The organism is Streptomyces sp. NPDC002888, from assembly GCF_042888465.1.
GTDB lineage: Bacteria > Actinomycetota > Actinomycetes > Streptomycetales > Streptomycetaceae > Streptomyces.
Map to the genome: position 1 here is coordinate 56186 of NZ_JBIAPU010000038.1, position 56449 is coordinate 112634.

A 56449-nucleotide genomic window follows, 5' to 3' on the forward strand; every position below is an offset into this window, starting at 1 on the left:
GCCATCACGTACACCGCACCGGCGGACGCGAGCGTCACTCCCGCCGCCACCAGCTCCTCGACCATCGCGGCCCCCAGGGTCCGTCGTGGGCGTCTCACAAGGGAGTACTGCCTGTACGTCGACGGTAGCCCCGGCCACGGACAAGGGGGAGCCCCCGCACGACGGTTGTCGTGCGGGGGCTCCCTTCCGCTGTCGGCTGCTGCGTGGGCCGTGCGGAGGCCGGTCGTGACCGGTGCGGTGCGGGCCGGTCTAGAAGACGCTGACACCGTAGGCGCTCAGGGCCTCCACGACGGGCTGGAAGAAGGTCGTGCCACCGGAGGTGCAGTTGCCGCTGCCGCCCGAGGTCAGGCCGTAGGCGACACCGTTGGTGCCGTACAGGGAACCGCCGGAGTCGCCGGGCTCGGCGCAGACCGTGGTCTGGATCATGCCGTAGACGACGTCGCCGGAACCGTAGTTGACGGTCGCGTTGAGGGCGGTGACGCGGCCGCTGTGGATGCCGGTGGTCGAGCCGTCACGGGTGACCGTGGTGCCCACGCTGGGCGTGCCCGCGCTGGTGATGTCGGTGTTGCCCGCGGTGCCCGACTTCGTGACCGACGAGTTGGTGTACTTGACGAGACCGTAGTCGTTCGTCGGGAAGCTGGATCCCGCCGTGGTGCCGAGCGTGGTGGAGTGACCCGAGTTGGACCACCAGGTGCCCGCGCCGTCGGTGCAGTGACCGGCGGTCAGGAAGTAGTAGTTCCCGGAGCTGTCCCGCACGTTGAAGCCGAGTGAGCAGCGCCAGCTACTCGCATAGATGGCGTCGCCGCCCGCGATGTACTTCTGGAACTTGCCCGGGGCGTGCTTGATGGTGAGCGCGTCGGCGTTGGTGCCGGCCTGCTCCTTGATCTTGGAGATCTCGGCCTTGGAGACCGTGCTGTCGACGGTGACGACGACGCGGTTGGTCTTGGAGTCGACGGCCCAGGCGGTACCCGGGATGTCGGCCTTGAGCACCGAGGCGCTGGCGCTCTTGAGCTGGGTGGTGCTGAAGGTGGCTGCTTCGTTCGCGCTCGCGTGGGGGATCGCGATCGCGGCGGCGGCCACGAGTCCGGTGGAGACGGCGATCAGCCGGGTCCGTCTCGTGATGCCGCTGGTGGGGGTGGTGCGCTTGATCCTCACGTTTCGTTCCCTCCCAGGGGAAGTCGGGGGCCCGCGTGGGGTGGGGCCCGTGAGGCGCAGTCGAGCGGCACGGTTGCCCGGATTCCGAACACGCCGTGCCCCTGACAAGCGCTGTGGGGAGTATTCGGCCGAACGGACGGTAGGCACAAGGGCGCCTTTCGGCCGTCACCCCTTGAACGAAGTGTGCGATTTGGCCACTTCGCGCGGCCTCAGACCAGATTCCGCTCCCCGCCTCGATCGCGAGGTCGAGCCGGTTCCCGGGCGGCGGGAAGGGGCAGAGGAAGTGGTCGGCGAAGGCACACGGCGGCAGCACGACCCGGTTGAGGTCGACCGTCGTACGGCCCTCGGCGTCGGGCGCCACCGCATAGAGGAACCGGAACCGGTAACTGCCGTTCCCGCTGGTGGCGTCGGCGAGGACCGCCCACAGCGAGCCGTCGCCCTGGACCGTGACCTGAAGCGTCCGCTCCAGCCCGTCGAGGCTGAACGCCAGCTCCCCGCCGAGAGCGAGCCCACGCTCGCGCCCGTCCGCGTTCGCGACCCGCACGGTGCGGTGTTCGTCGTACGGGGTGAAGCGCCCCGGCACCGACCAGCGCGGATCGTAGGGCGTGGCGTCGATGCCGCGGAACGCCCGGCGCGCCGCGGAGGCGGGGTCGTAGTCGCGAACGCCCCAACTCCCCTCGCGGACCAGGACGACCAGGCGTCGCTCGCCGAACGCGACCCGGGCCGACTCGACGGAGCCCTGGTCGGGGCCGATACGGACCCTGCCGGCGAAGGGCCGGCCGTCCACCGTCAGACCGTCCGCCTCGGTGGCCGTGAGCGCCACGGCGTCCCCGTCCGCCACCCATGTCCCGGGGATGTCCGGAAGTCGCCCCTCCGGATGATCCTCGATCCAGTGGGTGCCGGTGAGTGCGAGCGGCCCGTAGGGCCCCGCCACCGACTCGACGCGGTGCTCGTGCCACCGCTTCCACTCGTCGAACGCGTCCGTGGTCATCTGGTCAGCCTTTCCATACGGGGTCGGAGAGCCCGAGGTGTGAACGCAGGGTGGTGCCCTCGTACTCCGTGCGGAACGCGCCGCGCTCCTGGAGCAGCGGCACGACCCGGTCCACGAACTCGTCGAGCCCGCCGGGGGTGAGGTGCGGTACGAGGATGAAGCCGTCGGCGGCGTCCTGCCGTACGAACGAGTGGAGTTCGGCGGCGACCGACTCCGGGGTGCCGATGAAGGACTGCCGGGCGCCCGCCTCGATCACGGTCTCCCGGATGGAGAGCCCCTTCTCCTTCGACAGCGCCCGCCACTTCTCGGCGATCGCGACGGTGTCGCCGCGCCGGGTGCGCCCCTGGGTGATCGACGAGTCGGTCACCGGGTCGGTCTCGGGCAGCGGCCCGTCGGGGTCGTACGAGGACAGGTCGACGCCCCAGATCTGTTCCAGCGCGAGGATCGCGTTCTGTGGCGAGACCTGTTGCCTGCGGATCTCGGCCGCCTTCTCCTGCGCCTCGGCGGCTGTGTCGCCGAGGACGACCGAGACGCCGGGCATGATCTTCAGGTCGTCGGACGTGCGGCCGTACTTCTCCAGGCGCCTCTTGACGTCGGCGTAGAAGGCACGGCCCGCCTCCAGCGAGCTCTGCCGCGTGAAGATCACGTCCGCCGTGGAGGCGGCGAACTCCCGCCCCTCGTCGGAGTCCCCGGCCTGGATCACGACCGGATACCCCTGTGGGGAGCGCGGCAGGGTGAACTCGCCGGCGATGTCGAAGTGCGCTCCCCGGTGCGCGAACGGCCGAGGCACCCCCTCGGGTGTCCAGGAGTCCCACAACTCCCGCGCGGTGCCGATGAACTCGGCCGCCCGCGTGTACCTCTCGGCGCGGTCGAGGAAGCCGCCGCGCCGGAAGTTCTCCCCGGTGAAGGCGTCGGAGGAGGTCACCACGTTCCAGGCCGCCCGGCCGCCGCTGAGGTGGTCCAGCGTGGCGAACCTGCGGGCGATCTCGTACGGCTCGTTGAAGGTGGCGTTGACCGTGGCGGCGAGGCCGAGCCGCTCGGTGACGGCGGCGAGCGCGTTCAGCATGGTGATCGACTCGGGCCGCCCGACCACGTCCAGGTCGTGGATGCGGCCCTTGTGCTCGCGCAGCCGCAGCCCCTCGGCGAGAAAGAAGAAGTCGAACAGGCCGCGCTCGGCGGTCCGCGCGAGGTGCTCGAAGGAGGAGAACTCGATCTGCGACTTCGAGCCGGGGTCGGCCCAGACGGTGGTGTTGTTGACGCCCGGGAAGTGCGCGGCGAGATGGATCTCCTTACGACGTCGTACGGTCATGACGTTCCCCCTGTCACGGCGTACTGGTTGACGGGCTTGGCCAGGCCCAGATGCTCCCGGAGCGTGCTGCCCGGGTAGAAGGTGCGGAACAGGCCGCGGTGCTGGAGCAGCGCCACCGTGCCGTTGATGAGCCGCTCCAGATCGCGGCGGGGTTCGACGGGCCTGAGGTGGAAGCCGTCGGCGGTGCCCTGCGTGTGCCAGGTGGCGATCAGTTCGGCGAGGTCGACGGGCCCGCCCCGGTACAGCGGGCCCTGCGCGGTCTGCCGGGGGCCGCCCCCGCCGTGACCGGCCTCGGCCGCGTGCTCGCCGTCGCCGAGGTCGACGAGGAGGCTCACCAGGACCCGCAGGGTGTCCGGGTCCCTGCCGAACTCGGCGGCGAGGCCGCGCAGGTGGTCCCGTACGGCGCGGGCCTGCGCGGAGCTCGCGGCGCTGACGAGCGCGACGTCGGCGTACCGGGCGGCGGTCGGCCGGGCGTGTCCCTCGGTGGCGTCGACGACTCGCACGGGGTGCCCCTGCGGGGGGCGGGGCACGATCGAAGGGCCCTTGACCGAGAAGGCCGAGGCGGTGAAGTCGACGTGGTGCAGCTTGTCCCGGTCGACGAAACGGCCGGTCGCCACGTCCCGTATCTCGGCGTCGTCCTCCCAGCTGTCCCACAGCTTCGCGGCCACGTCGGCGACTTCACCGGCCTCCCGCCACAGCTCGTCGGCGGGTGCGGCGTGGCGGCGTCCGAAGAGGCGGGCCTCGCCCTCGGTGGACGACACGTCGATCCACCAGCCGGCCCGGCCACGGCTGACCCAGTCGAGGGTGGCGACGGCCGCCTGGACGTGGAAGGGCTCGGTGTGCGTGGTGGTGACGGTGGGGACGAGGCCGACGCGGTTCGTGGCGGGCGCCACCCGGGACAGCACGGCGAGCGCGTCGGGCCCGGGGCGGGCGAAGGTGTCGTCCAGCGTCACGAAGTCGAGGCCGCCGCGCTCGGCGAGCCGCGCCGCCTCGACATGGGAGGCGGCGTCGTGCGCCGCCGGCTGATCGACGGCGGCGGCCAGGTGCAACAGGCCCCGGCCGTGCGATGCGGTCATGGGAGGGGACCCCTTTTCTGTAAGGAGGTTGGGTGGGTGGGTCACAGCACCTTGGAGAGGAACGCCCGCGTCCGCTCCTCCCGCGGCCGGTCCAGTACGTCGCCCGGGGCGCCCCGCTCGACGATCCGCCCGTCGTCCATGAACACGACCGTGTCGGCGACCTCGCGCGCGAACCCGATCTCATGGGTGACGACGATCATCGTGGTGCCCTGCCGGGCCAGGTCCTTGATGACGTCGAGGACCTCGCCGACCAGCTCGGGGTCGAGCGCCGAGGTCGGCTCGTCGAACAGCAGCAGCTTCGGCTCCAGCGCGAGCGCCCGCGCGATCGCGACCCGCTGCTGCTGCCCGCCGGAGAGCTGCCTCGGGTACACCTCGGCCTTGTCGGCGAGACCCACCCGGTCCAGCAGCAGCCGCGCCGCCTCGACGGCCTCCTTGCGGGGTCGCTTCAGCGCGGACACCGGCGCCTCGACGATGTTGTCGAGGACGGTCAGGTGCGGGAACAGGTTGAAGTTCTGGAAGACGAAACCGATGTGCGTGCGCTGCTTCAGCACCTCGCGCTCGCGCAGCTCGTGCAGCTTGTCCCCGGAGCGCCGGTAGCCGACCAGGGCACCGTCCACACTGATCGCGCCCCGGTCCACCTTCTCCAGGTGGTTGATGGTGCGCAGCAGCGTGGACTTGCCGGAGCCGGAGGGCCCGAGGATCACGGTGACCTCGCCGACGCGCACCTCGAGGTCGATGCCCTTCAGGACCTCCAGCGGCCCGAAGCTCTTGTGCACGGACCTGATGTCGACCATGACGCTCATCGCGGGAATCCCTTGGTGAAGGTGAAGGTGAAGGCGGGAGTGGAGTGGGGTGGCTTACGCGGCGGCGCGACAGGCCAGGTCCCGCAGGAACGCCAGCGCGGCGCGCGCGGTGGCGTCGTTCTGCCGGAACGCGGGGCCGCCGGTGCGCGGCCGGGTGAAGGCGCCGGGGGTACGGCCGTCGGTGTAGGGGCCGAGCGCGAAGCGCCGGGGGTGGGGCCGCCCGGCCTTGTCCAGGATCCGCCCGTCCGCGGGGTCCACGCGGAGCAGCCCCTCCGGGGTCTCGGCGGCTCCGTCGGCGTGCAGTGAGCGCAGCAGCGGGCCGCGGGCGAGTCGGACCGTGGGCTCGGGCAGCCGTGCCTCGACCAGGGCCCGGGCCGCCACCGAGAAGCCGGGCACGGTGGCGCTCGAGGCGCGGAAGACCCCGTCCCGCGCGGTGACGGTCATGTCGGCGCCGACGAACTTCAGCAGGCCCGCCCGGGACAGCGCGAGCATCTGCCGCAGCCGGGGCCCGGGCGGCCCGGAGGCGAGGTAGCTGAAGAAGCCGTGCCACCAGGGGCCCATGTCACCGAGCCGGATCAACTGCCCGTAGACGGACAGCAGCCCGAAGAACACCGACTGGTCGGCGCTGTGCGCGGGGTCGTGCCGGCGGCTCAGGTCGTCCTCGATGTAACCGCGCAGCCCGGCCTGGAACTCCTCGTGCGTCGCGTACCGCACCCCGTCCAGCGGATGGTCGAGCGCGGCGAGGTCCAGCTGGTCGGCGGCGTCGGGCACGGCGGCAGCCACGAGTACCTGGCGTTCGACAGGGGCGGCCGCCGCGTACTTCTCCTCGAAGTCGACCCAGTCCATCGAGGTCCGCTCGGGGTGCGCCGTGAACAGCCGGTGGTAGTGCGCGAACCCCAGTTCCTTCTCGATCAGCGGCCACACGTCCCGCCGGAATTCGAAGCCCTCCGGCCGGGCGAGCAGGCCGTCGACCTCGGCGGGTCCGAAGAACCGGGGCAGCGGCGGCCGTTCGCCACCGACGTCGTAGCCGATCTTCGAGCGGTACGGCACACCGCGCCGCGAGCCGACGTAGAGGACCGGCTCGCGCCCCGAGGGAACGTAGGTGTCGCCGTCGTACCGTCCGCCCCGCCCCTCGAAGAGCAGCACCATCAGGTCGACGAAGGCGAGCCCGAAGCCGCGGACCAGCACGGGTTCGTCGGCCTCGATGGCGGACAGGTCGCTGTCGGCGGTGAAGTCCGGTGGGAGGTGGACCAGGTCGTGGGTGCGGGCGTACGACGCCAACGCGCGCTGCTCGTCGTCGAGTTCGGAGTCGAGGTGGCCGATCGCGAGGACGACGAGGTCGGCGAGGAGCGGACGCGGACGCCCCTCCAGCCACACCTGCTGCCGGCCCTCGCGGGGGCCGCCGACGCGCAGGGCGCGCCGGGGATGGTGGTGGACGGCCACGCCCTCGGGCAGCGCCGCGACGGCCTGCTCGTGGACCCAGCGCAGATACGCCCCCTGCGTCTGCCGGTCGGCGAAGACACGTCCGTCGAGGCCGGCCCACTCGTGCAGCGAGGGTCCCTCGCGCACGGGTCCGGCCATGTCCACCGTCTCGTCGGTGAACATGGTGATGTCCTCGGCGTGCGAGTTCATCCACAGCAGCGGCGACTGCGCCGCGCGCCAGATCCGTCCGGCGCCCGGTGGATAGGGGTCGACGAGATGGATGTCGAGGCCCGAACCGGCGTACAGGTCGGGCGCGTTGGCGGCGATCCGTTCGATGAGGCCGGTCCCCCGCGGCCCGGCCCCGACGATGACGAGCGTGCGCCTCATCGGGTGCGCTCCGAACCGCGCGCGTAGTGCCGCTCCACGTAGTACTGGCCGACGCCGAGCACCGAGGTGACGACGGTGTACCAGATCGTGGCGACCATCAGCAGCGGGATGACCTGGTAGGTGCGGTGGTAGATCAGCTGCACGGAGAAGAGCAGGTCGCTCACGGCGATGACGCTGACGATGGAGGTGCCCTTGAGGGTGCCGATCAGCATGTTCCCGGCGGGCGGCACGATGGAGCGCATGGCCTGCGGCAGGACGATCCGCCACCAGCGGCGCCACCGGCTCAGACCGAGCGCCTGCGCGGCCTCGACCTGGCCGCGGTCGACGGAGAGGATGCCGCCGCGTACGACCTCGGCGGCGTACGCGGCCTCGTGCAGCGTCAGACCGATGATCGCGACGGTCACCGGTCCGAGCAGGTTGACCGTCTTCACGCCCAGGATCTGCGGGTACAGCGCCCCGATGTTGAACCACAGCAGCAGCTGCACCAGGATCGGGATCGAGCGGAACAGCCACACGTATCCCCAACTCACCGCGCGCAGCACGGGGTTGGCGGACAGTCGGGCCGCCGCGAGCAGCGCGCCGAGGGTGAAGCCGAGCGCCATGACGACGGCGGTCAGCCAGAGGGTGAGCCACAGCCCTCGCAGCACCGAGTCGGTGGTGAAGTAGTCGGCGACCACATCCCACTGGAACGCCTCGTTGCGCAGGACGGAGTTGACGGCGAGCCCGAGCAGGACGAGGACGGCGACGGCGGCCGTCCACTGGCCGTAGCGGCGCTGGGGGACGATACGCAGGGTGTCCGCGTGTTCCGGTATGTCCGGGGCGGCGGCCTTGGCGAGGGTGTCGGAGGACATGTGAAGGCTCCGTGACGTCGAGTCGGTTGAACTCGGTGGTGCCTTCACACGGTCGCGCCGGGGCGCGGTGCGGCCGAGCCCCTCAGCAGGGCCGCTCATTGACTCTACGGCGGCATTTCCCCTCGCTGTCAAGAGTGTCCACACTGTGAGCGTTACGTCTCAAGTCGGTTGACGCACAACCGGGGACCTGTTCCACTTGGCCCATGCATCCACAGCAGTGGCTGGTCACGCGCTCCCACATCGACTTCGGTCGCGTGTGGTCCTCTTCCTGTTGAGCCGCCTGAGCTGACCCCCCTGCACGCCCCTGTTCCTCTTCACGGGCGCCTGCTGCTCTTCCCTTCGCCTTCACACGCGCACCCCTCCCCTCACTCAGCGCTCTTCTCGCCTTCCGCTCTCCAGGAGACGGCACATCATGCCTCGTGCGTCCTCGCGTACCCTTTTTGCGCCTTTTGCCCTGATTACTTCGGCCACCCTGCTCCTCACCGCCTGCGGATCCGGCTCGGACGACGCGGCCGGCGGCGGCACCGCACAGGCCGCGGCCACATCGGGTGGGATTCCCACCACTGACGTCGTCTCCGACGTCAAGAAGGACGAGGCGGCCGCCAAGCTGCTGCCCGCCGGCACCACCGAGCTCACGGTCGCGGTCAGCGTCGGCGGCACCCCGCCCGGCACCAGCTACCTCGACGACGGCAAGACCCTCACCGGCCAGGACGTCGACTTCACCAAGGCTGTCGGCAAGGTTCTCGGCGTCAAGCTCAAGACGGAGCAGGCCAGTTTCGAGGCGATCCTGCCGGCCCTGGACAGCGGCAAGTACGACTTCGGTGCCAGCAACTTCGGCGTCACCGACGAGCGCCGCAGGACCATCGACTTCGTCACCTACATCAACGACGGCCAGGGCTTCGCCGCCCGCAAGGACAGCAAGCTGTCCAAGGTCACCGACCTGACGCAGTTGTGCGGTCTGAACGTCGCGACCGGCGCGGGCACCACCTTCGAGGCCACGCTCGAGGAGAACAAACACGTCTGCACGGACGCCGGCAAGAAGGCGTACAAGGTGCAGACGTACAACGAGCAGGGGGCCATCTGGTCCTCGATCCAGCAGGGCCGCAGCGACGTCGTCATGTCCACCATCAACGGCCTGCGCTACGCCGTCGCCCAGCAGCCCGGCCTGAAGTTCCTCAACGAGTACCACCGCCTGGACGTCGGCTTCGCCTTCAAGAAGGGCACGAAGCTGGCACCGGCCTTCCAGGCGGCGGTGAACAAGCTGATCGCGGACGGGACGTACCAGAAGATCCTGAAGAAGTGGGGCACGACGGGCTCTGCGATCGACAAGTCGCAGATCTCGCCGCCCGAGCTGAAGAACTAAGGCCCCGGGGCTTCCCTGACGTCCGGTCAGCAGCCGTCGCAGGGGCAGCAGCAGTCGCAACCGTCGCAGTCACAGTCGCGGCAGCAGCCCTCGCGCTTCTTCCGCGACCACGGTCCCTCGTACTCCTCGGCGCAGCACAGTTTGCAGGTGCAGCACAGCAGCCAGAACATCCCGCAGCCCGCCCAGAAGCCCCGCCGGCCCTTCGGCGGCTGCGGCGCCGGACCGCCGCCGAAGCCGCCGGACCCACCGCCGCCGTCGTGGGAGCCGCCCCCGCCCCCATAGGGGCCGCCGCCCGCATACGGGTTGCCACCCGCGTACGGGGCCCCGCCGGCGTACGGCTGCTGCGGCGGCCCGAAGGAGCCCTGCTGCGGCGAGCCGTGGGGACCCTGCTGCGGCGGCTGTCCGTAGGGGCCGGGCTCGTGCGAGGCGCACACCGGGATCGTGCCGAAGGCCCTGTCCACCGAGCGGCGCAGCTCGTGCACGAGCAGCAGGTGCGCGAGCTTCGCGTCAGTGAATTCGACCTCCCGCAGCGCGAGCCGTATCCCGTGCAGGGCGTCGTCGGCGAGCCGCCTGCCCTCGGCGAGCGACGTACCGGTCGCGGTGAGCGGGTTCCACGCGCCCGACGCGGCGTCGGCCGCCTGGTCCTCCACGGCGTCCAGGAGGTGTGCGAGCCGTCCGAAGAGGCGTCCGGCCTCGGCGAGCGGCTCGGTGTTGCGCGGGCGTCCGGCGAGGACGGCGGTGTGCGCGAAGGCCGCGGCGGTCGCGGTCTCGGTCGGTTCGGTGACGGTCAGGATCGGCGTCCCGGGACCGGCGAGCGCCTCGAGGCCGATCTGCCGGTCGACGGCGTCGACGAGCAGCGCGGTGTCGAACCCGACGGCGGACCCGCTGCGGGCGCCCGCGCGCCCCCAGCTCGTGGCGACCCGTCGGGCGGCGACCGCGACCGGCCGGCGCGCCAGCAGCCCGTCGCCGTCGGCGACATGGTCACGCACCTTGGCGGAGGCGAGCACCAGGGAGACGGCCGCCGCGAGCCGCGCCCCCTCCCCGTGTGCGACGGACGCGGTACGCATCCCGCGCAACGCACACGGTCCGGCCGTACGCCGCCACCCACCGTCACCGTCGGTGCGGTCGGCCTGAGCCTCCGTCAAAACGGATATCAGCAACCCGTCGTAGTTGGTCACGACCCGGGCGAGCTGCCCGTGGTCGGAGCGGAGGGCGAGACACAGGCCGCACAAATGCGCCATCCACTGGGCCTTGAGCCCTTCTCCCAGGCGGTGGCTGCAGGGCCTGACCATTCCGAACACGACGATCCCCCGTGGTTCGTACGACGTTGGACCGGCATCGTATCGACCACTTGTCGTGCCGGACGGGTCGCCCCGTTCACCCGTACGCACCGCCCGTCACTCGTACGCCATGAGAAATCATATTTCACTCACAGTCAGCAGCCGCGTACGACGGGAGCCTTGGGGCATACGGACTCTCGACGGATCGCCTGTGCACCAGTACCGTCACAAACCCCCCGCGCGGCGTCTATCCACTTGGCGCGCCGTCCGCATCATGGATGACCATAGGGATGCGGAAAGCAAGAAAGACCGCTGTGAGAGGAGGCGTCCATGGGATCGGTGCGCAAGGCGAGTGCCTGGCTTGGCCTCGTCGACGACAACGATGACGAGCGTTACTACGACGACGACTACTCCGAGGGGACCGACTCCGGCGACGCCGCCTGGGTCACCGACCCCCGGGTGAAGGTCGCCACGGACACGGCCGAGGAAAAGGGCCGTCGGATCGGCACGGTCACCCCGGACAGCTTCCGGGACGCTCGTGCGATTGGCGAGATGTTCCGCGAGGGCGTTCCCGTCATCATGAACCTCACGGCCATGGACGCGGGCGACGCGAAGCGCGTCGTCGACTTCGCGGCCGGGCTGATCTTCGGACTGCGCGGCTCGATCGAGCGCGTGTCCACCCGGGTGTTCCTCCTGACCCCCGCCGACACGGAGATCGTCAACGGAGAGGCGGCCCCGCACCGGGCCGACGGTTTCTTCAACCAGAGCTGAGGCAGGGCCGCTCACCGGCCCTGCCACCTCCGGGGTCGTGTCCCGGGGTCAGCGGAAGGCGTCGAGCCCGGTGAGCGCCTTGCCCAGCACGAGCTGGTGCATCTCGACGGTGCCCTCATAGGTGAGGACCGACTCGAGGTTGGTCGCGTGCCGCATGACGGGGTATTCGAGGGAGATCCCGTTGGCACCGAGGATCGTCCGTGCCGTACGGCAGATCTCGATGGCCTCGCGCACGTTGTTGAGCTTGCCGAAGCTGACCTGCTCGGGACGCAGGCGGCCGGCGTCCATGCGCCGCCCCAGGTGATGGGCGAGCAGAATCCCCTTGTGCAGTTCGACCGCCATGTCGGCGAGTTTGGCCTGGGTGAGCTGGAAGCCACCGATGGGCCGCCCGAACTGCTCCCGTGACGTCGCGTACTCCACGGCGGTCTCGAAACAGGCCCGGGCCGCGCCCATGGCGCCCCAGACGATGCCGTAGCGGGCGTGCGAGAGACAGCTGAGCGGGCCGCGCAGACCGACGACGTCCGGGAGGACCGCGTCCGCGGGCAGCCGCACCTCGTCGAGGACGAGCTCACTGGTGACGGAGGCGCGCAGCGACCACTTGTGCTTGATCAGCGGCGCGGAGAAGCCGGCAGTGTCGGTCGGCACGACGAACCCGCGGATCCCCTCCTCGGTCTGCGCCCACACGACGGCCACCCCGGCGACGGAGCCGTTGGTGATCCACATCTTGCGCCCGCCCAGGACCCAGTCGGACCCGTCCCGCTTGGCGTACGTCCGCATCGACGCCGGGTCGGACCCGTGGTCGGGCTCGGTCAGCCCGAAGCACCCGATGACCTCACCTGCGGCCATCCCCGGCAGCCAGGCCTGCTTCTGCTCCTCGCTCCCGAACCGGTGAATCGCGTACATCGCGAGCGACCCCTGCACGGAGACCAGCGACCGGATCCCCGAGTCGGCCGCCTCCAGCTCCAGACAGGCGAGCCCGTACTGCACGGCGGAGGCCCCGGCGCACCCGTACCCCTCGAGCGACATACCGAGCGCCCCGATGCTCCCGAGCTCTCGCGCCAGCTCCCTGATGCCGGGCAATTCCCCCGTCTCGTACCACTCGGCGACATACGGCAGCACTCTGTCAGCCGCCCAAGCGCGCACGGTCTCCCGAATCGCCAGGTCCTCGGGCTCCAGAAGGTCGTCGACACCGAGGGGGTCGGCAGGATCGAACGGGGGCAGTTTTGAGGACGCGGCCATGGAACCCTCCGAGACGAGAAAACTAGCACTGCTAGTCACAATGTCGGAGTAGTCATGATGCCCGAGTAAGCCGCCGACGGCGAGAAGCCCACGGGAGACGTCCGCCTCTCATCCGAGAGTCACGGGCGGTGCATGGGTGGGAAACCGAGCCTCACGCCGAGACGCGGGACTCCGCGACCTCCCGCGGCGCAGGCACCTCCACAGCCGCAGAGGACTCGCACTGCATGGCCCGCGGCAACCGCAACGCCATCACCGCGCCCAGCAGCAACAACCCCGCACTCACGAGCAACGTCACATGCAGCCCGTGCACAAAGCACTCCCGAGCCGTCCGGCGCAGGGCCTCCCCGGCCGAGCCGCCCAACTGCCCGGCCACCTCATACGCCTCGCCCAGCGAATGCCCGGCCGCCCGCGACGCCGACTCCGGAACCCCCGGCACGGACGACAGCCCGGGCGCGTACGCCGCGTTCATCACCGTGCCGAGCAGCGCGATGCCGATCCCGGCCCCGAGCTGGTACGACGTCTCCCCGATCGCCGCGGCCCCACCCGCCTGCTCCGGCGGCGACTCACTCAGCATCGACTCGTACGCCCCGAACAGCGTCGTCTCGAGCCCGAACCCGAGCAGCACGAACCCGGCCAACAGCAGCCCGGCGTTGTCCGACCCGCCCATCGCGGTCAGCAGCAGCACCGCGACCGCGGTGAGACAGAACCCCGCGCACACCATCCGCCGTGGCCCGAAGCGCCGCAGCATCCGCGCCCCGGCCAGCCCCGCCGCCATCGCAGCGAAGGTCAGCGGCAGCAACCGCAGCCCGGTCTCCAGCGGCGACAGCCCCAGCACCAGCTGGAGGTACTGCGCCGCGATCAGCTCCAGGCCCACCAGCGCCAGCATCGCCAGCACGATGCAGCCCACCGACGTACTGAACGCCGGCCGCGCGAACATCCGCAGGTCCACCAGCGGATACCTCCGGCGCCGCTGACGCCGTACGAAGAGAACGATCAGGGTCGCGCCCACCATAAGCGGCAGCACGGTGAACACGCTGCCCGCCGGCTCCCCGCCGCCGAGCCGCTTCACACCCAGCACCAGGCCGAAGAGCCCGATCGCCGCCATCAGCGCGCCGACGACGTCCCAGGGCCCCCGCCCGTCACCCGTCGACTCGGGCAGCAGCAGGCGACCCACCGGCAGGCTGACCAGCATCAGCGGGATGTTGACGAGGAAGACCGACCCCCACCAGAAGTGCTCCAGCAGGAAGCCGCCCAGCAACGGCCCGACCGCCGCGCCGACCGCGGCCACCGCGCTCCAGATACCGATCGCGAGCGCCCGCTCGCGCCGGTCGGGAAAGACCTGCCGCAGGATCGACAGCGTCGCGGGCATGATCATCGCGCCGCCCACACCGAGCAGCGCCCGGGCCGCGATCAGGGTCTGGGCGTCCGGCGCGAAGGCCGCCAGCGCGGAAGCGACGCCGAACAGGGCGTAGCCGAGCAGCAGGATCCTTCTGCGGCCCACCTTGTCGCCGAGCGTGCCGAACAGGATCAGCAGCGAGGCGCAGACGAGCGGGTAGGTGTCGACGATCCAGAGCAGCTCTATCGCGCCGGGCCTGAGGTCCTCGGTGACGGCGGGCACCGCCACGTGCAGCACCGTCGCGTCGACGGCGACCAGGAGCAGGCTCACGCAGAGGACGACGAGTACGACCCAGCGGTTGGCACCGGCCCCGGCCGCCCGACGGCGCAGCGCAGCGGCAGCCGTGGTCGTCCCGGACATGTACGTACCTCCCAGGTGTTTCTCGCGTTCGGCGGGCTCACGGGGTGGGGGGTTCCCCGTGACTCGGCCGGAGAGAAGCGGTGGTCTCCGGCCCGCGCAACGAACGGCGAGTGACACGTCAGCGTACGCGAGTCCGTCGCGGGGCCACGTGGCGGACCTCTCAGACTTTGGCGGATCCTGTGTGGTGTACGCCACTCCTTCGCCACCCCTCCGCCGCTCCTCCGTCGCCCCTCCATCCCTCCTCCACCTGCTGATCCGCTCCTGCTCGACCGACTGTTCCCGGGGCCGTCGCGGCCCGGCGTACCGTCCGGTTTCCGGCCAGGTCGATAATCGAGCCCGTGACCGATCTTGTGACGCGCGTGGCGCCGCCGACCGCCGGGGCCCTGCGCCGGGCGGCCCCGGCGCTCCTCGGGTACGCGGCCGTGCGGGCCGTGGGGCTGCTCGCGCTGGCCCTGTGGAGCGCCGGGCGCGACAAGAGCGCGTACACGCTGTTGACGGCCCGCTGGGATGCCCTCTGGTACACGCGGGTCGCCGAGCTGGGGTACGGCTACGAGGTACGCCTGGCCAACGGCGACGTGCACTCCAACCTCGCTTTTTTCCCGCTGCTGCCCTGGCTGGAGCGGCTGGTGCACGCGGTGACCCCGCTGTCGTACGCCGACGGGGGCTTCGTCGTCAGCCTGCTCGCCTCGCTCGCCGCGGCCTGGGGGATCTTCGCGGTCGCCGATCACGTGTACGGGCGCCGGGCCGGGGTGTGCGCGGTGCTGCTGTGGGCCGTGCTGCCGGTCGGGATCGTGCAGTCGATGGCGTACAGCGAGTCGTTGTTCACGGCCCTCGCGGCCTGGGCGCTGTACGCCGTCCTCACCGGTCGCTGGGTGACCGCGGGCCTGCTGGCGTCGCTGTGCGGGCTGACGCGGCCGGTGGGGCTTGCCGTGGTCGCGGCGACATGGGCGGCGGGGATCATCTCGTTCGTGCGGAATCGCAGCTCGGCGCCCACGTCCGGCGCGCCTGAAGAAGAACACTCCCCCGCCCTCCGGCGGATCGCCCTCGGCCTCCTCCTCGCCCCCCTCGGCACCGCCGGATACGTCCTGTGGGTCGGCCACCGCACCGGCCGGGGCCCGCTCGGCTATATCGACGTCCAGGCGGGCTGGCGCAACGGCTTCGACGGGGGGTACGCCTTCGCCCGCTTCGTCGCCGACAAGTTCACGTCGCTCCCGGGGGCCCTCGCCGGCCTGGGGCTGATCGTCGGCGTCGCTCTGGTCGTGTGGCTGTACGTCGTCTGTGTCCGGCAGCGCCAGCCGCTCCCGCTGCTCGTGTACGCGGGTGTCGTCACCGCGCTCGCCCTGTGCGCGTCGAGCTACTTCGGCTCGAAACCGCGCCTGCTGCTGCCCGCCTTCCCCCTGCTGCTGCCCCTCGCCCTCGCCCTGTCCCGGCTGCGTACACCCAGGTCAGCACTGGTACTGGGTCCGGTCGCGGTGGCGTCGGCGGTGTACGGGGCGCTGTGGCTGAACGGTTCCGGTCCTCCATGATCACTTGTGATCGTTCGTGATCGCCCGGAGAATACCGGCCCATGATTTGGTGAACGAATTTATAAGGTAGCCAAAACTACTGTCACAGAATGATCAAAGGAATTGAAGGGAACAGCGTTTCGGCATTGCGGATTCCTCGGAATTGAACCCCCCGCTGAGAGCAATCCCACATCACATCGTCATCACAAACCCGCGGATTCGCCCGGGAACTGAGCTCACTCGCTGTAACGTCGATTGGGTGCGTACCGAACGAATCCTCACCCGTCTGGACCGGGTGTTCGCGAGACTGGACCGTGAGCCGGAACGACCGGCCCACATCGACATGCCCAGGATGAGCCGGCACCGGGTCGCGCTGTTCGCCGGGACTCTGTCCTTCTACGTGGCGATCGTGTGGCTCGTGGTCATCACCTCGTGGCTGGTCCGTCTCGACTGGCAGGTCATGTTCTTCCGGCCGTACCAGCAGTGGTCCGGGATCCACTGGTTCGTCGACTACTACGTGGTGCTCGGCCAGCGCGGCCCGACCGCCGTGATGGTCGCCGCCTGGCTGGGCTGGCGCTCCTGGCGGCAGCACACGCTGCGCCCGCTGCTGACCCTGGCCGCGTCGCTGCTGCTGCTCAACATCACGGTCGGCGCCGCCAAGATCGGCATGGGCCGTCTCGGCCCGCACTACGCGACCAGCATCGGTGCCAACGAGATGGGCCTGGGCGGCGATATATTTCCCAGCGGCCACACCGCCAACGCCGTGGTGACCTGGGGCATTCTGGCCTATCTGGCCTCCACCCCAAGAGCGCGCCGCTGGCTGTCCGCAGTGTCCGCGGTGACCTCGCTCGGCGTGGGGATGGCCACCGTCTACCTCGGTACGCACTGGCTCAGCGATGTCCTGCTGGGCTGGACCGCCGGGCTGCTGATCATGCTGGCACTGCCGTGGTGCGAGCCGCTGATCGCCCGCGCCGAGATCGCGATCCTCGACCTGCGCGACCGTCGGCGTGCCCGCCGGGCCGGTACCGCGCCACTGCCCGTGCCCGCCACTCCGGTCACCGCTCCGATACTGCTCAAGCCGCGCGCCGCGGCCGACCAGGAGGCTCCGGCGGCCCGCGACACGACCACCGCGGCCCGCTCGCCCCGGGCACCGATCTACCTCGCCCCGGGCCCGCACGGCATGCGTTCGGAGCGCGCGCCGGTCACCCCGGTCGGCAGCCGGCGGCCACCGCACCCGGACCGCCTCCCGCGCGGTACGGCCGCCTCGGCGGCCCGCCCCCTCACGGGCGGCTGACCGCCCCCACGACAGCGGGGCCGGTACGCACAGCCCACCCCGCACCACGAGGCCCCGGCTCCTGGAAACAGCAGCCGGGGCCTTCGCGTCAGATGTCTCAGCCCTTCCAGGCCCGCGCCACGCGGCCGTCCTTCACCTCGAAGTTCAGCCGTCCCACGCGGTACTCCATGGTGATGATCGCCCCCGGCGGCAGGGCACGCACCGTCGACCACCCCCGCTCCCGCGCGAGTTGCTCGGCCCGCGCGGCCTCGAGGCCGACGTACCCGTCCGGATTGTCCTGGGGCTCAGCTGGTGGAGTGGGAATCGGTGCCATGCGGCCACGCTAGGCCGTGGCCGCCGACCGGGGAAGTCGGGCATGCGTTCTGGATCACTCCGGTCACACTTCTGTCACAGGACCACGACGCGCGTTTTGGCCCGACTCCGTCACACGTACGAGCGGTTCCATACGCCTTTCGCGCGCTTTCGAACGTAATTCCCGCGCGTTGTGACGGCTCACCGAATAACCGGGCGGAGAGTTCCCGGAGAACCGTCCCCGGACCCCGTTCCATTCCCTTTCCACGCCTGATCGTCAGAGCTGACGCAGCATAGGAAATACACGCATCCGACACAGAATCTCCGTACGTCCCGTGTCGGATCGTGCGACGCGCGCGCATCATGGCGGGAGCTCGCGGAGACCGTACAGACGGCCGGACGACCCCCTGGTGTGGGCACACCACATGTTCACGACGGGCGCGGGTCAGGCTCCGCAGCCCGGGCCAAGGCGGCATCGAGCCGGTCACGAGCCGTCCTGATCACCTCGACCAGTTCGACGGGCTCCAGCACCTCGAACTCGAAGCCCATCATCATCACGTGGATCACCATCACCTCGAGGCTCGCGGCCCCGGTGCGCAGGACGCAGGCGTTCTCGCCGTCCGCCTCCAGCGTCCCGGCGGACGGGGAGACGCGCTCGGCGGCCTCCTCGACGGGAACCAGCAGCCGGATGACCGCGTGCGAGGCGTACGCGCGCGTGGAGACGCCCTGGGAGACGTACGCGGCGAGGTCCTCGGCGGGCGGCTCGCGCGGGACGAAGCGCGGCCCGTGCGGCGGCCTGGGCCTGATGCGGTCGACGCGGAACGTACGCCAGTCGTCACGGTCGAGGTCCCAGGCGACCAGGTACCAGCGGCGCTCGGTGCACACCAGGCGGTGCGGTTCGACGGCGCGGCGGGTGAGGGCACCGTCGTGTCCGCGGTATTCGAAGCGCAGCCGCTCGGCGTCCCGGCAGAGGTTGGCGAGCTCGGTCAGGACGGCCGGGTCGACGGCGGAGGGCTGGGGGCCGCGCAGCATGGGCACGGTGAAGGCGTTCAGGGCGCCCACGCGACGGCGCAGCCGGCTCGGCAGCACCTGCTCCAGCTTGGCCAGCGCGCGTACGGAGGTCTCGCCGATGCCGTCGATGCCATGGCCGGCGGCCGTGCGCAGCCCGACGGCCACCGCGACCGCCTCGTCGTCGTCGAGGAGCAGCGGCGGCAGCTCCGCCCCCGCGCCCAGTTGGTAGCCGCCGCCCGTGCCGGGGCTGGCGTTGACGGGGTAGCCCAGCTCGCGCAGCCGGTCCACGTCCCGGCGTACCGTGCGCGCGGTGACGCCGAGCCGGTCGGCGAGTTCCGCGCCGGACCACTCGCGGTGGGCCTGGAGCAGGGAGAGCAGGCGCAGCAGTCGGGCGGAGGTCTCCAGCATGGTCGAAGTCTGTCTCACGGCTCGTACGGAAGTTGCGGCACCTCGAAACAGGTGCGGTTCATGTCCCCCTGCGAGACCCATCCCTCGCCGTCCCGCCAACGCGCCACCGACAGACACGTCCTACGGCTCTCCGGCGGCTCGGCGAGCCGCTCGAACCGCACGGGGATCAGCAGTCCGTCGGCCGTGAAACCCTCGCTCCGGTTCATGAAGGCGTCGACACACGCGCGGGTGATGCCCGCGTGCGCACAGGACTTCGCCGCGTCGGTGAACCACTTCGCCGCCGCCCACCCCTCCAGCTGCCACTGGGAGTGCGTCTTCAGGCCCTCGGTGGCGTCCCGGAACTCCCGTACGGCGGGGTGGGACGTGTCCTCGTAGTCACGGCTGGCTGCCGTGGCCCACAGGGCGTTGCGGCAGCGCGGGGAGTCCTTGTAGTCCTCGGGGACGGTGGACGTCCAGTTCTGCACGTTCGTCACCTTGGCGATGACGTCGACGCCGACGTCGTCCATCGCCTCGCACAACCGCGCGTTGCCGTGCGTGTCGAGGGCGTCGAGCACGAGGTCGGCGCCCCGCTCCTTCAGGTCGGCGGCGACCGCGCGGAAGTTGGGCAGGGCGAAGTCGACCTGCTCGGTGACCACCTCGTAGCCCTCGGCTTTCAGGCCCCGCTCGACGAGCCGGGCGTAGGAGGCGGAGGCGGACTGGTTGTAGGAGACGACGGCGGCCGTGCGGGCCCCGTGCTCGCGCTTGAAGTAGCGGTAGACCTCGGTGCCGCCGTACAGCTTGCCGCCCCAGCCGGGGGTGCCGTCGCGGGGCGCGAGGCTGCCGTAGATGCCGTAGAGGTGCGGGTAGGTGTCGTAGGCGGCGCCGATGGGCTGGCCGCCGATGTCGGGCACGCGCGCGTGGGAGACGCGGCGGGCGCCCGCGTAGTCGAGGGCCGTGGTGGCGACCAGGGCGACGACCTTGTCCTCGTCGATCAGCCGGTGCACACAGGTGTTGTTGCCGACGCCGCTGCCGCCGTCGTCGCACAGCCGCACCTCGACGCGGTGGCCGTCGATGCCCCCGCGCGCGTTGAGACGGTCGAACCAGGCCTCGGCGCCGTCGCGGGGTCCGGTGAAGGCGGCGCCGCCGACCGGGCTGGTGGCGCTGGTGACGATGCCGACCCGGACGGCCTGCGCGGTCGGCGTGTGCTGTGCGGGCCCGCGCGTGGGGGCCTCGAAGTCGCTCTCCGGCAGGCGGCTGCCGCAGGCGGTGCCCAGGACGAGCAGCAGCGCCGCGACCGCCGTCTCAGCAGCCCGGTACCGGCGACTGCGAGGCATCGCCGCTCATCTGGATCAGCGCGCACAGCACCCTGACGGACACCTTCCAGGTGCCGTCCTCCTCGACGGACGTCCCGGAGGCGTTCGGCAGGGCGGTGGCGCCCTTCAGCAGCAGCGTGTACGTCACGTTCGCCTCGGTCGCCCTGGTGAACTCGACGTTCTCGACGTTCGCCCGGACCTGCCCGCCACGCTCGTCGCCGCTGAACGCCTGGAGGACCGGCCCCATCCGGTCGCCGTGTTCCAGGAGGGCCTGCTTCTCCTCCAGCGAAGTCTTGGGGTCGAAGAACTTCTCCCAGTTCTGCGTGATCTCCTGCTCGGCCGCCGCCGGATCGGCCGGCGCGGTGGCCGTCGGCGCGTTCGACGTCCTGGTGGGTGTGCTTTCGCTGCCGCCGCCGTTGTCGTCGCTGCAGGCCGCCAGGGCCGGGCCGAGGACGAGAACCAGGGCGGCCGCCAGTGCCGTGCCCCGTCCCGCTGCCGTGCCCCGTCCCGCTGCCGGACCGCTCCCCCGCCGCGCGTTCCCCCGCCTGAGGTCGCTCCCGAGAACCATCTGGCTCACCACCGGGTGTCGGTCCGGGCGATGAGCGCCCGGTGCTTTCAGGGTCAGCTTCCAGAAGGCATAGTGCAAGCCATTGGCCGGCATGGACAGGCACATGCGCAGCACACGACGTGTGGGAGCCAACGATGCCAACGATGCGGACAGCCCGACTGCGGACCGTGCACCCCGTCCTCTGGGCCGGCTGGGCCGCGCTCGCGGCCGGCGCGGTGCTGTGCGTCATCGGCTGGTACGGCGTCTCCGGCGAGCGCTACGCCGCACGGCAGCTGCCCTATCTCGCCTCCTGCACGGTCCCCGGCGCCGCGCTGATCATCGCCGGGGCCGTCCTGCTCACCCAGGGAAGGGGCGCTCTCGCCGCCGCCCGCGTGGAGGAGCTGCACGGCCTGCTGGTGGCCGCCGAACCCGCCGACGCGGACGGGTCCGGGCAGGCGGCGGCCGCGCCCGTCGCGGTCAGCGGGGAGCTGCGGATGGTGCCGGGCGGCACGCTGTGGCACCGCGCGGACTGCCCGCTGGTGGCGGGGAAGCCTGAGGCGGTGCCGGTGGACGGCAGGCTGCTGGCGACCGGTGACCTCGACCCGTGCCCGATCTGCGAGCCGGACTCCGCGGACGACTGATGTCCTCGCTGACGTACGACCTCACGCTCGCCGGCCTCTCGGTGGGCGCCGCCGCCGCGCTCACCGGGATCGGCCTGGTCGTGACGTACCGCGCGACCGGTGTGCTGAACTTCGCGCACGGGGCGATCGCGATGGTGTGCGCGTACGTGCTGCGGAGTTGCGTGGTCGAGTGGGGCTGGCCGCTGTGGCTCGGGGCGGCCGTGACGCTGCTGGTCCTGGCGCCGGGCATCGGGGTGCTGCTGGAACGGTTCGTCTTCCGTCCGACGGCGGTCATGGGCGGTGATCCGGCGCAGACGCTGGTGGCCTCCCTCGGGGTGTTCGTACTGCTGGTGGGCGGGGCGGCGCTGGTGTGGGGGCAGGGGGCCCGCAACGACGCGCCGGAGCTGATGTCGGCGGACCCGTGGGGGCAGCTGGCGGTGGTGTTCGTGCTGGCGGCCGGTGTGGGGGCGGTGATCCGGTGGACACGGTTCGGGCGGGAGCTGCGGGCCGTCGTCGACGACCGGGAGCTGGCCGTGCTAGGCGGGATCGACGCGGACCGGGTGGCCGCGGCGGGCTGGGCGTTCGGCTCGTTCACGGCGGGGCTCACGGGCGTGCTGCTGGCTCCGTACGTGCGCCTGGACCCGTACGGGCTGCCGCTGCTCGTCATGGAAGTGGTCGCGGTCGCGGTGGCCGCGCGGATGCGGAGCCTGCCGGTCGCGGTGGTCGCGGCGCTGGGCATCGGGGTGGCACAGAGCCAGCTGACGCGGCTGCACCCCTCCGGCTGGGGCGAACCGCTGCTCCAGGCGGTCGGCGCGAACCTCTTCGTGGTGGCCCTGCTGGTCGCGGCCCTCGTCCTGCCGGGCATCGGCACGCGCGACGCGCTGCCGAGCACGGCCACCGCGCGCGTGCCGACCCCGCCGGGCGCCTGGATCGTGGTCGTCGTGCTCTTCCTCCTCCCGCTGGGCTTCGCGGGCGCGGACCTGCACACGTCGGTGCAGGTGCCGGCGCTGGGCGTGATCCTGCTGTCCCTGGTGGTCGTCACCGGCCGCGGCGGTCAGATCTCGCTGGGGCAGGCGGCGTACGCCGGCCTGGGCGCCCTTTTCACGGCGCTGCTGGCGGCGGGCCGCTTCCCCGGTCTGCCCCGCCTGCCGGAGCTGGCCGCGCTGGCGGTGGCGGTGGCCCTGGTGGCTCCGCTGGGCCTGTTGACCGGCTGGCCCGCGATCGGTCGCCGGGGCCTGGCGCTCGCGCTGGCGACCTTCGCGGTCGGCGTCGCGGTGAGCCGGTTCGTCTTCGCCCAGCCGTACGCCACGCACGGCCTCTCCCTGGGCCGCCCGGCCGGCTTCGACGGGGACCGCGCCTACTACGTCCTGGAGCTCAGCTTCCTCGTGGCCGCGCTGCTGGCGACGCACGCGCTGCGCCGGGGCCGTACCGGCCGGGCCCTGGCGGCCATGCGGGACCACGAGTCGGGGGCGTCGGCGGCGGGCGTCCGCGTCCCCTCCCTCAAGCTGCTCGCCTTCGTCGCGGGCGCCGCCCTGGCCGCCCTCGGCGGCGGCATGCTCGGCATGGGCCTGCGCGCCTTCGACCCCGCCGCGTACGACCCCGTCCGCGGCCTGCTCTGGTTCGCCGCGGTGGTGGTCCTGGGCGCCGACAACACCCTGGGCGCCCTCGCCGCGGCCGCCCTGCTGGTGGGCCTCGACGCGGGCGCGCGCGGCGGTGTCGCGGCAGCGCTGATCGGCGTCCTGGCCGTGCTGGTGGGCCGCTTCCCCGGGGGGCCGTACGAGGCTCTGCGCACGACAACGCAAAGGCTGCGCGCGCGACGGCCGTCGGCACTCACCCCGCTGGGGGCCCGGCTCCGTGGAAGGCTGCGCCCGCCGGAGCGAAACCATGGGCACGGCGCCGGCCCGACGGAGGCGACAGCAGGGGCGGGGCCTGCGACGGGCCGACCGCCGGTGGGCGCCCCGACGGGGGCACGGCCCTCAGCAGGCCGGCCGCCGAGCCCGCCGCCGAGCCCGCCGCCGAGCATCGGCGCCCCGGAAGGCCCACGGGTGACTCCCGGGACGGGCCGAGGCGCGGCGGGCCGGGCCGGGGAAGGTGCTCGTCGGCCTCCTTCCTCCGGCGGCACCGCCCCCTCCTCCTGGCCCGCCCCCGCCGCGCCCACCGGCCCGCGTCCGCACCCCCGCCCCCGGCCCCGCCCCCGGCCCCGGCCCCGGCCCCCGGGGTCCCCCCTCCTGGTCGCCCGCCGCCTCCGCGCACGGTACGGCGGCTTCACCGCTCTCGACGGGGTGGATCTCGACGTGCGCCCGGGGCAGGTCACCGCGGTGGTCGGGCCGAACGGGGCCGGGAAGAGCACGCTGTTCCACTGCCTGGCCGGGACACTGCACCCCGCGCGCGGGCAGGTGCTCCTGGGCGGACGGGACATCACCAGGCTGCCCGCACACGCGCGGACCCGGCTCGGGATCGCGCGGACCTTCCAGCAGCTGGCCGTGTTCCCGTCGCTGACCGTGGCCGAGAACGTCCGCGTCGGCGCCGAGCAGGGGCGGATCGTGGACCCGGACGCCGTGGACCGGGCGCTGGGGCTGTTCGGGCTCGACGGACCGGCCCGCGCCCTGCCCGCCGCCGGGCTGCCGACCGGCACCCTGCGCCGCGTCGAGCTGGCCCGGGCCGTCGCGGGCGACCCGACCGTGCTGCTGCTCGACGAGCCCGCCGCCGGCCTCGACACCGCCGAGGTGACCGCGCTGGCCCGCGTGCTTCGTGCCCTGGCCGCCGAGGGAACCGCCCTGCTCGTCGTCGAGCACGACCTGGACCTGGTCACCGACCTCGCCGACGTCGTCCACGTGATGACAGCGGGCCGCATCGTGCTCTCCGGGCCCCCCGCCCACGTCCTCGACACCGTCCGCGCGCAGGAGACGGCATGACCCTCTCCCTGCGCCACGCGCGCGTGCGCTACGGCCCCCTGGAGGCCCTGCACGGCGTCACCCTCGCCGCACCCGGCCGGGGCCTCACCGTGCTGCTGGGCCGCAACGGCTCCGGCCGTACGACCGTGCTGCGCGCGCTGGCCGGGACCGCCCCGCTGTCCGGCGGGGCGGTGGTGTGGGACGGCGCGGACGTGACCCGGATGCCCGCGTTCGAGCGGGCGCGGCGCGGACTGTGCCTGGTCCCCGAGCGGCGGGCCGTGTTCGGCTCCCTCACCGTCCGCGAGAACCTCGACCTGGCCGCCCCCGCCCACGAGCCCGCCCTCGCCGCCTACCCGCAGTTGGAGCCGCTGCTCCCGCGCCGCGCCGGCACCCTCTCCGGCGGAGAGCAGCGCATGCTCGCCCTCTCCCGCGCCCTGCTGGCCCCCGCGCGCGTGGTGCTCGTCGACGAGCCCGCCCAGGGCATGTCGCCCGCCGTCGCGGCCCGCACGTACGAGCTACTGGGCTCCCTCGACGTGTGCGTGGTCGTCGCCGAGCAACGGCTCCCGCCCGCCCTGCGTGGCCGGCCGGCGTCGGTGTACGAACTGCGCCGAGGAACCGTCGTGTTCGCCGGGGAGGCGGCCGAGTGGAGGCGGCGGGAAGGGCTGGGGTGAGGCGCTGGGTCCCTCGGCCCACGCCGTACACGCGAGGGGCCCCGCCCTGTCGACCGGGCGGGGCCCTTCATCCCTGCCGGCCGCCGGCAGGAACAGTTGCTCAGAGCGCCAGGCGCTGGCCGGGCACGATCAGGTTGGGGTCACCGCCGATGACGCCCTTGTTGGCGGCGTAGATCTTCTGCCAGGTGGTCCCCTGCCGGGCGGCGATCTCGCCCAGGGTGTCGCCCTCGCGGACGGTGTAGTCGCCGCGGGAGGCACCGCGGTTGGTGTGCACCGACGACCGCTCCGCCGTCTTCGACGACGTCGAGGGCGCCGCGTTGGTGGACCCCGAGCCCGAACCCTGCGCGGATCCCGAACCCTGCGCCGAACCCGAACCGGAGCTCGAACCCGAGCCCGACGACGCCGCTGGTGCCCCGCCGGACGCTCCCGCGCGCGCCGAACACGTCGGCCACGCACCCCACCCCTGGGCGCTCTGGACCTTGGTGGCGACGGAGATCTGCTGTGCCTTGCTCGCCCGGTCGGCGGTGGACGCGTAGGCGGTGCCGCCGTACGCGCGCCAGGTGCTCGCGGAGAACTGGAGTCCTCCGTAGTAGCCGTTGCCGGTGTTGATGTGCCAGTTGCCGCCGCTCTCGCACTGGGCGATGCGGTCCCATACCCCACCGTCCGCCGCCGCGGCGTTGCCGGTGGCGGCCAGCAGTCCGAGCGGGGCCAGCAGGGCCGCCCCGGCGAGGACCGCCGTCGTACGAGCCTTGCTGGTACGGCTGTTATCGGCACATTCGGACATGAAGATCCCTCTCTGCAAACCCGGGTCTCCCCCAAGGCGGGGCGCTTCTCCCACGCGTCGACGCGGGTGTCGCGCTCCGTCCCGTCCGCCGACGGTCATGCTGCGCGGTGTCTGGCTCTGCGCGGCCGGCGGACGTTCCCGAGCGGTGCTCGCTGCACACGGCGGAGCAATCTAGGGATCCTGACGAGCCGTTATCAACCAATTCCCTGTTGTCGCAGGCCAGTTGGGTGTTACCGCGAGTATCGGCGGAATTGAAACACCCACTTCATGCGTCTATTTATGTATTTGCCGGGCAGCGACTCGAACGGGCAGTGAGCCAGCTCACAGCACCAACTTCCGTGACCTTCCTGTTACTTCACAATGGGTATGCAATTCCGCACCCTCCGCAACCGTCCGCGCCTGATGGTTCGATTCCGTTCGCCGTACAGCGTGACTCCCACCACAGATCGCCCGTTGTCTTCTTCATGAGCCGGGGACCCACCCGGCTTCGCCAACGCATCACATTTCCGAGGGAGCCACCCGTGCCGCGCATGCTCGACGTCAGCGACGAGGTACGCGCCGAGATCGGCCACGAAGAAGCCGACCGGCTGCTCGCCGGAGAGAACGCCCCGGGCAGTTACGACTGCACGTCCTGCCGCACCCCGGGCGACTCCCAGCACGAGCGGACCAGCACCGTCCTGTTCATCGGCGAGGAGACCGCCGTCCTCGCCTTCGCCCACGCCGGCTGCCTGCCCTCGCAGGTCGTCCAGGTCACCGAGGAGCAGCTGCAGGGCGCCGTACGCTCCATCAGCGGCGACACCGTCGACCTGGAGCCCGACAAGATCGTGCCCGAGCAGGCCGTGCTCGGCGTGACCAGCGGACTCGTCCTGATCGCCGGCGAGTTGCACCCGGCCCTGGTCGTCGAGCCCACCGCGCCGGTCGTGCGCCCCGGCACCACCGGCGCCGGCGACGACTTCCTGCCGCTTCTCATCGAGCAGGGCTTCATGCCGCTGTCCCAGCTGAGCTCCGTGCCGCCGGTGCAGCACGGCTGGTCGGTGCTGCTCGCGATGGGACAGCTGCACGCGGTGCTGCAGCCGGGCGCGCACGGCAGCCAGCCGGTCGCCTGGTGGCAGGCGCACCAGCCGCTCCAGGTGACGGAGGGGTGGCGCGCGGCCGCCAACAAGCACCAGCAGGTGCTGATGTTCGCCGCGCCGGTGGGGTCGATCGGGCGTCAGCCGCGGGAGGACCTGCTGCGGGACGCGTTGGACAAGGCGGCGGCGAACGGACAGCTGGTGGGGGCGGCGCTGCCTCTCGCGGGGACGTGAGCGCCTTTCGAGTGGGGATCACCCCGCGCCCCTAGCGGGGCGCTGCACAGCCGCATCTCTTCTGGTTCGGGGTCGTTTGGACATACGTGCACGCATACGACGTTCCTCGCCGCCCGTCCTTCCAGTCGATCCCTTCCGCTCGACCGGGTCAGGATCCTCAGGGGGGCCCATCGGCCACGCCGATCTACGACGCGCTCTACGCGGAGTACGTCAAGTCGTACCGCTCGCTGCCCGGTGACCGCAGCGGCGAGGAGGAGCTGGGGTTCACCGCCTTCGGGAACATCCCGCACGGCATGAGCGCGTACTCGGAACACCGCTCGGGGACGTTCAGCAGCTCGTACAGCGCCTACAGCGCGGGGGCGCACAGCGCACGGCAGGGAAGCGGCTCGGGACAGCAGTCCCAGTGGCAGCGCGTCGGTCAGCTCGGTCAGCCCGCGCAGCAGCACGCCACGATGCACCACATCCCGGCGGCGCTGCCGCCGGGCCCACGCAGAGGCCTCTGAAGCAGGACGACATGGAAGAGGGGCGGCCCCACAGGGCCGCCCCTTTTGCCGTTACTTCTTCTTTCCGCGCTTCTCGCGCACCCGCACCGAGATATGGATCGGCGTCCCGTCGAAGCTGAACTCCTCGCGCAGGCGGCGCTCGATGAAGCGCCGGTAGCCCGCCTCGATGAAGCCGGAGGCGAAGAGCACGAACCGCGGCGGCTTGGTGCCGGCCTGGGTGCCGAAGAGGATGCGCGGCTGCTTGCCGCCCCGGATCGGGTGCGGGTGGGCGGCGACCAGCTCGCCGAGGAAGGCGTTCAGACGGCCCGTCGGAACCCGGGTCTCCCAGCCCGCCAGGGCCGTCTCGATCGCCGGGACCAGCTTCTCCATGTGCCGGCCGGTGCGCGCCGAGACGTTCACCCGGGGCGCCCACGCCACCTGGTTCAGCTCGGTCTCGATCTCCCGCTCCAGGTAGTAGCGGCGCTCCTCGTCGAGGGTGTCCCACTTGTTGAACGCCAGGACGACCGCGCGGCCCGCCTCGACGGCCATGGTGACGATGCGCTGGTCCTGGACCGAGATGGACTCGGAGGCGTCGATCAGGATGACCGCCAGCTCGGCCTTCTCGACGGCGGCCGCGGTGCGCAGCGAGGCGTAGTAGTCGGCGCCCTGCTGGAGGTGGACGCGCTTGCGGATGCCGGCCGTGTCGACGAACTTCCAGGTGACGCCGCCGAGTTCGATGAGCTCGTCGACCGGGTCACGGGTGGTGCCGGCGATTTCGTTGACGACGACGCGCTCCTCGCCCGCCACCTTGTTCAGCAGTGAGGACTTGCCGACGTTCGGGCGGCCGATGAGGGCGATGCGGCGCGGGCCGCCGATCGCGGCGCCGAAGCTCTGCTCGGGCGCCTCCGGCAGCGCCTCCAGGACGGCGTCCAGCATGTCGCCGGTGCCGCGGCCGTGCAGTGCGGAGACCGGGTGCGGCTCGCCGAGGCCCAGGGACCACAGGTACGACGCGTCGGCCTCGCCGCTCGGGCCGTCGACCTTGTTGGCGCACAGCACCACCGGCTTGCCGGCCTTGCGCAGCAGCCGTACGACCGCCTCGTCGGTGTCGGTGGCGCCGACCTTGGCGTCGACGACGAACACGACGGCGTCGGCGGCCTCGATCGCGTACTCGGCCTGCGCGGCCACGGAGGCGTCGATACCGAGGACGTCCTGCTCCCAGCCGCCGGTGTCGACGACCTTGAAGCGGCGGCCCGCCCACTCGGCCTCGTAGGTGACGCGGTCGCGGGTGACGCCGGGCTTGTCCTCGACGACCGCCTCGCGGCGGCCGATGATGCGGTTCACGAGGGTCGACTTGCCGACGTTGGGGCGGCCGACGACGGCGAGGACGGGCAGCGGTCCGTGACCGGCCTCCTCGATGGCGCCCTCGACGTCCGAGAGGTCGAAGCCCTCTTCCGCGGCGAGCTCCATGAACTCCGCGTACTCGGCGTCGCCGAGCGCCCCGTGGTCGTGCTCGTGCTCGGCCGAGCCCTCGGGCTGGATGTGGTCGTTCATGAAGTCCGTACCTCGTAGTTCATCGTGGTGATCGGTGGAACGCCCGGATTCCCCGGGTTGATCCACTACTCAGTGTCGCCTAGCGGCCGGTGAGCCGCCTGGCGTTTTCCAGGTGCGCGGTGAGCTGCTTCTGGATGCGCACGGTCGCCTCGTCCAGCGCCTTGCGCGTACGCCGTCCGCTGCCGTCGCCCGCCTCGAAGGGATCGCCGAAGACGACGTCGACGCGGCTGCGCAGCGGAGGCAGCCCTTTTATCAACCGTCCGGGACGGTCGGTACTTCCCAGCACCGCGACCGGCACGACCGGGGCACCGCCGCGCACCGCGAAGTAGGCGAGTCCGGCCCGCAGTGAGGCGAAGTCGCCCTCGCCCCGGGTGCCCTCGGGGAAGATGCCGAGCGCTCCCCCGTTCTCCAGCACGCCCAGCGCGCGGGTGATCGCCGTGCGGTCGGTGGTGTCGCGGTCCACCTTCAGCTGGCCGATGCCGGTGAGGAAGGGGTCGAGCGGGCCGACGAACGCCTCCTTCTTGATCAGGAAGTGCGTCGGCCGGGGTGCCACGCCCATGACCATCGGGCCGTCGATGTTGTGGGAGTGGTTGACCGCGAAGATCAGCGGCCCGGTGGCGGGCACCTTCCAGGCGCCGAGGACGCGCGGCCGCCACAGGCCGTACATCAGGCCGACGCCGATGCGCCGTCCGACCTCGGCGCCCCTGGCCGATGGCAGCTCGGTCACTTCGCGGCCCGCTTCTCCTCGACGAGGGTGACGACGCACTCGATGACCTGCGTGAGCGTCAGCTCGGTGGTGTCCACCTCGACCGCGTCGTCCGCCTTGGCGAGCGGCGAGGCCTTGCGGCTGGAGTCGGCCGCGTCCCGCTTGATCAGGGCCTCGCGGGTGGCGTTGACGTCGGAACCCTTCAGCTCGCCGCTGCGGCGGGCGGCACGGGCCTCCGGGGAGGCGGTGAGGAAGATCTTCAGGTCGGCGTCCGGCAGCACGGTCGTGCCGATGTCACGGCCCTCGACGACGATCCCCTTCTCGGCGGAGGTCGCCAGCGAGCGTTGCAGCTCGGTGATCCGCGCCCGCACCTCCGGTACGGCGCTGACCGCGCTGACCTTGGAGGAGACCTCCTGGGTGCGGATCGGTCCGGAGACGTCCACGCCGTCGACCGCGATGGTGGGGGCGGCCGGGTCGGTGCCGGAGACGATCTCGGGCTTGCCGGTCACGGCGGCGATCGCGGACGGGTCGTCGAGGTCGATGCCGTTGCTCACCATCCACCACGTGATCGCCCGGTACTGGGCACCGGTGTCCAGGTAGCTGAGGCCGAGCTGCGCCGCCACGGCCTTCGACGTGCTCGACTTGCCGGTGCCGGCGGGGCCGTCGATGGCGACAATCACGGGCTGGGCGGCGCCGTTTTCCACGAGGGGACACCTTCCTGGTGCGGTGCGGTGGGGTTGCGGGGCGCGGACGTGCCCCGCACAAGGTTACTGGGTGCACATCACTCGTCCGGCCGCACGCCCTACTGCCGGATCGCCCACCCGCGCTCGCGCAGCGCGGCGGTCAGTACCGCCGCCGCCTTCGGCTCGACCATCAGCTGGACGAGACCCGCCTGCTGCCCCGTCGCGTGTTCGATGCGTACGTCCTCGATGTTGACCCCGGCCCGCCCCGCGTCGGCGAAGATGCGGGCCAGCTGCCCGGGCTGGTCGTCGATGAGCACGGCCACGACCTCGTAGGCCCGCGGAGCGGACCCGTGCTTGCCGGGGACGCGGACCTGGCCGGCGTTGCCGCGGCGCAGGACGTCCTCGATGCCGACGGTGCCCTCGCGGCGCTTGTCCTCGTCGGAGGACTGCAGCGAGCGCAGGGCCCGGACGGTCTCGTCGAGGTCGGCCGAGACGTCCGCGAGGAGGTCGGCGACCGGCCCCGGGTTCGCGGAGAGGATGTCGATCCACATCCGGGGGTCGGAGGCGGCGACCCGCGTCACGTCCCGGATGCCCTGCCCGCACAGCCGTACGGCGGCCTCCTCGGCGTTCTCCAGGCGTGCCGCGACCATGCTGGAGACCAGGTGGGGCATGTGGGAGACCAACGCCACCGCGCGGTCGTGGGCGTCCGCTTCCATCACCACCGGAACGGCCCGGCAGTGCGACACCAGCTCCAGGGCGAGGTTCAGCACCTCGGTGTCGGTGTCCCGGGTCGGCGTGAGCACCCAGGGCCGCCCCTCGAAGAGGTCGCCGGTCGCGGCCAGCGGGCCGGACTTCTCGCGGCCCGACATGGGGTGCGAGCCGATGTACGCCGACAGGTCGAGCCCCAGCGCCTCCAGCTCGCGGCGCGGGCCGCCCTTGACGCTGGCCACGTCGAGGTAGCCACGGGCCGCGCCCCGGCGCATGGCGTCGGCGAGCACCCGGGCCACGTGGGCGGGCGGCGCGGCGACGAGCGCGAGGTCGACGGGACCCTCGGGGGCCTCGTCCGTGCCGGCGCCGAGCGCGGCGGCCGTGCGGGCCTGTTCCGGGTCGTGGTCGGTGAGGTGGACGACGACGCCCCGCTGGGCGAGGGCGAGGGCGGCGGACGTACCGATGAGCCCCGTTCCGATGACGAGTGCGGTTCTCACTGGGCGATGTCCTTGCGCAGGGCGGCCGCGGCGCCGAGGTAGACGTGGCTGATGTCGGTGCGGGCCCGGTCGGACTCGATGTGCGCGAGGATCCGGACGACACGGGGCATGGCGCCCGCGATGTCGAGTTCCTGGGCGCAGATCAGCGGCACGTCGACGATGCCGAGCTTGCGGGCGGCGGCCGCCGGGAAGTCGCTGTGCAGGTCGGGCGTGGCCGTGAACCAGATACTGATCAGGTCGTCGGCTGTGAGCGAGTTCCGCTCCAGGATGGCGGTGAGCAGGGCTCCGACCTGCTCGTCCATGTGTCCGGCCTCGTCCCTCTCCAGCTGGACGGCCCCCCGGACCGCTCGTACCGCCACGGCACCGCTCCTTGCTCCCGTACGTATCGGCTCTTCGCTCGTCCAGCGTAGTCAGCCGGGCCCCACCGGCGCGCATCGCCCGCCCGTTGAGACGGCGGCACGAGCCTCACCCGCGACGGGGAGCCCTCGCCCGCGCCGGCCATCGCCCCGGCGACCGGCGCGGTGACGGGTACCGCACCGCTGGTCGGGGCGGGTGGCGTTCCTCGTGGCCGTACCGGTCGCGGTGCACTGTTTGTGCGCGTTGGGATATCAGACGTATGAAACACGCGTTTTGTGGCATTCTCTCCTGGGTTGCTTCTTCTTCGGAGCCTTCGGCGCCAAGATGCTGCTGCTCCGCCCGGAGCGACTCCCGGGATGGTTGCTGCCGATCGTCGGCGGGCTGGTGTTCGTCGCGCTCACGGTCGTCCGGCTGACCTCCGCCCTCTGGTTCTTCCGCACCTTCGGAGTGACGACATGACCCATCCCGCGACACGACGCACGGTTCTCCTCGCAACGGGCGCGGCGGGCGCGGCGGCGCTCGGCATCGGCTGCGGCAACAACGGGGACGGCTCCTCCTCCGCGGAAGCCTCCGGGCAGGAGCTGGCCAGGACGGCCGACATCCCGGTCGGCGGGGGCAAGATCTTCAAGGACGAGAAGGTCGTGGTCACCCAGCCGACGAAGGGCGACTTCAAGGCCTTCTCGGCGGTCTGCACCCATCAGGGCTGCACGGTGGGCACCGTGGCCGACGGCACCATCGACTGCCCGTGCCACGGGAGCAGGTTCCGTATCCAGGACGGCTCGGTGGCCAACGGCCCGGCGACCAGGCCGCTGCCCGAGAAGCAGATCACCGTCGACGGCGAGTCGATCCAGCTGACGTAAGCGGTCCTACAACCCTCACTGGTCCCAGAGCGCCCCGAGCGTCACCAGTTCGCCGTGGTACTCGATCCGGTCGGCCCACTCCGACGGCCATGCGTCGGCGCCCAGGTAGGCGCCCGCGAAGGCGCCGGTCAGGCAGGCGATCGAGTCGGAGTCCCCGGAGGTGCAGGCGGCCCGGCGCAGGGCGGTGAGCGGTTCGTCGACGAACAGCAGGAAGCAGAGCAGCCCGGTGGCCAGGGCCTCCTCCGCGATCCAGCCCTCCCCGGTGGCCAGGCAGGGGTCGTCCTCCGGCGAGACGGTGCGCACGGCGTCCTGGAGCCGCTCCAGGATCGCCAGGCACTCGTCCCAGCCGCGCGCCATGAAGTGCTCGGGCGTGGGGTCCTGGCTGCGGGTCCACAGGTCGCCGAGCCAGGCGTGGTGGTAGTGGGAGCGGTTGTCGAGGGCGTACGACCGCAGCAGCCCGACGAGTGCGGCCGGATCGGCGCCCTGGGCGAGCAGCCGTACGGCGTGCGCGGTGAGGTCGGAGGCGGCGAGCGCGGTGGGGTGCCCGTGCGTGAGCGCGGCCTGCAACTGGGCGGCGCCCGCGCGCTGCTCGTCGCTCAGTCCGGGCGCGAGGCCGACCGGCGCGACGCGCATGTTGGCGCCGCAGCCCTTGGAGTGGATCTGGCTGGCGTCCTGCCAGGCTCGTTGCTCGTCCTTGAGCAGATTGCAGGCGACCATGCAGGTTCGGCCCGGCGCCCTGTTGTTCTGCGGCGACTGGTACCAGTCCACGAACTCCTCCCGGAGGGGCCGCTCGAACCGCTTCGGTCCGAGCACCCCCCGGTCCATGGCCGTCCGCAGCCCCTGCCCCACCGCCAGCGTCATCTGCGTGTCGTCGCTGACGATCGCGGGCGTGATCAGCTCCATCCGCCGCCAGGGGCCGCACTTGGCGAGGATCGACGGCACGTCGTTGAACTCGGTCGGGAAGCCGAGCGCGTCCCCGAGGGCGAGCCCGAACAGTGTCCCGGTGGCGGCGCGCTTGCGGACGGTGGTGGAGGCGGTCATGCGGGACGTCCTTCCGGGGACGGTCGAAGCAGGGGCGGATGCAGGGTGGTGGCGGTGCCCGCGCGGTACAGCGCGGCCGGTTTGCCGCGGCCGCCGGTCAGCCGGGCGGCGCCGGGGACGGGTTCGACGAAGCCGGGCGTGGAGAGCACCTTGCGGCGGAAGTTGGGCCGGTCGAGACCGGTGCCCCACACGGTCTCGTAGACCTCCTGCAGCTCTCCGAGGGTGAACTGGGGCGGGCAGAAGGCGGTGGCGAGGCAGGTGTACTCGAGCTTGGCGCCGACGCGTTCGTGGGCGTCGGCCAGGATCCGCTCGTGGTCGAAGGCGAGCGGCCGCGCGGTGTCGTACGGCAGCCAGCGCGCCTGTGCCGCGTCGCCGCCGCCGTGCGGTTCGGGCGCGTGGGGCAGCAGCGCGGCGAAGGCGACCGACACCACGCGCATCCGCGGGTCGCGGCCGGGCTCGCTGTAGGTGCGCAACTGCTCCAGGTGCAGCCCGGAGACGTCCGACAGCCCGGTCTCCTCGGCGAGTTCGCGGCGGGCCGCCGTCTCCGCGGACTCGTCCGGCCGCACGAAGCCGCCGGGCAGCGCCCAGCTGCCGGCGTACGGCTCCTGGCCGCGCTCGACGAGCAGCACGTGCAGCGCGCCCGCGCGGAGGGTGAGGACGGCGAGGTCGACGGTGACGGCGAAGGGCTCGTGGGCGTGCTTGTCGTAGCCCCGCATGACCGCACCCCCTTTTTATAGTCACCACGACTATAAAAAGGGGGTGCGGTCACGCACAAGCCCTGGTCGGCTCAAGAGCCCTCAAAAACCCCTACAGGTCGACTTCCTGCATCAGCATCCCGACCTCGGTGTTCGACAGCCGGCGCAGCCAGCCCGACTTCTGGTCGCCGAGGGTGATCGGCCCGAAGGCGACCCGCACCAGCTTGTCGACCGGGAAGCCGGCCTCGGCCAGCATGCGGCGGACGATGTGCTTGCGCCCCTCGTGCAGCGTGACCTCGACGAGGTAGTTCTTGCCGGTCTGCTCGACGACGCGGAAGTGGTCCGCGCGGGCGTACCCGTCCTCCAGCTGGATGCCGTCCTTCAGACGCTTGCCCAGGTCGCGCGGGATCGGGCCCACGATGTGCGCGAGGTAGACCTTCTTCACGCCGTACTTGGGGTGGGTCAGCCGGTGCGCCAGCTCGCCGTGGTTGGTGAGCAGGATGACGCCCTCGGTCTCGGTGTCGAGCCGGCCCACGTGGAACAGCCGCGTCTCGCGGTTGGTCACGTAGTCGCCCAGGCACTGACGGCCCTCGTTGTCCTCCATCGTGGAGACGACACCGGCGGGCTTGTTCAGCGAGAAGAACTGGTACGACTGCGTGGCGACCGTCAGGCCGTCGACCTTGACCTCGTCCTTCTCCGGGTCGACGCGCTTGCCCTGCTCCAGGACGATCTCGCCGTTGATCTCGACGCGCGCCTGTTCGATCAGCTCCTCGCAGGCGCGCCGGGAGCCGTAGCCCGCGCGCGCGAGGACCTTCTGCAGCCGCTCGCCCTCCTGCTCGGCGCCGGGGAAGGTCTTGGGGAGCTTGACGTCCTTCTTGCCCGCGTACCGCTCGCGGTTGCGTTCCTCGGCCCGCGCCTCGTACTCCCGCGAGCGCGCCGGAGCCGTACGCCCGCCCTGCGGCTGGGCCTTCTTGGGCCCGCCCTTGGCACCGCCGCGCGCGGCACCGCCGCGTCCGGACTTCGGCCCGTCCGGGGACGCGCCGGGACCCACGTCGTAGCGGCGCTCCTCGGGCCGGGGCTTGCGGGGACGCCCCTGCCCCTGGCCCTGGCCCTGACCCTGCTTCTGGTCCTTGTTGTTGCCGGCCCCGCGGTAGTTACCGCGCCCGCCGCTCTTGCCGCTACCGCTGCCGCTGCTTCGCATCAAATTTCCGTCGTCGTCGAATTGGGCATGTTCATCCCGGGACCGTCGTCCGGGTCCGGGGCGTCCGGATCGAACGACGGTACGGCTTCCTGGGTCTCGGCCTCGATCGCCTCCGCCTCCGGGAGGAAGGGCGCGAGCTCCGGGAGCTCGTCCAGACCGCGCAGGCCCATCCGTTCCAGGAAGTAGTTCGTCGTCACGTACAGGATCGCACCTGTTTCGGGTTCCGTGCCCGCCTCCTCGACCAGACCGCGTTGGAGGAGGGTGCGCATGACCCCGTCGCAGTTGACTCCTCGTACGGCCGAGACGCGGCTGCGGCTCACCGGCTGACGGTAGGCGACGACCGCGAGGGTCTCCAACGCGGCCTGGGTGAGGCGGGCCTGCTGGCCGTCCAGGACGAAGCCCTCGACGGCGGGCGCGTACTCGGCCCGGCTGTAGAAGCGCCAGCCGCCCGCCACGTACCGCAGCTCGAAGCCGCGGCCCTGCACGGTGTACTCGTCGGCCAGCTCGCGCAACCCGTCCGCGATCTGCCGGCGGGGCCGCTCCAGTATCTTCGCCAGGTGTTCCTCGGTGGCGGGCTCGTCCACGACCATGAGCACGGCCTCCAGGGCGGGCTTGAGGTCGAGGTCGGCGACGGCACGCAGCCCGGCCGGGGCGTCGGCGGTGGCGCCGATGGCGGCGTCGATGGTGTCCTCACTCACGCCTTCTTCTCCTCCTTGGGCTGCTCCGGCGGCCGGTCGAACTCGTCCGTCACCATGGGTTCGGCTTCCCCGTTCCCGCCGGTCCACCGCACGGTCAGCTCACCGAGCGCGTCCTCCTGATCGAGGGCGACGGCCTTCTCCCGGTACAGCTCCAGCAGGGCGAGGAAGCGTGCCACCACGGTCAACGTGTCATCGATGTCCTCGACGAGCACCCGGAAGCTGGCCTCCCCGAGCTCCCTGAGCCGCGCGACCACGATCCCGGCCTGCTCCTGGACGCTTACCAGCGGCGCGTGGATGTGGTCCACGTACACCTGCGGCTTCGGCCTGGGCTGCATCGCCTTGACCGCCAGCCTGGCGAATCCTTCCGCCCCGATGCTGATGACCACCTCGGGCAGCAGCTCGGCGTGGTGCGGCTCCAGCCCCACGGTCCGCGGATACCGCCGCGCCTCCTCCTCGAGCCGCCCGCTGAAGATGTCCGCGATCTGCTTGTACGCGCGGTACTGCAACAGCCGCGCGAAGAGCAGGTCCCGCGCTTCGAGCAGCGCGAGGTCGGCCTCGTCCTCGACTTCCGCGGCGGGCAGCAGCCGAGCGGCCTTCAGGTCGAGCAGGGTCGCGGCGACGACGAGGAACTCGGTCGTCTGATCCAGGTCCCAGTCCGGCCCCATCGCCCGGATGTGCGCCATGAACTCATCGGTGACCTTCGACAGCGCGACTTCGGTGACGTCGAGCTTGTGCTTCGAGATGAGCTGCAGCAGCAGGTCAAAGGGGCCCTCGAAGTTGGAGAGGCGAACCTTGAAGACCCCGTCACCGGGTTCTCGGGACTCGGTGGGCTCTCGCGAGTCGGCGGGTTCTTGGAGCTCGACAGCTCCGGGCTCACGTTCCGGCTCACCGGCCGGAGCCGCGGACTCAACCTCAGCCGAGACAGGCGCCGCTCCGGGCCCCCGCCCCAGCGCACGCCGACGACCGCCGGGTACACCGGACCGGGGAACGTCGTTCGAGGTCATAGCCTCCGCAGGCTACCGCTACCGCCCACGCAGCCGTCGTACGAGGATGCTCGCGTCCCCGCGCGACTCCAGATCCGCCAGCACCACGGCGACAGCCTCCCGCACGATGCGCCCCCGGTCGACAGCGAGCCCGTGCTCACCCCGGAGCACCAGCCGCGCGTGCTCCAGATCCATGAGCTCCTCGGCGGACACGTACACCGTGATCTTCTCGTCGTGCCGCTCCCGCCCACTGGGCCGCCGAGCCGCCGCTCTCCCGCGCTTGCGCGGCGCCGCGGCAGAACCTTCCTGCGCCGCTCCCTGCCGCCGCGGCGAACGCTCCGCGGCAGCGGAACGGCTGCGGGACTCCCCCGCATCGCCCGCTTCCGCCTCCGCCGCCACATGCTCCGCGCCCTCGCCGTCCCCGCCCCGCGCGGGCACGGCCTGCGGGGCGTCCGCGGACGGCGGCGACGCGGCGGCCACCCCGTCGCTCTCCCCGGCGGGAGCCGGCACCCGGGCCTCGCCGTTGGCCCCCCGCCGGGGAGTGGACGGCTGGAGCGCCATTCCCCCTGTCGTACGGAACAGTTCGTCGGCCCCCGGCAGACTCACTCGGCGTGACACCGGGCGAGCACCTCCCTGGCGAGCTGGCGGTAGGCGGCGGCACCGACGGAGTTGGACGCGTAGGTGGTGATCGGCTCACCGGCGACCGTGGTCTCCGGGAAGCGCACCGTGCGCCCGATGACGGTGTGGTAGACGTGGTCGTCGAACGCTTCGACGACCCGCGCGAGCACCTCACGGCTGTGCACGGTCCGGGAGTCGTACATCGTGGCGAGGATCCCGTCGAGCTCCAGCTCGGGGTTGAGCCGCTCCTGGACCTTCTCGATGGTCTCCGTCAGCAGCGCCACACCACGCAGGGCGAAGAATTCGCACTCGAGCGGCACGATCACCTTGTGCGCGGCCGTCAGGGCGTTCACCGTGAGCAGGCCGAGCGAGGGCTGACAGTCGATCACGATGTAGTCGTAGTCGGGCAGCAGCGGCTTCAGCGCCCGCTGCAGCGTCGACTCGCGCGCGACCTCGCTCACCAGTTGGACCTCGGCGGCGGACAGGTCGATGTTGCTCGGCAGCAGGTCCATGTTCGGGACCGCCGTCTTCAGGAGCACGTCGTCGGCCGCCATCCCCCGCTCCATGAGCAGGTTGTAGACGGTGAGGTCGAGCTCCATCGGATTGACGCCGAGTCCGACCGACAGCGCGCCCTGCGGGTCGAAGTCCACGAGCAGCACGCGACGGCCGTACTCCGCGAGCGCGGCACCCAGATTGATGGTCGACGTCGTCTTGCCTACGCCGCCCTTCTGGTTGCACATCGCGATGATCTTCGCGGGGCCGTGGTCGGTCAGCGGGCCCGGGATCGGGAAGTACGGCAGCGGGCGGCCGGTCGGGCCGACGCGCTCGCGGCGCTGGCGGGCAGCGTCGGGCGCGAGCGTGGCCGCGTACTCCGGGTCCGGCTCGTACTCGGCGTCGGGGTCGTAGAAGTGCCCTTCGGGCAGTTCGTCGTAGTCGGCGAAGTGGTTGTGGGGCGCGCCACTTCCGTCGCCGGCCATGGCGTTCACGTGATGGCCATCCATGCTGTGGTGTGTCCGAGTCGCCTGCGGACTCTGGTGGGCTGCGAAGGTGCGCACCGCGACGGAGCCGACAACCTCGAACCCCGCGGGACCCTCGGCCTGTGCGGGCATTCCTGGTTGACCACCCCCGGGAGAAAATGTCGACTCATTCACAAGTCGTCTTACCTCCTTGGTGACCAGGAAACTTCTAGACAGGTCAGCGTGGCACCATGCCGACGGTTGGCGACTCTATGGCGTGTCGGCGGTCCGCAGCAACACAATCCGCCGGACCCGGCAGGATGTGTCGGCAATGAAACATCCCGCTGTCAAGGGCGTACGGCCGTCGCACGGTAGGTTTCGCCGGTGTGCGAATCGGTCGAAGGGTTACGTTCGAGGCGAGTTGACCGAGAGTCGCAAAGTGACCATACACACATCCGGCCGGACCTTGTCGGGCAAGGTCCGGCCTGGTGCGTGGCGTTGACGACCTCTGTTGACGTATCGCCTTTTTCACTGGTGACTTGGCGACTCAGCCGAGCAGTGAGGCCAGCTCGACGTGCTCCAGACCGTGCGCCTGAGCAACTTCCTTGTAAACGACCTTGCCGTCATGGGCGTTGAGGCCCTTGGCCAGCGCGGGGTCGCGGCGCAGCGCCTCGACCCAGCCCTTGTCGGCGAGTTCGACGATGTAGGGCAGCGTGGCGTTGGTGAGGGCGTAGGTGGAGGTGTTGGGGACCGCGCCGGGCATGTTGGCGACGCAGTAGAAGACCGAGTTGTGGACCCGGAAGGTCGGCTCGGCGTGGGTGGTCGGGCGGGAGTCCTCGAAGCAGCCGCCCTGGTCGATCGCGATGTCGACAAGGACACTTCCCGGCTTCATCCGCGACACGAGCTCGTTGGTGACCAGCTTCGGGGCCTTGGCGCCCGGGATGAGCACGGCGCCGACGACGAGGTCGGCCTCCAGGCACGCCTTCTCCAGTTCGAAGGCGTTGGAGACGACCGTCTGGATCTTCGTGCCGAAGATCCGGTCGGCCTCCTTGAGCTTGTTGATGTCCTTGTCGAGCAGCGTCACGTGGAAGCCCATGCCGATGGCGATCTGCGCGGCGTTCCAGCCGGAGACGCCGCCGCCGATGACGACGGCCCGGCCGGCCAGCACACCGGGGACACCGCCGGGCAGCACGCCGCGGCCTCCGTTGGCACGCATCAGGTGGTAGGCGCCGACCTGCGGGGCGAGGCGGCCCGCGACCTCGGACATGGGGGCGAGCAGCGGAAGCGCGCGGCTGGGCAGCTCGACGGTCTCGTACGCGATCGCCGTGGTGCCGGACTCGACGAGCGCGTCGGTGCACTCCTTGGAGGCGGCCAGGTGCAGGTAGGTGAAGAGCGTCTGGTCCTTGCGCAGGCGGTGGTACTCCTCGGCGACGGGCTCCTTGACCTTCAGCAGCAGGTCGGCGGCGGCCCACACCTCGTCGGCGGTGTCCAGGATCTCGGCACCGGCGACGACGTACTCGGCGTCGGGGATGGAGGAGCCGACGCCGGCGCCCCGCTCGACGACGACCTGGTGGCCGTGGCGCACCAGCTCGTGCACACCGGCGGGGGTGATGGCCACCCGGAACTCGTTGTTCTTGACCTCGCGGGGGATACCGACCTTCACGTCGATCACGGTCCTTGGCTCAGAGGGTGTGGGGGCATAGCGATACATACCCGGGCATGCAGGGGCACGCCGGGAGAACCGCAGGAGAACGTGCGGTAGAGCCAGTCTAATGAAGGTGTACCCGCTGTCTAGCCTTCCATTGCATCAATCTTCAGCGGATGTACTACGGATTTCGCAGGCATTAGCGTCCTGTTCCGGGGCCGGATCATGGTCCTGGGCCTCCTCCACCAGCATCCGCTCGGCGGCGCCGCGGTGCATCCGAGCCGCCGTGGGATCGCCGAGATGCTCCAGGGTGTCGGCGATCCGCAGGTGCAGCGCGGCCTGAAGCCGTACGTCCTCCGCGCGCCGCGCCCACTCCACGGCCTCCTGGCAGGTGCGCAGCGACTCCTCGGGCCGGCCCGCGTACTCCTGGACCCGCGCCAGCTCGCTCAACGCCCGCGCGTGGGCCGCCACATCGCCGGTCCGGCGGTACCCGGCGAGAGCGGCCCGCCAGGCCCGCTGCGCCTCGCCGTAGCGGGCCGCGTAGGTGTGGGCGGCGGCGATCCGGCCGTACAGCCGGGCTGCTTCCGCGGGCTCGTCGCGGGCCAGCCGCTGGGCGAGGGCCCGGCCGAACCAGTCGGCGGCCCGGTCGTAGTCGCCGAGCTCCAGGTGCGCGCCCCCTACGGATTCCATCGCCCGCCCGGTCGCGTATGGGTCGTTGGCCTCCCGTCCGGCGTCCAGCGCGGCCCGGTAGCGGACCAGCGCGTCCGCCGTGCGGCCGGTGCGGGCGTCGAGGTCGGCGAGGTTCAACAGGGCCGCGGCCCGCTCGCGGTGCAGTCCGCGGCGCTCGGCCACGTCCAGCACCAGCCCGTGGATGTCGTAGAGGTCGGGGGCGGCCGCCTGGGTGCCGACGTGCGCGACCATCGCCCTGACCAGCTGGGACATCAGGCGGCGGGCCAGCGTGTCCACGTCCCCGTCGGCGACCGCGAGGCGGGCCGAGGCGAGCAGGGCGGGCCTGCGGATGCGCAGCCAGTCGGCCGCCGCCCGGGGGGTGGGGAAGCGCACGTCGGGCGACATGTCCTGGAGCTTCTCGCGCGCCTCGGGGGCGTCGGTCTCGGTGATCGCCCGGCAGGACTGGAGCAGCCGTACCGTCCGCTCCAGCATGCGGGCGCGGGCCAGCTGGAGCTCGGCCGGACGCTCCTGGGTGTGGGCGAGGGCCTTGAGCTGGGGATACAGGCAGCCGGGTACCTCGTACTGCGGCAGCGGCGAGGCGACGGACCGCAGCAGGCCCAGGGCGACGAAGTCGTCGAGGGTGGTGCGGGCGCTGCCGACCGAGCAGCCGGCCAGCGCGGAGGCGGTGTGCGGGTCGACGAGGCCGGCCGGGGCGAGGGTGAGCAGGCGCAGTATCCGGGCGGCCGGGGTGGGCAGCAGCCCGTGGGTGAGCCGGAAGACTCGGCTGAGGGGCGTGCCCTCGTTGCCGTCGGCGCGCAGCTGTTTGGCGAAGTCGGAGACGGCGGCCTTGGGGCGGGCGGCGAGCCAGCCGCCGGCCAGTGTGAGGGCGGCGGGCTGGCCCTGGCACTCCTCGACGAGCCCCTCGGCGGCCCGGGGGTCGACGGTGATGCGGACCGAGCCGGTGTAGCGGGTCAGCAGCTCCAGGGCGGACTTGGTGTCCAGTCCGCCCAGGGTGCACGGACGGACGTCGGAGATCCCGGTCAGCGGGCCCCCGGAGACGGCGACGACCAGGCACTCCGGGGTGTCCGGCAGCAGCGCGTCGACCTGCTCGGCGTCGGCCGCGTCGTCCAGCAGGAGCAGCATGCGCCGGTCGGCGAGGGCGTCGCGCAGGGCCGCCGTGAGGTCGTCCTCAGCGGCCCCGGCGGGGGTCGGCAGCTCCAGGGCGGTCAGCAGCTGGCGGGCGGCCCGGTCGACGGGCACGGGCGTGCCGTCGCTCTCGCTCAGACGGGCGCGCAACACCCCGTCCGGGTAGCCGTCGGCGACCTGTCGTACGAGCTCCTCGGCGAGGGCCGTGCGGCCGGAGCCGGGGCGGCCCGCGATGAGGAGCACGCGCGCGCGTGGGGCCTTCCGTCCGGCCAGGGTGTCCAGTCCCGCGCGCTCGATGTCGGCGCGCAGCTCCTTCAACTCCCGTGTGCGGCCCAGGAAATGGGACTGCGCGGCCGCGTGTCCCGACAGCTGCACTCCGTCCGTGTCCACCGCCTGATCCGTCACGGGCCACACTCCCGTCCCACCGCACGCGCAAGCCCGCCGGGACTCCGGTTCGGGCGTTTCAAAGAGCCTAGTTCACTCTCTGCGACGTTCCGTGAGGAGCGCGGCGGAGACATCCCCCGATCGGATCAGGCGATGGTCACACCGGAAGCGGAGGGGGCTGCCCCACACCTCGCAGACATCTCGAAAGGATGATGTCTCACGCCTCGAAGGGCCGCGCCGGCCACGGTGCCTCCGCGGGGCGCAGTGCGTCGAGGCCGTCGCCGTTGCGGGCGGCGACCAGGGAGAGGACGCCGACGACGAGGCACGTGTTGTGCAGTTCGCCCGCGAGCACGTGCCGGACGAGTTCCTCGACGGGCACGCGCGCGTGCTCCATGTCGGCCTCCTCGTCCTCGACCTCGAAGCGCTGCCCCTCGGCCGCGGACAGACCACGGGCGAGGAAGACCCGCACGGCCTCGTCGCTGCCGCCGGGGCTCGTGTACACATCGGTCAGGACCCGCCAGTCCTCGGCCTTGACGTGGGCCTCCTCGTACAGCTCGCGCTGGGCGGCGTGCAGCGGGTTCTCGCCCGGTACGTCGAGCAGACCGGCCGGGATCTCCCACAGCTTGTGGCGCACGGGGTGCCGGTACTGCTTGATGAGCAGGACACGGCCTTCGTCGTCGAGGGCGAGGACGGCCACGGAGCCCGGGTGGACCTGGTAGTCGCGGCGGGCCGGCTCACCGTTCGGCATGACCACCTCGTCGGTGCGGACGGAGGTCTTGCCGCCCACGAAGGGAGTCTCCGTCGCCCGGATCTCCCACTCCTCGGGGGTGTCCTTGATCGTCATGCCGTGTCCTCCCACAAGCCAAAACAAAACCGGGGTGCCCACCTTTGAAGGTATGCACCCCGGCCACCGTACAACCGGTTGTGTTACTTGGAATTCTGCCGCTCGACCGAGGCCTTCACGAGGCCGGCGAACAGCGGGTGCGGCCGCGTGGGACGCGAGCGCAGCTCCGGGTGCGCCTGCGTGGCGACCAGGTAGGGGTGGGTCTCGCGCGGGTACTCGACGTACTCGACGAGCTTGCCGTCCGGCGAGGTGCCCGAGAAGAGGATGCCCGCCTTCTTCTCCAGCTCGGCGCGGTAGGCGTTGTTCACCTCGTAGCGGTGCCGGTGGCGCTCCTCGACGTACTCCTTGTCGTCGTACACCTCGCGCACGATCGAGCCCTCGGCGAGCTTGGCCGGGTACATCCCCAGCCGCATCGTTCCGCCCATGTCACCCTCACCGGCGACGATGTCGAGCTGCTCGGCCATGGTGGAGATGACGGGGTGGCCGGTGGCCGCGTCGAACTCGGTGGAGTTGGCGTCGGGGATGTCGGCCAGGTTGCGCGCGGCCTCGATCACGATGCACTGCAGGCCCAGGCAGAGGCCGAGCAGCGGGATCCTGTTCTCGCGGGCGTAGCGGATGGCGCCGACCTTGCCGAGCACACCGCGGTCGCCGAAGCCGCCCGGGATGCAGATGCCGTCGACGTCACCGAGCTGCTGCGCGGCGCCGGCCGGGGTCTTGCAGTCGTCCGAGGTGACCCACTTGATCTTGACGCGGGCCCGGTTGGCGAAGCCGCCGGCGCGCAGCGCCTCGGTGACCGAGAGGTAGGCGTCGGGCAGGTCGATGTACTTGCCGACCAGCGCGAGGGTGATCTCGTGGTCGGGCTTGTGGACGCGGTCGAGCAGGTCGTCCCAGGTCGTCCAGTCCACGTCACGGAACGGCAGGTCCAGCTTGCGCACGACGTAGGCGTCCAGGCCCTCGCCGTGCACGGTCTTCGGGATGTCGTAGATCGAGCGCGCGTCCGGGCAGGCCACCACCGCTGCCTCGTCGACGTCGCACATCAGGGAGATCTTGCGCTTGATCGCGGTGGGGACCTCGCGGTCGCAGCGCAGGACGATCGCGTCCGGCTGGATACCGATGTTGCGCAGGGCCGCGACCGAGTGCTGGGTGGGCTTGGTCTTCAGCTCGCCCGAGGGGCCGATGTAGGGCAGGAGAGAGATGTGAACCACGAAGACGTTGTCCCGGCCGACCTCGTGCCGCACCTGGCGGACCGTCTCCAGGAACGGCAGCGACTCGATGTCGCCGACGGTGCCGCCGACCTCCGTGATGACCACGTCCACCTCGTCGGTGGCCATACGGCGGATGCGGTGCTTGATCTCGTTGGTGATGTGCGGGATGACCTGCACGGTGTCACCCAGGTACTCGCCGCGCCGCTCCTTGGCGATGACGGTCGAGTAGACCTGGCCTGTAGTGACATTGGCGGAGCCGTCCAAGTCGCGGTCGAGGAAGCGCTCGTAGTGTCCGATGTCCAGGTCGGTCTCGGCACCGTCGTTGGTGACGAAGACCTCGCCGTGCTGGAAGGGGTTCATCGTGCCCGGGTCGACGTTCAGATACGGGTCGAGCTTCTGCATCACGACGCGCAGCCCACGAGCCTTGAGCAGCATGCCGAGGCTGGAGGCGGTGAGACCCTTGCCGAGAGAGGAGGCGACACCCCCGGTGACGAAGATGTGCTTGGTCGTCGTAGATTTGGGCGGCATGGCCAAGACGGGGCTCCCGTGGTCGCGGTCTGGGGGTGCGGTGCGGCTGCAGGCCGGAGATTTCCGGAGTCGCCGTCGCTGCGGTTCGGGGGTTTCGAGCCCACCGGTCCACGGGCTACCAGGGTATCAGCGACGGCGGGAGATGGCTTCCGGCCACGCTCCGCTCACGGGCCGACACAGACGCGCGTCGAGCACGGGTTTCTCACCTGTCGCTCACCCGATCGGCCCACCCGCGTTGCGCGGAGCGGCACACAGATCATCTACGTGCGTCGTATCCTGCTCGGACACTCGCTGCCGAGCCCGGCCGGGGAACGCGGCACCACCCCCGCCCGTACCCACCGGAACAACGAGAGCTCGTCAGTTCGTTGAGCAATAATTGTCGTTTTGCCACACGGCATGGGCGACTGCTTTGCTTCACCGCTCAACGACGCATACCCAAGACCCCTTGACCGCATTAGCGAATGCCCCCGTATTTCCCGGGGGCGACGTGGCCGTTCGACTGGAGTTGCACGTGGCCGGGCGCATCGAAGACTACGCACTCATCGGAGACATGCAGACAGCGGCGCTGGTCTGCCGTGACGGCACGGTGGACTGGCTCTGCCTGCCGCGCTTCGACTCGCATGCCATCTTCGCCGGTCTGCTGGGCACCGAGGAACACGGATTCTGGCGGCTGGGCCCGGCGCACGGCGCCGACGCCGAGCCGCCGACCGCGGCCCGGCGCAGCTATCGCGGCGACTCGCTGATCCTGGAATCCGAGTGGGACACCCCCCGCGGCACCGTTCGTGTGACGGACTTCATGCCCCCGCGTGACGGTGCCCCGCAGCTGATCCGGATCGTCGAGGGCGTCTCCGGCCGCGTGCCCATGCGCTCCGCCCTGCGGATGCGTTTCTCGTACGGCCGTATCGTGCCGTGGGTGCACAAGCACGAGGGGCGCACGGTCGCCGTCGCCGGCCCGGACTCGGTGTGGTTCGACACCACGGCCGAGACCTACGGCAAGTCGCTGACGACGTACGCGGACTTCACGGTCGCCCCCGGTGACCGGATCGCGTTCACGATCTCGTGGGAGCCCTCGCACAAGGAGCCGCCCGCGCTGCCGGAGCCCGAGCAGTCGCTGCAGGCCACGGAGGACTTCTGGCGCGAGTGGGTCGAGCACTGCACGTACCACGGGCCCTACCGTGAGGCCGTGGTCCGCTCCCTGATCACGCTGAAGGCCCTGACCTACGCCCCGACCGGCGGCATCGTCGCCGCGCCCACGACCTCGCTCCCCGAGGACATCGGCGGCGTCCGCAACTGGGACTACCGCTACACGTGGCTGCGCGACGCGGCGATCACCCTGTCCTCGCTGCTGCGCACCGGCTACCGCGAGGAGGCCCGCGCCTGGCGCGAGTGGCTGCTGCGCGCGGTCGCCGGTGACCCGGAGAACCTGCAGATCATGTACGGCATCGCCGGCGAGCGCGAGCTCGGCGAGGCGGAGCTGGACTGGCTGCCCGGCTACGAGAACTCCGCTCCGGTCCGCGTCGGCAACGGCGCCGCCCACCAGCTCCAGCTGGACGTCTACGGCGAGGTCACCGAGGCCCTGCACCTGGGCCACATGACGGGCCTGGCCCGCAACGACTACGCGTCCCTGCTCCAGCTGAAGCTGATCCGCTACCTCGAGGACCACTGGGACGAGCCGGACGAGGGCATCTGGGAGGTGCGCGGCCCGCGCCGCCACTTCGTGCACTCCAAGGTCATGGCCTGGGTCGCGGTGGACCGCACGATCAAGCTGATCGAGTCCGGTGACGCGGACGGCCCGCTGGAGAAGTGGCGCGAGCTGCGCGACGACATCCACCGGGACGTCTGCGAGAAGGGCTACGACAAGGAGCGCAACACCTTCACGCAGTCCTACGGCTCGAAGGAGCTGGACGCGTCCTTGCTGCTCATCCCGCAGATGGGCTTCCTGCCGCCGGACGACAAGCGCGTCATCGGCACGATCGAGGCGATCCAGCGCGAGCTGTCCACGCCGGACGGCTTCATCCTGCGCTACCCGACCTCGGGTGGCGACGAGGGCGTCGACGGCCTCCCCGGCGACGAGGGCGCGTTCCTCGCCTGCTCGTTCTGGATGGCGGACGACCTCGCGATGATCGGCCGCGTGGACGAGGCCCGCAAGCTCTTCGAGAAGCTGCTGTCGCTGCGCAACGACCTCGGTCTGCTGGCCGAGGAGTGGGACCCGCGCCTCAAGCGCCAGGTCGGCAACTTCCCCCAGGCCTTCAGTCACGTTCCGCTGATCGACACCGCGCTGCGGCTGACGGCGTCCGGCGCGTACGGCGGCTGAAGCAGGACCACACGTACGCAACGCACCTGAACAGGACCCACGACCCGCACCCGCCTAGCCTGGAAGCAGACCCAGCCCCTGATGTCGGAAGGGGGCGGCCATGGCTCCCCTCTCGAAGGCGGGCGCGGCTCTCGCCGCGCTGCGCGAGGATCTGACCGGCGACGTGTTCGCGCCGGGGGACCCGGGGTACGACGACGCCCGGGCGGTGTTCAACGCGATGATCGACCGGCGCCCGGCGGTGATCGCGCAGTGCGCGGACGAGACCGATGTCGTCCGGTCGGTGCGTTTCGCCCGGGACCTGGACCTGAAGATCGCGGTGCGCGGCGGCGGGCACAGCGTGTCGGGCATGGCGCTCAACGACGGCGGTCTGGTGATCGACCTGCGCCGGATGCACGAGGTGACCGTCCACCCCGCGGCGGAGGCGGTACGGGTCGGCGGCGGGGCCACGATGAGCCATCTGGACCGGGCGACCCAGCCGTACGGTCTGGCCACGACCGGCGGCCGGGCCTCCACGACCGGTGTGGGCGGCTTCGTGCTGGGGGGCGGCACCGGCTGGCTGGACCGCTGCTTCGGCCTCGCCGTCGACAACCTGCTCGGCGTGGAGCTGGTCACCGCCGACGGCTCCCGGACCCACGCGAGCGCCGACGAGAACCCGGACCTGTTCTGGGCCCTGCACGGCGGCGGCGGCAACTTCGGCGTGGCCACCGCGCTCACCCTGAAGCTGCACGAGCTGCCGCAGTTCTCCATCGCGCTCGTGCTGTTCCTGCCGGAGCACGGCCGCGAGGCCGTCCGCACCTACCGCGACCTGATCACGGCCGCTCCGGTCGAGACGGGCGGCGCCGTCATCTACCTCACCGCCCCGCCCGAGGAGTTCGTACCGCCGCACCTGGTCGGCACGCTGCTGTGCGCAGCACTGGTGACGTACGCGGGCGGCGAGGAGGACCTGCGCAAGCTGGCCGAGCCGCTGCTGGCGCTGCCGCACGAGGCTGAGGTCGTCGGGGTGACGCCGTACGCCGACGTGCAGTGCATGATCGACGATCCGCCGGGGATGCGGAACTACTGGTCGGCGGAGTACCTGACGGGCGCGCCCGACGAGTTCGTGGACGTCTACTGCGCCCGCGCCGACTCCATGCCCGTGCCGACCGGCACCCAGCACGTGCTGTTCCCGCAGGGCGGCGCGATCGCCGACGGCCCGCACGAGTACCCCGTGCCGTACCGGGACGCGCCGTGGGCCGTGCACCCCTTCGGGATCTGGGAGGACCCGGCGGACGACGAGCGGAGCGTGCGGTGGGTGCGGGACGTCCGGGAGGACGCCCGGCCGTGGAGCACCGGCGACGTCTACCTCAACTTCATCGGCGACGAGGGCCCGGAGCGGGTGATCGCCGGCCTGGGCTGGGAGAACGCCCGGCGTCTTGCCGAGTTGAAGCGGCACTACGACCCGGACAACGTGTTCCGTTTCAACCACAACATCAGGCCGGCCTGAGCGCCGTGAGCGTGCGCTGCCCCGCCGGGTCGCCCGCCGTCGCCGGGACCAGGGCGATCTCGTCGAGGCCGGCCTCGGCGTAGGCGTCGATGCGGGCGCGCACGGTGTCGAGGTCACCGACCAGACCGACCGCGGTGGCGGCCTCCGCGGGGAGGGCCCGTACCAGGGTCTCGCGGTCGGCGCCCTTGGCGGCCAGTTCGACGGCGGGGGCGAAGCCTGCCTCGACGAACATGTCGCTGTAGCCCGGCACTGTCAGATATCCGGCGATGCTGCCCAGGATCTGGCGGAGCGACTTCGGGTCGGGGTCGACGGCCGCGGGCAGCCAGGAGGCCAACGTCGGCGGGGTACGGCCCGCCCGCTCGGCCGCGGCGAGCAGCTTGGCGCGCAGGACGCGCACCTGCTCCGGGGAGACGATGTCCAGCAGCATGCGGTCGGCGTGCGCGGCGGCCGTGGCGATGGCGCGGTCGCCGAACGCGGCCACGGTGAGCTGCCCACCGGGCGGCGGCAGACGCCGCAGGAAGGCGCTGCCGGGCACGATCGGCTCGCCCGGCTCTCCGTGCAGCAGACCGCGCAGGGCCGCGGCGCTCTCCTCCATGGCGGCCGCGGGCCGCAGGCGGGGCCTGCCGTGCACGCCCTCGACGACCCGCTTGCTGGACGTGCCGAGCGCGACACCGACGGGCCGTCGGATGAGAGCGGCGCTCGACGCGGCGCCTCGCGCGATCGTGAGCGGGTCCCGCACGTTCACCGGTACCGGCCCGGCCGTCAACACGGCCTGTTCGGTGGCCAGTCCGATGGCGGTCGCCAGGACGAACGAGTCCCACGTCGCCCCCTCTCCCGCCCAGATCTCGCGATATCCGAGCCGGTCGGCGAGTTGCGCCACGCGCAACGGCTCCTCGACCGGGCTGTCGTCCTCACGTGCCGCAGCGACCACACTGATATCCATAAGGGCGCCGCTACCCGGCCGTCGGTGCCGTATGCCCGCGGAGATGTCGCCGGGGCATCCGCGCAGGTAGCGTCCGCTGCATGGACAGCCGCACGGACCACCGATTCGACAGCCACGGCGCCGGCGTCACCGTTCGGCGGGCACTGGAGCTGCCCGGCCTGCGCAGCGGGCTTCCCGAGGTCCTGGCGGGCGCCGACCGGCTGGAGCGCACCGTGCGCTGGGTGCACGCCGGCGAGGTGCCCAACATCGCCTCACTGCTCAAGGGCGGCGAGTTGCTGCTGAGCACCGGCTACGGCCTCGGCACCCGCCCGGCCGAGCAGCGGGCGTTCGTGCGCACCCTGGCCGAGCGCGGGATCGCCGCGCTGGTGATCGAGCTCGGCCCGCGCTTCAGCCGCCTGCCCGCCGCCCTCGTCGAGACGGCGCGCTCGGCCGGGCTGCCCCTGGTCCAACTGCACCGCGAGGTGCCCTTCGTGACGGTCACGGAGGAGATCCACACCGAGATCGTCAACGGCCACTACGCGCTGCTCCAGCGGGCGGAGGAGGTGCATCGCCGCTGCACTCAGGCGCTGCTGGGCGGCGGCGGGGTTCCGCAGGTGCTGGGCATTCTGGCGGACTTCAGCGACAACCCGGTCTTCCTGGAGACGACGGACGGCCGGCTCCTGTACGCCGCCGGGTCCGGCCCCGAGGGCGCGGATCCGCTCCAGGTGTGGGAGGGGCTGCGGGGACCGCACAAGGACGCGCCGCCGCCTGCGGGTTCGGTGCTGGTGGACGTGCCCGGAGGCGGCCCGGGGGCGGGTTCCGTGCGCGCCCGGCTCGCGCTGCTGCCCGTGCGCGCCCCGCTCGCTCCCGTGCATCGGATCGCCGCGGAACGGGCCGCCGGCATCCTGGCCGTCGTGCTGATGCAGGCCCGGCAGGAGGAGGAGCTGGCGGCGCGGGGGCGCGGCGACTTCCTCACCGACCTCGCCGAGGGCCGCATCACGGCGGAGGACGCCCCGGCACAGGCGCGCGTGCTGGGCTTCAGGCCGGGCACCAGCCCGCTGCTGCCGGTGGTGATGCGGCTGGGCGACACGCTCTCCCCCGGCGGGGGCTGGGCGGTGCTGGCGCGGGCGGTCGCGGAGGAGCTGGCGGCGGTGGGCGTCCCGGTCCTGCTGGGCGTACGACCGGTCGAGGGCCGCGTCCCTCTGCTCCTGGGCCTGCGCTCGGAATCGGAGCGCTCGGCCGTCGCGGACCGGGTGGCGGCGGCGCTGCGGGCCGGGGTGGAGCGGGCCGGGATGCAGCGGCCGGGGGCGCAGCCGCCGGTCGTGGTCGTCGGGGTGGCCGGCGGCTGGGCGGCGGCGTCGGCGGGCCTGCGGCACGCGGCCGAGACGGCGACCGCGGCGCAGGGCCTGTCGGACCGCCCCTGGTACGACGCCCGCCGCCTCGACATCGACCTCCTCCTGTGGCGGCTGCGCGACCATCCCGACCTGGCGGCCTTCGTGGACCGCGCGATCGGCCCGGTCCAGGACCACGACCACCGCTCCAAGCCGCCGCTGCTGCCCACACTGGAGACCTACCTGGCCCACGCCGGCCGCAAGGCGGAGACGGCCCGCGAACTCCACCTCAACCGCCAGACCCTCTACAACCGCCTCGCCCGCATCGGCGAGTTGCTCGGCACCGACCTGGACGACCCACACACGGTCCTGGCCCTGAGCCTGGCCCTGCGGGCACGGCGGCACGTGCCCTGACAGGTCCGGGGCACTAGTGGTCCACGGTGACCACGATCTTGCCGAACTGCGTGTTGGACTCCAGGTGCTGATGCGCCCGCACGATCTCCTCCAGGGGGAACGTCCGGTCCACGACCGGGCGGAAGGCCCCGGTGCGCAGTCCCGACGTCACGTACGCCACCGCGCGCCGCAGCCGCTCCGGGTCCCGGGAGGTCTCCGGCATCGTGTACGTCCGCATGGTCAGCGCGGGCATGCCCAGCTCGAAGCCGGGATACGGGGTGGGCTGCCCGCTCTGCGCGCCCCAAAGGATCATGGTCCCGTCGGCCGCCACGGCGCGCGCCAGTTCCACCACCCCGGGCCCGGCGACGGCGTCGAAGACGTACTCGGCGCCTCGGCCGCCGGTCAGCTCCAGCACCCGGGCCGCCACGTCCTCCTCGTCGGAGACGATCACCTCGGCGGCGCCCTCTTCCAGCAGGCGCTGCCGCTTGTCCTTCGTCCGGGTGACGGCGAGCGGTGTGGCGCCGACGCGCAGGGCGGTGTGGATCGCGGCCAGGCCGACGCTGCTGGAGGCCGCGTCGATCACCGCCACGTCCCCCGCCCGCAGACCGCCCACCTCGACCATGCCGCCGTACGCCGTGAGGTAGGGCATCCACACGGCGGCGCCGGAGACGGCGTCCACCCCGTCCGGGCGGGCCAGGAGTGCGGCCGCCGGGACGATCGCCCGCTCGGCGTACACGGTGTGGTCGTTCTGCGAGAAGATCGGCAGCACGCTCACCGCCTGTCCCACCGTGAACCCGCCCACCCCGGGGCCGGCCGCCTCGATCACGCCGGCGGCCTCGTAGCCGAGCCCGGCGGGCAGTTGTCTGACGGGCTCGATGTACCGGTCGCTGCGGAACAGCGCCTCGGCCCGGTTGATCCCGATGGCGTCCACTCGGATCCGCACCTCACCGGGCCCGGGCTCGCCGACTGTCACCTCCTCCAGTCGCAACACCTCGGGCCCGCCCACCTCGTGGAACCGCACCGACCTGGTCATGCCGTCCTCCCCGTTTCGCTCGCGCTGACGCGGTCGGCCCCACTGTGACGCACAAGTACGATAGGCGTCAAACTTTGATATCGGTCGAACTTATGCGCCGGCTCCCGTACTGTGGGCCCATGGAACGCACGCCGCCGCACCCCGAGGTGCCGCAGTTCGATCTCCAGAAGGTGCTGGAGGCCCTGGTCGACCCGGTGCGCCGCAGCATCGTCACGCAGCTCGAGGCCTCCGGGGAGGACATCGCCTGCGGTGGCTTCGAGATGGCGGTCAGCAAGTCCACCGCGACCCATCACTTCAAGGTGCTGCGCGAGGCGGGCCTGATCCGGCAGTACTACGTCGGCACCTCACGGATGAACACCCTGCGCCGCGCCGAGATGGACGAGGTGTTCCCGGGCCTGCTCGACGCGCTGACGTCGGCTCGGGCTCAGGCCAGGGGCCGCGGCAGGGTCAACTCGTCGTAGACGCTGAGGACCTGGGCGACGGTCTCGTCCTCCGTCGGCCAGGTGGCCGCCTGCCGCACGCCCCGCTCCCGGAGGGCCTCGCACCGCTCGGGGTCGCCGAGCAGCCCTACGACGGCGTCCGCGAGGGCGTCCGCGTCACCGTACGGGACGAGTTCGGCGGCGTCGCCGACGAGTTCGGGGATGCCGCCGACGTCCGCGGCGACGAGCGGCACGCGCGCGTGGAGAGCCTCCTGGGCCAGCACGGACCGCGACTCCCACCTGCTCGGCAGCAGCGCCAGATCCGCGGCGGCGAGCAGCTCGCCCACGTCGTCCCGCCGCCCGATGAGCCGCACCGGCAGCTCCTCGTCCTCGATACGGCGCTGGAGCACCGCCCGCTGCGGCCCCTCGCCCGCGATCACGACCAGCGGCAGGGGATCGAGCTCACGCCACGCGCGCGAGGCGTCCAGCAGGACGTCGTACCCCCGGTGCCGGTCGAGGGAGCCGACCGCCATCAGCAGCGGGCGGCCGATGGCGCCGAGTTCGGCCCGCGCCTTGGGCCGCAGCCTCTCGGGTTCCTCAATCCCGTCGTCCCCGCGGGGCACGGGCAGCGCCACGGCGGCCAGCCGGGCGTCCCGCGCGCCCGTCCGGCGCGCCCGGTCCACGAGGTCGGAGGAGGTCCCGAGCACCACGGAGGCCGCCTTCACGACCCGCCGCTCCAGCAGGCGCAGCAGATGGGCGCGCGCCCCCTCGGCGTGCGCGCGGTTGTGCCACGTGACGACGAGCGGGGTGCGCCGGCCGCTGAGGGCGAGCACCGCGCGGAAGGAGGCGTGCAGCCCGTGCGCGTGCACCAGGTCGGCGTCCGTGCAGGCCGCCCGCAGGGCCGCCACAGAACCCGGGTCGCTGCTGCGCGGCACATGCACGTGCTCGGCGCCGGCACCCGTGAAGTCGTAGGCGCGATCCGCCTCGGAGGGGGCGCACACCGTGACCCGCACGCCCCGCGCGACGAGCCCCGCGGTCAGGGAGCGCACATGGGCGCTGCTGCCGGCGTTGCCGCCGCCCAGCACCTGCACGGTGCGCAGCGACGACTGACCGTGCGGTGCGGGGCTGCTCACGGGGCTCACGCGGCCGGGGCTCCTGGTTCGGCATCGGACGGTCACGAAGAAACGTACAGAGAGGGACCGCGCGCGGTGGCGTTCCGCGCAATTCCTCCCCCTTCTACGCCAAGGATGCCAGGACGCACGGGTGTTCCGGGAACGCCGAGGAGCCGGTGACCGGGCCGGAGCCCATGCGTGTCACCCACACGAGTGAATCAGTGCGCGTCTGCGCGAACGCCGTCCTGTGCGCCCTCCCGTGCCGTCGGGCCCTACGCGCCTTCCCGCGCCGTCGCCAGCAGCTCCTCCGCATGGGCCCGAGCCGTCTCCGAGTCCTCCTGCCCGGCCAGCATCCGGGACAACTCCCTGATCCGGTCCTCCCCTTCGAGCACCTTCACACCGGAGCGCGTCACCGACCCGTCGTTCGTCTTCTCCACCAGCAACTGCCGGTCGGCGAAGGCGGCCACCTGCGGTAGATGGGTCACCACGACGACCTGCGCGGTCTTCGCGAGCCGCGCGAGCCGCCGCCCGATCTCCACGGCCGCCTTGCCACCGACGCCCGCGTCGACCTCGTCGAAGAGATACGTCGGCACGGGATCCGTCCCCGCGAACACGACCTCGACGGCCAGCATCACGCGCGAGAGCTCACCACCGGACGCGCCCTTGGCGATGGGCCGGGGCGGCGCCCCGGGATGCGGCGCGAGCAGCAGCTCGACCTCGTCGACACCGGACGGCCCGTAGGCGACCGCACGCCCGCCGACCTCCACGCCCTCCGGGTCCTCCGTCTGCCGGAGGTCGAACGACACGCGCGCGTGCGGCATGGCCAGCGAGGCCAGCTCGGCGGTCACGGCGGCGGCGAACCGCTCGGCGGCCTCCGCACGGGCGTCGGTCAGCGCCTGCGCAAGACCGCCCAGTTCGATCCGCAGCGCGTCCCGCTCGCCGGTCAGCTCGTCGATGCGCTCGTCGTCGGAGTCCAGCTCGGTGAGCCGGGTCGCACTCCGCTCGGCCCACACGAGCACCGTGCCGACGTCCTCGCCGTACTTGCGCGTCAGCGCGGTCAGCGCGGCCCGCCGCTCCTCGACGGCCGCCAGCCGCAGCGGATCGGCGTCCAGGTCGTCGGCGTACCCCGCCAGCTCCCCCGCCACGTCGCCCAGCAGGATCCCGATCTCCCCGATCCGGTCGGCGAGCGCCGCCAGCGCCGGATCATGTGCCCGTACGGCCTCCAGGGCCCGCTGAGCGCCCGCGACGAGGGTCGTGGCGTCAATCCCCTCGGGGTCCTCCGGATTGCCCGCCAGAGCGGCGTGAGCGGCCGTGGCGGCCGAGGACAGCGCCTCCGCGTGCCCGAGGCGCTCCGCCTCCTCCGCCAGCTCCACGTCCTCTCCGGCACGCGGCTCCACACCTGCGATCTCGTCGAGCCCGTACCGCAGCATGTCGGCTTCCTGGGCCCGCTCACGCGCGCGTGTCGTGATCTCCTCCAGCTCCACGGAGACCGCCCGCAGCCGCCGGTACGCCTCGCCGTACTTCGCCAGCGGGACGGCGACCGCGTCGCCCGCGTACCGGTCGAGCGCCTGCCGCTGCCGGGACAGCTTCAGCAGCCCCTGCTGGTCGGTCTGCCCGTGCACGGCCACCAGCTCGTCGGCGAGCTCGGCCAGCATCCCCACGGGCACACTGCGTCCGCCCAGGTGCGCCCGCGAGCGCCCCTCGGCCGAAACCGTTCGGCTGATCAGCAACGCCCCGTCGTCGAGGTCGGCCCCGGCCTCCTCGGCCCGTACCACCACCGAGGCGCCCGAGGGCAGGGCGATCCGCCCCTCCACGACCGCCTTCTCGGCCCCGATCCGCACGAGCGCCGCATCCGCCCGCCCGCCCAGCAGCAACCCGAGGCTGGTGACCACCATGGTCTTACCCGCACCCGTCTCGCCCGTGACGGCGGTGAACCCCGGCGACAACTCGACGACAGCGTC

49 protein-coding genes and 2 pseudogenes (2 of these 51 cut by a window edge) are annotated in these 56449 nt (G+C 71.9%); 15 read left to right on the plus strand and 36 right to left on the minus strand.

Annotated elements, in window-relative coordinates; translation table 11 throughout:
• The 8 genes and pseudogenes from ACFYWX_RS41955 to ACFYWX_RS41990 form a co-directional block, all read right to left on the minus strand.
• Positions 1–65: the beginning of a slipin family protein gene (locus tag ACFYWX_RS41955; RefSeq protein ID WP_389430496.1), read on the minus strand. Its footprint begins 799 nt before the window's first position; 65 of the gene's 864 nt are visible here — the first part of the coding sequence; the start codon lies at positions 63–65; its stop codon lies off the left edge, out of view.
• Positions 66–249: 184 nt separating this feature from the next.
• A complete protein-coding gene (locus tag ACFYWX_RS41960; protein ID WP_389430497.1) occupies positions 250–1155 on the minus strand; it encodes a S1 family peptidase in 906 nt (301 codons plus the stop codon).
• Between the two features lie 226 nt (positions 1156–1381).
• Positions 1382–2146, minus strand: a pseudogene (locus ACFYWX_RS41965) (DUF1684 domain-containing protein); the annotation flags it as partial.
• Positions 2147–2150: 4 nt separating this feature from the next.
• Positions 2151–3455, minus strand: a complete 1305-nt coding sequence (locus tag ACFYWX_RS41970) for an NtaA/DmoA family FMN-dependent monooxygenase (RefSeq protein WP_389430498.1) — start codon at positions 3453–3455, stop codon at positions 2151–2153.
• On the minus strand, positions 3452–4531 hold the full coding sequence (locus tag ACFYWX_RS41975; RefSeq protein WP_389430500.1) for an LLM class flavin-dependent oxidoreductase: 1080 nt from the start codon (positions 4529–4531) through the stop codon (positions 3452–3454). The genes ACFYWX_RS41970 and ACFYWX_RS41975 overlap by 4 nt, the downstream gene beginning before the upstream one ends.
• Positions 4532–4572: 41 nt before the next feature.
• Positions 4573–5334 carry an amino acid ABC transporter ATP-binding protein gene (locus ACFYWX_RS41980; protein WP_389430501.1) on the minus strand — a complete coding sequence of 254 codons (762 nt, stop codon included), beginning with the start codon at positions 5332–5334 and terminating at the stop codon, positions 4573–4575.
• A 54-nt stretch (positions 5335–5388) separates the two neighbouring features.
• Positions 5389–7143 carry an FAD/NAD(P)-binding protein gene (locus ACFYWX_RS41985; protein WP_389430503.1) on the minus strand — a complete coding sequence of 585 codons (1755 nt, stop codon included), beginning with the start codon at positions 7141–7143 and terminating at the stop codon, positions 5389–5391.
• Positions 7140–7994, minus strand: coding sequence for an amino acid ABC transporter permease (locus tag ACFYWX_RS41990; RefSeq protein ID WP_389430504.1), 855 nt, complete (start codon positions 7992–7994; stop codon positions 7140–7142). Before ACFYWX_RS41990 ends, ACFYWX_RS41985 begins: the two co-directional genes overlap by 4 nt.
• Positions 7995–8406: 412 nt before the next feature.
• Here ACFYWX_RS41990 and ACFYWX_RS41995 point away from each other — a divergent pair, with 412 nt between their 5' ends.
• A complete protein-coding gene (locus tag ACFYWX_RS41995) occupies positions 8407–9357 on the plus strand; it encodes an ABC transporter substrate-binding protein (protein WP_389430505.1) in 951 nt (316 codons plus the stop codon).
• A gap of 26 nt (positions 9358–9383) precedes the next feature.
• Here ACFYWX_RS41995 and ACFYWX_RS42000 read toward each other — a convergent pair whose 3' ends face one another.
• Positions 9384–10598, minus strand: a complete 1215-nt coding sequence (locus ACFYWX_RS42000; RefSeq protein ID WP_389430506.1) for a DUF5685 family protein — start codon at positions 10596–10598, stop codon at positions 9384–9386.
• Positions 10599–10967: 369 nt separating this feature from the next.
• On the opposite strand from ACFYWX_RS42000, the gene ACFYWX_RS42005 reads away from it, so the two are divergent.
• Positions 10968–11408 (plus strand): cell division protein SepF, encoded by a 441-nt coding sequence (locus ACFYWX_RS42005; protein WP_389430508.1) that lies wholly within the window; start codon positions 10968–10970, stop codon positions 11406–11408.
• A gap of 48 nt (positions 11409–11456) precedes the next feature.
• On the opposite strand, the gene ACFYWX_RS42010 is transcribed toward ACFYWX_RS42005, so the two are convergent.
• Both ACFYWX_RS42010 and ACFYWX_RS42015 read right to left on the minus strand, forming a co-directional pair.
• Positions 11457–12647 (minus strand): acyl-CoA dehydrogenase family protein, encoded by a 1191-nt coding sequence (locus tag ACFYWX_RS42010; RefSeq protein WP_389430509.1) that lies wholly within the window; start codon positions 12645–12647, stop codon positions 11457–11459.
• Between the two features lie 151 nt (positions 12648–12798).
• Entirely contained in the window at positions 12799–14403 is a 1605-nt protein-coding gene (locus ACFYWX_RS42015; protein WP_389430510.1) for an MFS transporter, read from the minus strand.
• Positions 14404–14741: 338 nt separating this feature from the next.
• On the opposite strand from ACFYWX_RS42015, the gene ACFYWX_RS42020 reads away from it, so the two are divergent.
• Positions 14742–15929, plus strand: a complete 1188-nt coding sequence (locus ACFYWX_RS42020) for a mannosyltransferase family protein (RefSeq protein ID WP_389430511.1) — start codon at positions 14742–14744, stop codon at positions 15927–15929.
• Positions 15930–16167: 238 nt separating this feature from the next.
• Positions 16168–17202: a phosphatase PAP2 family protein gene (locus ACFYWX_RS42025; protein ID WP_389430512.1), complete on the plus strand. Its 1035-nt coding sequence runs from the start codon at positions 16168–16170 to the stop codon at positions 17200–17202.
• Between the two features lie 97 nt (positions 17203–17299).
• On the opposite strand, the gene ACFYWX_RS42030 is transcribed toward ACFYWX_RS42025, so the two are convergent.
• The 4 genes from ACFYWX_RS42030 to ACFYWX_RS42045 all read right to left on the minus strand — a co-directional run bounded on the left by ACFYWX_RS42030 (position 17300) and on the right by ACFYWX_RS42045 (position 20772).
• The gene (locus ACFYWX_RS42030; protein ID WP_389430513.1) at positions 17300–17515 is read right to left on the minus strand and encodes an I78 family peptidase inhibitor; all 216 of its coding nucleotides are present in this window, start codon (positions 17513–17515) and stop codon (positions 17300–17302) included.
• A gap of 407 nt (positions 17516–17922) precedes the next feature.
• The gene (locus ACFYWX_RS42035) at positions 17923–18912 is read right to left on the minus strand and encodes a helix-turn-helix transcriptional regulator (RefSeq protein ID WP_389430565.1); all 990 of its coding nucleotides are present in this window, start codon (positions 18910–18912) and stop codon (positions 17923–17925) included.
• 14 nt (positions 18913–18926) lie between these two features.
• Positions 18927–20225 carry an ABC transporter substrate-binding protein gene (locus ACFYWX_RS42040; protein ID WP_389430514.1) on the minus strand — a complete coding sequence of 433 codons (1299 nt, stop codon included), beginning with the start codon at positions 20223–20225 and terminating at the stop codon, positions 18927–18929.
• Entirely contained in the window at positions 20194–20772 is a 579-nt protein-coding gene (locus tag ACFYWX_RS42045; RefSeq protein WP_389430515.1) for a hypothetical protein, read from the minus strand. Before ACFYWX_RS42045 ends, ACFYWX_RS42040 begins: the two co-directional genes overlap by 32 nt.
• 143 nt (positions 20773–20915) lie before the next feature.
• On the opposite strand from ACFYWX_RS42045, the gene ACFYWX_RS42050 reads away from it, so the two are divergent.
• The 3 genes from ACFYWX_RS42050 to ACFYWX_RS42060 are packed head-to-tail and all read left to right on the plus strand — an operon-like array spanning position 20916 to position 24936.
• On the plus strand, positions 20916–21392 hold the full coding sequence (locus ACFYWX_RS42050; protein ID WP_389430516.1) for a hypothetical protein: 477 nt from the start codon (positions 20916–20918) through the stop codon (positions 21390–21392).
• Positions 21392–24286, plus strand: a complete 2895-nt coding sequence (locus ACFYWX_RS42055) for an ATP-binding cassette domain-containing protein (RefSeq protein WP_389430517.1) — start codon at positions 21392–21394, stop codon at positions 24284–24286. The genes ACFYWX_RS42050 and ACFYWX_RS42055 overlap by 1 nt, the downstream gene beginning before the upstream one ends.
• The gene (locus tag ACFYWX_RS42060) at positions 24283–24936 is read left to right on the plus strand and encodes an ATP-binding cassette domain-containing protein (RefSeq protein WP_389430518.1); all 654 of its coding nucleotides are present in this window, start codon (positions 24283–24285) and stop codon (positions 24934–24936) included. The genes ACFYWX_RS42055 and ACFYWX_RS42060 overlap by 4 nt, the downstream gene beginning before the upstream one ends.
• 100 nt (positions 24937–25036) lie before the next feature.
• Here the strand turns inward: ACFYWX_RS42060 and ACFYWX_RS42065 are convergent, their stop codons facing one another.
• Positions 25037–25720 carry a transglycosylase family protein gene (locus ACFYWX_RS42065; protein ID WP_389430519.1) on the minus strand — a complete coding sequence of 228 codons (684 nt, stop codon included), beginning with the start codon at positions 25718–25720 and terminating at the stop codon, positions 25037–25039.
• A 521-nt stretch (positions 25721–26241) separates the two neighbouring features.
• Here ACFYWX_RS42065 and ACFYWX_RS42070 point away from each other — a divergent pair.
• Positions 26242–27024, plus strand: a complete 783-nt coding sequence (locus tag ACFYWX_RS42070; RefSeq protein WP_389430520.1) for a hypothetical protein — start codon at positions 26242–26244, stop codon at positions 27022–27024.
• Positions 27025–27110: 86 nt separating this feature from the next.
• Positions 27111–27527 (plus strand): hypothetical protein, encoded by a 417-nt coding sequence (locus tag ACFYWX_RS42075; protein ID WP_389430521.1) that lies wholly within the window; start codon positions 27111–27113, stop codon positions 27525–27527.
• A 51-nt stretch (positions 27528–27578) separates the two neighbouring features.
• On the opposite strand, the gene der is transcribed toward ACFYWX_RS42075, so the two are convergent.
• From der to aroH, 5 genes are all read right to left on the minus strand, one after another.
• Positions 27579–29057: a ribosome biogenesis GTPase Der gene (gene der / locus ACFYWX_RS42080; protein WP_389430522.1), complete on the minus strand. Its 1479-nt coding sequence runs from the start codon at positions 29055–29057 to the stop codon at positions 27579–27581.
• A 79-nt stretch (positions 29058–29136) separates the two neighbouring features.
• Positions 29137–29784: a lysophospholipid acyltransferase family protein gene (locus tag ACFYWX_RS42085; RefSeq protein ID WP_389430523.1), complete on the minus strand. Its 648-nt coding sequence runs from the start codon at positions 29782–29784 to the stop codon at positions 29137–29139.
• Positions 29781–30467, minus strand: coding sequence for a (d)CMP kinase (gene cmk, locus ACFYWX_RS42090; RefSeq protein ID WP_389430524.1), 687 nt, complete (start codon positions 30465–30467; stop codon positions 29781–29783). Before cmk ends, ACFYWX_RS42085 begins: the two co-directional genes overlap by 4 nt.
• Positions 30468–30565: 98 nt before the next feature.
• The gene (locus tag ACFYWX_RS42095) at positions 30566–31651 is read right to left on the minus strand and encodes a prephenate dehydrogenase (RefSeq protein WP_389430526.1); all 1086 of its coding nucleotides are present in this window, start codon (positions 31649–31651) and stop codon (positions 30566–30568) included.
• A complete protein-coding gene (aroH, locus tag ACFYWX_RS42100; RefSeq protein ID WP_389430527.1) occupies positions 31648–32010 on the minus strand; it encodes a chorismate mutase in 363 nt (120 codons plus the stop codon). Before aroH ends, ACFYWX_RS42095 begins: the two co-directional genes overlap by 4 nt.
• Before the next feature lie 175 nt (positions 32011–32185).
• Between aroH and ACFYWX_RS42105 the strand changes: the two are divergent.
• Positions 32186–32467 (plus strand): annotated as a pseudogene (locus tag ACFYWX_RS42105) (DUF6529 family protein); the annotation flags it as partial.
• Positions 32464–32868 carry a Rieske (2Fe-2S) protein gene (locus tag ACFYWX_RS42110; protein ID WP_389430528.1) on the plus strand — a complete coding sequence of 135 codons (405 nt, stop codon included), beginning with the start codon at positions 32464–32466 and terminating at the stop codon, positions 32866–32868. The pseudogene ACFYWX_RS42105 and the gene ACFYWX_RS42110, both read left to right, overlap by 4 nt.
• 15 nt (positions 32869–32883) lie before the next feature.
• Here the strand turns inward: ACFYWX_RS42110 and ACFYWX_RS42115 are convergent, their stop codons facing one another.
• The 11 genes from ACFYWX_RS42115 to ACFYWX_RS42165 form a co-directional block, all read right to left on the minus strand.
• The gene (locus ACFYWX_RS42115; protein ID WP_389430529.1) at positions 32884–33909 is read right to left on the minus strand and encodes an ADP-ribosylglycohydrolase family protein; all 1026 of its coding nucleotides are present in this window, start codon (positions 33907–33909) and stop codon (positions 32884–32886) included.
• A complete protein-coding gene (locus ACFYWX_RS42120) occupies positions 33906–34625 on the minus strand; it encodes an NUDIX domain-containing protein (protein WP_389430530.1) in 720 nt (239 codons plus the stop codon). The genes ACFYWX_RS42115 and ACFYWX_RS42120 overlap by 4 nt, the downstream gene beginning before the upstream one ends.
• A 91-nt stretch (positions 34626–34716) precedes the next feature.
• Complete coding sequence (locus tag ACFYWX_RS42125; protein ID WP_389430532.1) at positions 34717–35805, minus strand: pseudouridine synthase; 1089 nt, start codon at positions 35803–35805, stop codon at positions 34717–34719.
• On the minus strand, positions 35805–36503 hold the full coding sequence (gene scpB, locus ACFYWX_RS42130; protein ID WP_389430533.1) for an SMC-Scp complex subunit ScpB: 699 nt from the start codon (positions 36501–36503) through the stop codon (positions 35805–35807). The genes ACFYWX_RS42125 and scpB overlap by 1 nt, the downstream gene beginning before the upstream one ends.
• On the minus strand, positions 36500–37507 hold the full coding sequence (locus ACFYWX_RS42135) for a segregation and condensation protein A (RefSeq protein ID WP_389430534.1): 1008 nt from the start codon (positions 37505–37507) through the stop codon (positions 36500–36502). Before ACFYWX_RS42135 ends, scpB begins: the two co-directional genes overlap by 4 nt.
• An 18-nt stretch (positions 37508–37525) precedes the next feature.
• Entirely contained in the window at positions 37526–38104 is a 579-nt protein-coding gene (locus ACFYWX_RS42140; RefSeq protein ID WP_389430535.1) for a hypothetical protein, read from the minus strand.
• Complete coding sequence (locus ACFYWX_RS42145; protein ID WP_389430536.1) at positions 38089–39213, minus strand: ParA family protein; 1125 nt, start codon at positions 39211–39213, stop codon at positions 38089–38091. Before ACFYWX_RS42145 ends, ACFYWX_RS42140 begins: the two co-directional genes overlap by 16 nt.
• Before the next feature lie 394 nt (positions 39214–39607).
• Positions 39608–40732, minus strand: a complete 1125-nt coding sequence (gene ald / locus ACFYWX_RS42150) for an alanine dehydrogenase (protein WP_389430538.1) — start codon at positions 40730–40732, stop codon at positions 39608–39610.
• A gap of 135 nt (positions 40733–40867) precedes the next feature.
• Entirely contained in the window at positions 40868–42925 is a 2058-nt protein-coding gene (locus tag ACFYWX_RS42155; RefSeq protein ID WP_389430539.1) for a tetratricopeptide repeat protein, read from the minus strand.
• Positions 42926–43121: 196 nt separating this feature from the next.
• Positions 43122–43748, minus strand: coding sequence for an NUDIX domain-containing protein (locus ACFYWX_RS42160; protein WP_389430540.1), 627 nt, complete (start codon positions 43746–43748; stop codon positions 43122–43124).
• Between the two features lie 83 nt (positions 43749–43831).
• Positions 43832–45481, minus strand: a complete 1650-nt coding sequence (locus ACFYWX_RS42165) for a CTP synthase (RefSeq protein WP_389430567.1) — start codon at positions 45479–45481, stop codon at positions 43832–43834.
• A gap of 511 nt (positions 45482–45992) precedes the next feature.
• Between ACFYWX_RS42165 and ACFYWX_RS42170 the strand changes: the two genes are divergently transcribed.
• Both ACFYWX_RS42170 and ACFYWX_RS42175 read left to right on the plus strand, forming a co-directional pair.
• Positions 45993–47795, plus strand: a complete 1803-nt coding sequence (locus tag ACFYWX_RS42170; RefSeq protein WP_389430569.1) for a glycoside hydrolase family 15 protein — start codon at positions 45993–45995, stop codon at positions 47793–47795.
• Positions 47796–47895: 100 nt separating this feature from the next.
• Positions 47896–49278 carry an FAD-binding oxidoreductase gene (locus tag ACFYWX_RS42175; RefSeq protein WP_389430542.1) on the plus strand — a complete coding sequence of 461 codons (1383 nt, stop codon included), beginning with the start codon at positions 47896–47898 and terminating at the stop codon, positions 49276–49278.
• Here the strand turns inward: ACFYWX_RS42175 and ACFYWX_RS42180 are convergent.
• Positions 49265–50221, minus strand: a complete 957-nt coding sequence (locus ACFYWX_RS42180) for an LLM class F420-dependent oxidoreductase (protein ID WP_389430543.1) — start codon at positions 50219–50221, stop codon at positions 49265–49267. The two genes, ACFYWX_RS42175 and ACFYWX_RS42180, sit on opposite strands and share 14 nt — an antisense overlap.
• Positions 50222–50301: 80 nt before the next feature.
• On the opposite strand from ACFYWX_RS42180, the gene ACFYWX_RS42185 reads away from it, so the two are divergent.
• Positions 50302–51945 (plus strand): PucR family transcriptional regulator, encoded by a 1644-nt coding sequence (locus ACFYWX_RS42185; protein WP_389430544.1) that lies wholly within the window; start codon positions 50302–50304, stop codon positions 51943–51945.
• Positions 51946–51958: 13 nt separating this feature from the next.
• Here the strand turns inward: ACFYWX_RS42185 and ACFYWX_RS42190 are convergent, their stop codons facing one another.
• Positions 51959–52957 carry a zinc-dependent alcohol dehydrogenase family protein gene (locus tag ACFYWX_RS42190; RefSeq protein ID WP_389430546.1) on the minus strand — a complete coding sequence of 333 codons (999 nt, stop codon included), beginning with the start codon at positions 52955–52957 and terminating at the stop codon, positions 51959–51961.
• A 119-nt stretch (positions 52958–53076) separates the two neighbouring features.
• Here ACFYWX_RS42190 and ACFYWX_RS42195 point away from each other — a divergent pair, with 119 nt between their 5' ends.
• Positions 53077–53418, plus strand: coding sequence for an ArsR/SmtB family transcription factor (locus tag ACFYWX_RS42195; RefSeq protein WP_389430548.1), 342 nt, complete (start codon positions 53077–53079; stop codon positions 53416–53418).
• Here ACFYWX_RS42195 and ACFYWX_RS42200 read toward each other — a convergent pair.
• On the minus strand, positions 53382–54518 hold the full coding sequence (locus ACFYWX_RS42200) for a glycosyltransferase family 4 protein (RefSeq protein WP_389430550.1): 1137 nt from the start codon (positions 54516–54518) through the stop codon (positions 53382–53384). The two genes, ACFYWX_RS42195 and ACFYWX_RS42200, sit on opposite strands and share 37 nt — an antisense overlap.
• A gap of 242 nt (positions 54519–54760) precedes the next feature.
• Positions 54761–56449, minus strand: partial view of a DNA repair protein RecN gene (gene recN, locus ACFYWX_RS42205; protein WP_389430571.1) — the 3' portion only. Its footprint extends 30 nt past the window's final position; only the last 1689 of its 1719 coding nucleotides appear in the window; its start codon lies off the right edge, out of view; its stop codon occupies positions 54761–54763.

Bases quoted from the DNA above. Each gene is read 5' to 3' on its own strand.
- ACFYWX_RS42125 (WP_389430532.1), bottom strand. From the start codon at position 35,805: ATGCGAAGCAGCGGCAGCGGTAGCGGCAAGAGCGGCGGGCGCGGTAAC.
- ACFYWX_RS42015 (WP_389430510.1), bottom strand. From the start codon at position 14,403: ATGTCCGGGACGACCACGGCTGCCGCTGCGCTGCGCCGTCGGGCGGCC.
- ACFYWX_RS42115 (WP_389430529.1), bottom strand. From the start codon at position 33,909: ATGACCGCCTCCACCACCGTCCGCAAGCGCGCCGCCACCGGGACACTG.
- ACFYWX_RS41990 (WP_389430504.1), bottom strand. From the start codon at position 7,994: ATGTCCTCCGACACCCTCGCCAAGGCCGCCGCCCCGGACATACCGGAA.
- ACFYWX_RS42005 (WP_389430508.1), top strand. From the start codon at position 10,968: ATGGGATCGGTGCGCAAGGCGAGTGCCTGGCTTGGCCTCGTCGACGAC.
- ACFYWX_RS42060 (WP_389430518.1), top strand. From the start codon at position 24,283: ATGACCCTCTCCCTGCGCCACGCGCGCGTGCGCTACGGCCCCCTGGAG.
- ACFYWX_RS42055 (WP_389430517.1), top strand. From the start codon at position 21,392: ATGTCCTCGCTGACGTACGACCTCACGCTCGCCGGCCTCTCGGTGGGC.
- ACFYWX_RS41995 (WP_389430505.1), top strand. From the start codon at position 8,407: ATGCCTCGTGCGTCCTCGCGTACCCTTTTTGCGCCTTTTGCCCTGATT.
- ACFYWX_RS42010 (WP_389430509.1), bottom strand. From the start codon at position 12,647: ATGGCCGCGTCCTCAAAACTGCCCCCGTTCGATCCTGCCGACCCCCTC.
- ACFYWX_RS41985 (WP_389430503.1), bottom strand. From the start codon at position 7,143: ATGAGGCGCACGCTCGTCATCGTCGGGGCCGGGCCGCGGGGGACCGGC.
- ACFYWX_RS42145 (WP_389430536.1), bottom strand. From the start codon at position 39,213: ATGCCCGCACAGGCCGAGGGTCCCGCGGGGTTCGAGGTTGTCGGCTCC.
- ACFYWX_RS42195 (WP_389430548.1), top strand. From the start codon at position 53,077: ATGGAACGCACGCCGCCGCACCCCGAGGTGCCGCAGTTCGATCTCCAG.
- der (WP_389430522.1), bottom strand. From the start codon at position 29,057: ATGAACGACCACATCCAGCCCGAGGGCTCGGCCGAGCACGAGCACGAC.
- ACFYWX_RS41970 (WP_389430498.1), bottom strand. From the start codon at position 3,455: ATGACCGTACGACGTCGTAAGGAGATCCATCTCGCCGCGCACTTCCCG.
- ACFYWX_RS42050 (WP_389430516.1), top strand. From the start codon at position 20,916: ATGCGGACAGCCCGACTGCGGACCGTGCACCCCGTCCTCTGGGCCGGC.
- ACFYWX_RS42000 (WP_389430506.1), bottom strand. From the start codon at position 10,598: ATGGCGCATTTGTGCGGCCTGTGTCTCGCCCTCCGCTCCGACCACGGG.
- ACFYWX_RS42065 (WP_389430519.1), bottom strand. From the start codon at position 25,720: ATGTCCGAATGTGCCGATAACAGCCGTACCAGCAAGGCTCGTACGACG.
- ACFYWX_RS42030 (WP_389430513.1), bottom strand. From the start codon at position 17,515: ATGGCACCGATTCCCACTCCACCAGCTGAGCCCCAGGACAATCCGGAC.
- ACFYWX_RS42180 (WP_389430543.1), bottom strand. From the start codon at position 50,221: ATGGATATCAGTGTGGTCGCTGCGGCACGTGAGGACGACAGCCCGGTC.
- ACFYWX_RS42185 (WP_389430544.1), top strand. From the start codon at position 50,302: ATGGACAGCCGCACGGACCACCGATTCGACAGCCACGGCGCCGGCGTC.
- ACFYWX_RS42110 (WP_389430528.1), top strand. From the start codon at position 32,464: ATGACCCATCCCGCGACACGACGCACGGTTCTCCTCGCAACGGGCGCG.
- ACFYWX_RS41975 (WP_389430500.1), bottom strand. From the start codon at position 4,531: ATGACCGCATCGCACGGCCGGGGCCTGTTGCACCTGGCCGCCGCCGTC.
- ACFYWX_RS42135 (WP_389430534.1), bottom strand. From the start codon at position 37,507: ATGACCTCGAACGACGTTCCCCGGTCCGGTGTACCCGGCGGTCGTCGG.
- ACFYWX_RS42165 (WP_389430567.1), bottom strand. From the start codon at position 45,481: ATGCCGCCCAAATCTACGACGACCAAGCACATCTTCGTCACCGGGGGT.
- ACFYWX_RS42035 (WP_389430565.1), bottom strand. From the start codon at position 18,912: ATGCTGGAGACCTCCGCCCGACTGCTGCGCCTGCTCTCCCTGCTCCAG.
- ACFYWX_RS42045 (WP_389430515.1), bottom strand. From the start codon at position 20,772: ATGGTTCTCGGGAGCGACCTCAGGCGGGGGAACGCGCGGCGGGGGAGC.
- ACFYWX_RS42190 (WP_389430546.1), bottom strand. From the start codon at position 52,957: ATGACCAGGTCGGTGCGGTTCCACGAGGTGGGCGGGCCCGAGGTGTTG.
- ACFYWX_RS42160 (WP_389430540.1), bottom strand. From the start codon at position 43,748: ATGACGATCAAGGACACCCCCGAGGAGTGGGAGATCCGGGCGACGGAG.
- ACFYWX_RS42175 (WP_389430542.1), top strand. From the start codon at position 47,896: ATGGCTCCCCTCTCGAAGGCGGGCGCGGCTCTCGCCGCGCTGCGCGAG.
- ACFYWX_RS42040 (WP_389430514.1), bottom strand. From the start codon at position 20,225: ATGCCTCGCAGTCGCCGGTACCGGGCTGCTGAGACGGCGGTCGCGGCG.
- ACFYWX_RS42120 (WP_389430530.1), bottom strand. From the start codon at position 34,625: ATGCGGGGCTACGACAAGCACGCCCACGAGCCCTTCGCCGTCACCGTC.
- ACFYWX_RS41980 (WP_389430501.1), bottom strand. From the start codon at position 5,334: ATGAGCGTCATGGTCGACATCAGGTCCGTGCACAAGAGCTTCGGGCCG.